We start from the raw sequence: 55,292 nt of genomic DNA on the forward strand, positions 1-55,292 counted from the left end.
TCGTCGGCGGTGCGCCGGTCGTCGGTCGCGATCCGCCAGCGCGCAAGCAGTTCGCTCCCGCGAAACAGCGCAAACTTGGCGTTGGTGTTGCCGACGTCGATCGCGAGCAGCATGGCGTTATCCTTCAACCACCGGGCGGCGGAGCTCGACGTCCCCCGCATGAATCAGCATGATCTCCCCGCCGTCGCGGCGCAAGCGCAGCGCGCCGTCTTCGGCAAGCCCGTCGAAAAAGCCGTCGATGCCTTGTTCGGACACGCGCAGCGGTGTGCCGACGGGGTGCGCGAGCGGAAGCCAGGCGCGCACGATGCTCGCGACTCCCTCCTGCCGCCAGGTCCACAGCGCGTCGATCATCGCGATGCCAAGCGCGTTCGCGAAATGATCGCGGTCGATCGTGGCGCCCTTACCGGACAGCGTTGCGGTCGGGCGGTCGGGCAGGTCGGGCGCGCTGACGAGGTTGACGCCGACGCCGATCACCACCGAATTGCCCGTGCGCTCCATCAAGATGCCCGCGCACTTCGCGCCATCGATCAACAGGTCGTTCGGCCATTTGAGCTGGGCGCCGACCTGGGGCGCCAGCGCGGCGACGGTCCTGGCGAGCGCCACCCCGGCGACGAGCGCGAGCGTCGCCGCCGACGGATCGCCGACCGTCAGGTGCACGACCGTCGAGCCCATGAAATTGCCCCGCCCGTCGTTCCAGCCGCGGCCCAGGCGGCCGCGCCCGGCGGTCTGGCGGTCGGCGATCAGCCAATGCCCCTCGCCGACATGCTCGCCGCCTGCCAGCCGCGCCAGCAGGTCGGCGTTGGTCGAACCTGTCTGCGCGATCCGCTCGATCGGCGGGATCAGAACAGCACCGCTGCGGCGTGCGCCGAAGCCACGGCGAGCATCGGAATGAAGAGATAACCGACCGCCGACAGCCACAGCGCGCTCGCCGCGACGATCGTGCCCTCGACCGCATTGCCGCCGCCGGTCACCTCCACCTCCGATTTATCGTCGAAATACATCGTCTTGATGATCGCGATATAATAGAAGGCGCCGATCACCGATGCGACGATGCCCGCGACCGCCAGCGGCACGAGGTTTGCGTTCACGGCAGCCTCGAACACCAGATATTTGGGCCAGAAACCGAACAGCGGCGGAATGCCGGCGAGGCTGAACAGGAAGACCGACAGCGCCGCCGCCAGTCCCGGACGCCGTTGCGACAGGCCGGCGAGCGCGGGGATGCTTTCGACCTGATTGCCGCCCTCATCGCGCAGTTGCAGCACGACGAGGAAAGCGCCGAGCGTGGTGACGAGATAGACGAGCAGATAGGTCAGCACACCCTCGACCCCCTGCTGCGTTCCGGCGGCAAGGCCGATCAGCATGAAACCGACATTGTTGATCGACGAATAGGCGAGCAGGCGTTTGATATTCTTCTGCCCGATCGCGCCGACCGCGCCGAGGATGATCGAGGCGAGCGCGAGGAAGATGACGATCTGCTGCCACGCGCCGACCGCGGGCCCCATCGCGTCGATGACGATCCGCGTCATCAGCGCCATCGCCGCCACCTTGGGCGCACTGGCAAAGAAGGTCGTCACCGGAGTCGGCGCGCCTTCATAGACGTCGGGCGTCCACATGTGGAACGGCACCGCGCTGATCTTGAAACCCAGCCCCGAAAGCACGAAGACGATGCCGAAGATCAGGCCGATACCCGGCTCATCGCCCATCGCCGCGGCGATGCCCGCGAAATCGGTCGTGCCGGTGAAGCCATAGAGCAGCGAGATGCCATAAAGCAGCATCCCCGACGCCAGCGCGCCGAGCACGAAATACTTCAGCCCCGCTTCGCTCGACCGCTCGTCGGTGCGCATGAAGCTCGCGAGCACATAGGCGGCAAGGCTGTTGAGTTCGAGCCCGACATAGAGCGTCATCAGGTCGCGCGACGATGCCATGATCCCCATGCCGAGCGCCGCGAACAGGATCAGCGTCGGATATTCGGCGCGCATCCCGCCGCTGAAGAAGCGCGGCGCGACGAGAATGCACACGAAGCTCGCGGCATAGATGAGCAGTTTGGCGAAGCCGCCGAAGGCGTCGACCGACAGCGTGCCCGAAAAGACCGTCGCCTCGACGCCGAACAGCGCGACGACGGCCGCCGCGGCCGCGGCGAGCGTCAGCAGCGCGCTGAGCTGGTAGATGCCGACCTGCCGGTCACCCATGAAGGTGCCGAGCATCAGCGTGATGAGCCCACCGATCGTCAGGATCAGTTCGGGCCAGATGAGCGCGAGATCGGCGGTCATTGGACGCCTCCCGCGTGGGCGGAGCCATGCGCGGCTTCACCATGTGGAGCGGCGGGCTTCGGCTTGCCCGCGGCAAGCTGCGCGTCGCCCGCGGGTTTCGCGGGGGCGAGGCGCGCGACCACGGTGGTCACGTCGCCGCGCATCGGCGCGAGGAAGCTTTCGGGATAGACGCCCATCCACAGCGCCACGGCGGCGAGCGGCGCCATGATCGCCCATTCGCGCGGATTGAGGTCGGGCATCGCCTTCACATCGTCCTTGGTCAATTCGCCGAACACGACGCGGCGATAGAGATAGAGCATGTACGCGGCGCCGAGTATGATGCCGGTGGTGCAGACAAAGGCGACGACGCTCGACGCCTCGTAAATGCCGAGCAGGCTCAGGAACTCGCCGACGAAACCGCTCGTCCCCGGCAGGCCGATCGACGCCATGGTGAACAGCATGAAGAAGAGCGCATAGGCCGGCATGTTCACGGCGAGGCCGCCGTAGCGGTCGATTTCGCGCGTGTGCAGCCGGTCATAGATCACCCCGACGCAGAAGAAGAGCGCGGCCGAAACGACACCATGGCTGAGCATGATGATCAGCGCGCCCTCGATTCCCTGCTGGTTGAAGGCAAAGAGGCCCGCCGTGACGATGGCCATGTGGGCGACCGACGAATAGGCGATCAGCTTCTTCATGTCGTTCTGCACCAGCGCGACAAGGCTGGTATAGACCACCGCGACCATCGACAGACCGAACACCAGCCACATCAGCTGCGCCGAAGCGTCGGGGAACATCGGCATCATGAAGCGCAGGAAGCCATAGGCGCCGAGCTTCAGGAGCACGCCCGCCAGGATCATCGAGCCCGCGGTCGGCGCCTGCACATGCGCGTCGGGAAGCCAGGTGTGGACGGGCCACATCGGCATCTTGACCGCGAGGCTCGCGAAGAAAGCGAGCCACAGCCAGGTCTGCATTTCCGGCGGGAAGTCGTAATTGAGCAGCGTCGGGATATCGGTCGTCCCCGCCTCGGCGATCATCGCGATCATCGCGATCAGCATCAGCACCGAACCGAGCAGCGTGTAGAGGAAGAATTTGAACGCGGCGTAGATCCGGTTGGCGCCGCCCCAGATGCCGATGATGAAATACATCGGGATCAGGCCGGCCTCGAAGAAGATGTAGAAGAGCAGCAGATCCTGCGCCATGAAGACGCCGATCATCACGACTTCCATGATCAGGAACATCGCCATGTAGAGGCCGACGCGGCTCTTGATCGCATCCCAGCTCGCGAGGATGCACAGCGGCATCAGGAATACGCTGAGCATGATGAGCATCAGCGCCATGCCGTCGATGCCGAGCGCCCACTGGAAGCGCCCGAACAGGTCGGCACGCTCGGTGAACTGCCACTGCGCGCCGCCGATGTCGAAATTGGCCCAGAGCAGGACGCCCAGCGCAAAGTCGATCAAGGTCGCGGCGAGCGCAATGACGCGCGCGTTGCGGTCGCCCGCATAGAGGCAGAGGATGGCGGCGATCGCGGGGATCGCCAGCATCAGCGACAGGATGGGAAGCCCGCTCACAGGAAATTCACCATGGCCCAGCTGGCGAGGCCGACAAGACCGAGCAGCATCACAAACGCATATCCATAAACATAACCCGATTGCAGCCGGACCGCGAGCCGCGTCCCCCCGGCGACGAGCGCCGCCGCGCCATCGGGGCCGAAGCGGTCGATGGTGCCTTCGTCACCTTTCTTCCAGAAGAAGCGGCCGATCCAGAAGGCGGGCTTCACAAAGAGGATGTGGTAGAGCTCGTCGAAATACCATTTGTTGTAGAGAAACTGGTGGAGCAGCCTGAACTGCGCCACGAAACGCGCGGGCAGCGTGGTGTTGCGAATATAGCTGTTCCACGCGAGGAACAGGCCGATCGCCATCACGGTGAACGGCGTCCACTTCACCCAAGTCGGCACTTCGTGCGCGGCGTGCATCAGATGCTCGTCGAACGCGATGCTGCCCGCCCAGAAGGCCATGCCTTCCTCGGGATAGATGAAGGGGTGCGCGAAGACGAAACCCGCAAACACCGCGCCGAGCGACAGGACGCCGAGCGGGATCAGCATCGACAGCGGGCTTTCATGCGGGTGGTAACCCGCGGTGCCGTCGCCGTGCGCGTCGTGATGGTGCGGCGCATGATCACCGCTCGAATGCTCGGCGGACGGCTCCTCATGTTCGCCGTGCACCGCATGCTGGATATGCTCGCTCTCTTCCCAGCGCGGCTTGCCGTGGAAGGTCAGGAAGACGAGGCGCCACGAATAGAAGCTCGTCAGTAGCGCGGCAAAGATACCGACCCAGAAGGCGACCTGCCCGCCGCCGCCCGCTGCAAAGGCCGCCTCGAGGATGCCGTCCTTCGAATGGAAACCCGCAAAGCCCGCGACACCCGCGATGCCGACGCCGGTGATCGCCAGTGTGCCCGCCATCATCGCCCAATAGGTGAGCGGGATATGTTTCCGCAGGCCGCCATAATAGCGCATGTCCTGTTCGTGGTGCATCGCATGGATCACCGAGCCCGCGCCCAGGAACAAGAGCGCCTTGAAAAAGGCGTGCGTGAAGAGGTGGAACATCGCCGCGCCATAGGCGCCGACGCCCGCGGCGAAGAACATGTAACCGAGCTGCGAGCAGGTCGAATAGGCGATGACGCGCTTGATGTCCCACTGCGTCGTGCCGACAGTCGCGGCGAAAAGACAAGTCGCGGCGCCGACGAAGGTGACGACGCCGAGCGCGATCGGCGCGGTCTCGAACATCGGCGACAGCCGGCAAACCATGAAGACGCCCGCGGTGACCATCGTCGCGGCGTGGATCAGCGCCGACACCGGCGTCGGACCCTCCATCGCGTCGGGAAGCCAGGTGTGCAGGCCGAGCTGCGCCGACTTGCCCATCGCGCCGATGAACAAGAGCAGGCAGAGGATCGTCATCGTGTCGAGCCGCATCCCCAGGAAGGTGATGCTGCTGCCCGCCATGCCCGGCGCGGCGGCCAGAATCTCGGGGATCGAAACGGTGCCGAACACCAGGAAGGTGCCGAAAATACCGAGCATGAAGCCAAGGTCGCCGACGCGGTTGACGACGAACGCCTTGATCGCGGCGGCATTGGCGCTCGGCTTCTTGTACCAGAAGCCGATGAGCAGATAGGAGGCAAGGCCGACGCCTTCCCAGCCGAAGAACATCTGGACCAGATTGTTCGCGGTCACCAGCATCAGCATCGCGAAGGTGAAGAGCGACAGGTAAGCGAAGAAGCGCGGCTGGTCCGGGTCTTCCTCCATATAGCCCCAGCTATAGAGGTGGACGAGCGCCGACACCGTCGTGATGACAACGAGCATCACCGCGGTCAGCGTATCGACGCGCAGCTCCCAGTTGAACTGGAGCGCGCCCGACGAAACCCAGTGCAGCACGGTAACGACTTCGGCCTCACCGGTCCCCATCACGAAGGACAGGAAGATCGGCCAGCTGAGCGCGCAGCTGGTGAACAGCGCGCCGGTGGTCAGGATTTTCGACGCGGTCGCGCCGATGGCCCGCTGGCCCAGCCCTGCAACAAGCGCCGCGAGCAGCGGCAGGAAAACGATCGCCTGGATCACCGGCTTACCCCTTCATCCGGTTGGCATCGTCGACGGCAATGGTGCCGCGGCCGCGGAAATAAACAACAAGGATTGCAAGACCGATCGCCGCTTCACCCGCGGCGACGGTCAGCACGAACATCGAAAACACCTGCCCGACCAGATCGCCCAGCGCGGCGCTGAACGCGACGAGGTTGATGTTTACCGCCAGCAGAATGAGCTCGATCGCCATCAGGATGACGATGATATTCTTGCGGTTGATGAAGATGCCAAGCACGCCCAATGTGAACAGCACCGCCGAAACGGCAAGATAATGGCCGACGGAAATCACAGCTCCACCCCCTGCCCGGTGCCCGGATCGACGAGGCGCGTCGCATCCTCCGGACGGCGGCGCACCTGCTGCGAAATATTCTGCGCGCGCACGCCCCCACGAGTACGATGCGTCAGCACGATCGCGCCGATCATCGCGACGAGCAGGACGATGCCCGCCGCTTCGAACAGGAAGATATATTTCGTGTAGAGCAGCTCGCCGATCTGCTGGATATTGCTCTTGTCGCTGACGACGGGCGCGGCGCGCGCGGCCAGGTCGACCCCGCCCGCGCTCCACGCGCCGACCGCGAAGACCAGCTCGGCCGCCAGGATGATCGCGACAAGCGCGCCGAGCGGCAGATAACGCACGAAACCAGCGCGCAGCTCGGCGAAATCGATGTCGAGCATCATCACGACGAACAGGAACAGCACCGCGACAGCGCCGACATAGACGATGACGAGCAGCATCGCGATGAACTCCGCGCCCGCGAGCAGCATCAGCCCCGCCGCGTTGAAGAAGGCGAGGATCAGCCACATCACGCTGTGGACCGGGTTGCGCGCGAAAATCACCATCGCGGCGGAGGCGATGACGATGGTTGCGAACAGGTAGAAGGCGATAAGCTGGATCATGCGCCGGTCCTCCCCCACAGGGGGAGGGGGACCATGCGAAGCATGGTGGAGGGGCACAGGCCCGCATCCACAGCGTATGACACCGCGTACCCCTCCACCACCCTACGGGTGGTCCCCCTCCCCGTTCCGGGGAGGATCTTCTCGGCTGAATCAATCATGCGCGCGCCCTTACCGATAGGGCGCGTCGGCGGCAAGATTCGCCGCAATCGCGCGTTCCCATTTGTCGCCATTGGCGAGCAGCTTGGCCTTGTCATAGAGCAGCTCCTCGCGCGTTTCGGTCGCGAACTCAAAGTTCGGCCCCTCGACGATCGCATCGACCGGGCAGGCTTCCTGACAGAAGCCGCAATAGATGCACTTGGTCATGTCGATGTCGTAGCGCGTCGTGCGGCGCGAGCCGTCTTCGCGCGGTTCGGCCTCGATCGTGATCGCCTGCGCCGGGCACACCGCTTCGCACAGCTTGCACGCGATGCAACGCTCCTCGCCGTTCGGATAACGGCGCAGCGCATGCTCGCCGCGGAAACGCGGGCTCAGCGGGTTCTTCTCGAACGGATAGTTGATCGTCGCCTTCGGCTTGAAGAAATATTTGAGCGTGAGCGCGTGCGCCTTCACAAACTCCCACAGCGTGAAGCTTTTGACGAGATGACCTACGTAACTCATGAATACCTCGTCAGCATCAGATAGCCGGAGATCAGGAAGATCCAGATCAGCGAAATCGGCAGGAAGATTTTCCAGCCCAGCCGCATCAGCTGGTCGTAGCGGTAGCGCGGGACGGTCGCCTTGACCCAGCTGAAGACGAAGAAGAAGAACAGGATCTTCGCGAACAGCCAGATGATGCCGGGAACGGCATAAAGCGGCGCCCAGTCGATCGGGGGCAGCCAGCCCCCCCAGAAGAGCACCGCGTTGAGCGTGCACATCAGCAGGACGTTGGCATATTCGCCGAGCCAGAAGAGCGCGAAGCTCATCGACGAATATTCGGTTTGATACCCCGCGACGAGTTCCGATTCCGCTTCGGTCAGGTCGAACGGCGCGCGTGCGGTTTCGGCGAGCGACGAGATGAGGAACATCACCGCGAGCGGGAAAAGCAACAGGTTGAAGCCAAAGGCGTTGACGATGCCCAGCCCGTGCCCCTGCTGCGCCTTGACGATCTCGTTCATGTTGAAGCTGTCGGCGAACAGCACGACGCCGATCAGGATGAAGCCGATCGACACTTCATAGCTGATCATCTGCGCCGAGGCGCGGAGCGCGGAAAAGAAGGGATATTTGGAGTTCGACGACCAGCCCGACAGGATCACGCCATAAACGCCGAGCGACGAGATCGCGAGGATGTAGAGCAGCCCCACGTTGATGTCGGCGAGCACCGCGCCCGAATTGAACGGAATCACCGCCCACGCCAGCAGCGCAACGGTGAAGGTGATGATCGGCGCGATCAGGAACAGGCCGCGGTTGGCCGAACTCGGGATAATCGTTTCCTGCAGGAACACTTTCAGGCCGTCGGCGAACGATTGCAGCAGCCCGAAAGGCCCGACGACGTTCGGACCACGGCGCAGCGCGATCGCCGCCCAGATCTTGCGGTCGGCATAGATGATCATCGCCACCGCAAGCATCAGCGGCAACGCGATGAGCAGGATGCCCGCGACGGTCGCGAGGCCCCACGCCCATTCATAGGACATGCCGAGCGATTGGAAAAATTCGGTCATTGGAACGCAACCCCTTCCCCTCTCCCCTTGCGGGAGAGGGTTGCGAAGACTTGGCGGCTCGGCCGCCTAGTCGAAGCTGGGTGAGGGATGAGCGGCCGTCCTGCGGCCGCGCGCGCCTGCGGCGCGCACCCCCTCATCCAACTGAGCCTAGCCGCTTGCAGCGGCAAGGCTCCGTATCCTTCTCCCGCAAGGGGAGAAGGGACGAAAGATGACGCCAATGTCATTCCGCCGCCTCCGCAAACTCAATACCATGCACCAGCTCTTCCGAGCAGCGCTGCATCGTCGGCGACGCGCGGCAGATGCCGTTGGTGAGGTAGAAATCCTTGATCGGCGACGGGATCGCGCGCGCTTCGGGCTTGGCGGGCAGCTTGGGCACCGTCCAGCCATAGTCGGCAAGCCCTTCGACGCCCAGCGCGGGCACCGCGGCAATCATCGCCGCGCGGCATTCGTCAAAGCTGTCGAAGCCGACGCTGACGCCGAGCGCATCGGCGAGCGCACGGAAAATGCTCCAGTCCTCGCGCGCGTCGCCCGGTGCGAACACAGCCTTTTCGCTGCGCTGGACGCGGCCTTCGGTGTTGACCGTGGTGAAATCCTTCTCGGTCCACGCCGCCGCGGGCAGGATCACGTCGGCGGCGTGCGCGCCCTTGTCGCCGTGGTGCCCGACATAGACTTTGAACGTTTCGGCGAAGGCCGAAAAATCAACCTCGTCGGCGCCGAGGAAGAAGGCGAGCTTCGGCTTCGCCGCGATCACGTCCCTGATCCCGCCGGGCAGGCCGTAGCCTAGCATCAGCGAACCCATGCGCGCGGCCGAGAAATGCACGACGTTAAAGCCGTTCCAGCCCTCCTTGACCGCGTTCACCGCCTTGGCGAGCGCGAGACCCGCGCCGTGGACGCCGGGCACCGACAGCGCGCCGCCGCCGAAGATCAGCATCGGCCGCTCGGCGCCCTTCAGCGCGTCGAGCAGGTGAGTGGGCAGATTCGCCACGAGCGACGCATCGTCGCCGAGCCATTCGGTCTTGTAGGTGAGATCGGTTTCAGGCCCGATCGCAAAGACCTTCGCGCCCTTCTTCCACACCGCCTTGCGGACGCGTGTGTTGATGAGCGGCGCTTCCCAGCGCAGGTTCGTGCCGACGAGCAGGATCACGTCGGCATTCTCGGCCTCGGCGATCGTCGTGTTGAAATTGACCGCCGACAGGCTGGTGACATCGTAATCAAGCCCGGTCTGCCGCCCTTCGAGCAACGACGAGCCGAGGGCGTTGACGAGCGATTTCGCGGCAAACATCGTCTCGCAATCGACGAGGTCGCCTGCAATCGCCGCGACCGACGAACCGGCGTTCACCGCCCTGATCGCCTCGAACGCTTCGGCCCATGTCGCTTCGACGAGCTGGCCGTCCTTGCGAACGAACGGACGGTCGAGACGGCGGCGGACGAGGCCATCGACATGGTGGCGTGTCTTGTCGCTCGCCCATTCCTCGTTCACATCATCGTTGACGCGCGGCAGCACGCGCAGCACCTGGCGCCCGCGTGAATCGATGCGGACATTGGTGCCGACCGCGTCCATCATGTCGATGCCGAGCGTCTTGGTCAGCTCCCACGGCCGCGCCTCGAACGCATAGGGCTTCGACGTCAACGCGCCGACGGGGCACAAATCGACGATATTGCCCGAAAGCTCGCTCGCGACGGCATGTTCCAGGTAGGAGGTGATCTGCATATTCTCGCCGCGATAGATCGCGCCGATGTCCTCGACACCCGCGACTTCCTCAGCGAAGCGGACGCAGCGCGTGCACTGGATGCAGCGGGTCATCACCGTCTTGACGATCGGACCCATATATTTCTCGGTGACGGCGCGCTTGTTCTCCTCATAGCGCGTCGCGCCGCGGCCATAGGCGACCGACTGGTCCTGCAAATCGCATTCGCCGCCCTGGTCGCAGATCGGGCAGTCGAGCGGGTGGTTGATGAGCAGGAACTCCATCACCCCCTCGCGCGCCTTCTTGACCATCGGGCTGTCGGTGCGGATCACCTGCCCATCGGCGGTCGGCAGCGCGCACGACGCCTGCGGCTTCGGCGGGCCGGGCGACACTTCGACCAGGCACATGCGGCAATTGCCGGCGATGCTGAGGCGTTCGTGGTAGCAGAAGCGCGGGATTTCCTTCCCCGCCATCTCGCACGCCTGCAGCACGGTCGCGCCCTGCGGAACGTCGAGTTCTACGCCATCTACGGTAACTTTAGGCATTGGTGCTCGCCCCAAAATCGTCATGCTGAACTTGTTTCAGCATCCATGACCCATCGCTATCCATAACCGCTGCGCTTGCCGCACCGACCGGCCATGGACCCTGAAACGAGTTCAGGGTGACGAGGAGGGAAAGGTTGCGCATCACTCCGCCGCCTCCATCACGCCGCCACTCTCGCGGATGCGGCGTTCGAGTTCGGGGCGGAAGTGGCGGATCAGGCCCTGGATCGGCCATGCCGCGGCGTCGCCGAGCGCGCAGATGGTGTGGCCCTCGACCTGCTTGGTGACGTCGTAGAGCGTGTCGATCTCGCCGATGTCGGCGTTGCCGGTGCGCAGCCGCTCCATCACGCGCCACATCCAGCCGGTGCCTTCGCGGCACGGGGTGCACTGGCCGCAGCTTTCATGCTTGTAGAAATAGCTGATGCGACTGATCGCCTGGACGATGTCGGTCGACTTGTCCATCACGATCGCGGCGGCGGTGCCAAGGCCCGAACCGACGGCCTTCAACCCGTCGAAATCCATCGGACAGTCCATGATCTCTGCCGCCGGAACCAGCGGCACCGACGAACCGCCGGGGATCACCGCGAGCAGATTGTCCCAGCCGCCGCGGATGCCGCCGCAATGCCGGTCGATCAGTTCGCGGAAGGAGATGCTCATCTCTTCCTCGACGACGCAGGGCTTGTTCACATGGCCGCTGATCTGGAAGAGCTTGGTGCCCTTGTTATTCTCGCGCCCGAAGGAGGAGAACCACGCCGCGCCGCGGCGCAGGATCGTCGGGACAACCGCGATGCTTTCGACATTGTTCACCGTCGTGGGGCAGCCGTAGAGGCCCGCACCCGCCGGGAACGGCGGTTTCAGGCGCGGCTGGCCCTTCTTACCCTCAAGGCTTTCGATCATTGCGGTTTCTTCGCCGCAGATATAGGCGCCGGCGCCGCGGTGGACGAAGACGTCGAAGTCGTAGCCCGACTTCGCGGCATTCTTGCCGAGCAGCCCGGCGTCATAGGCCTCCTGCACCGCCGCGAACAACGTCTCGGCCTCGCGGATGAACTCGCCGCGGATATAGATGTACGCGGCGCGCGCGCGCATCGCATAGCCCGCGATCAGCGCGCCTTCGATCAGCTTGTGCGGATCGTGGCGGATGATTTCGCGGTCCTTGCACGAGCCGGGTTCGGATTCGTCGGCGTTGATGACGAGGAAGCTCGGGCGGTCGGCGCGCGGCTCCTTTGGCATGAAGCTCCACTTGAGCCCCGTCGGGAAGCCCGCGCCGCCGCGGCCGCGCAGCCCCGACGCCTTGATCTCCTCAATGATCGCGTCCTGGCCGCGCTTCATCAGATCCCTGGTGTTGTCCCAATCGCCGCGCACCTGCGCAGCTTTGAGGTTCCACGGCTGGAAGCCGTAGAGATTGGTGAAAATGCGATCCTTGTCGGCGAGGCTCATGCGTCCTCTCCCATATCGTCACCCCGGACTTGATCCGGGGTCCAGGCAACGGTCGTGGTCATGGATGCCGGATCAAGTCCGGCATGACGAAGGAATGAAGAGTTGGTCATGCCCCCCACTCCTTCCGATAGTCATGATTGGCTTCGACCATTTCCTTCAGCGTCGTCGGCCCGCCCTCGGGCTCGCTCGTGTGGCGCTGCGGGTTCTGCGTCCCCGTTTTCGGCTGTTTGCCCGCCGCGAGATCATCAAGGATGCGCGTCATGCTGTCGTAATCGAGGTCTTCGTAATTATCGTCGTTGATCTGGACCATCGGCGCGTTGGTGCAGGTGCCCATGCACTCGACCTCGGTGAGCGTGAACAGGCCGTCGGGCGTCGTCTTGCCCTTCACCATGCCGCGGTTCTTGCACGCCGCCATCACATCGTCCGACCCGCGGAGCAGGCACGGCGTCGTGCCGCACACCTGCACATGATAGCGGCCGACGGGGACGAGGTTGTACATGGTGTAAAAGGTCGCGACCTCATAGGCGCGGATGAAGGGCATATCGAGCTGCGCGGCGACATATTCGATCACCGGCACGGGCAGCCAGCCCTGCGTCTGCGTCTCGGCGCCGACCTGCCGCTGCGCGAGGTCGAGCAAAGGCATCACCGCCGAACGCTGGCGCCCAGCGGGATAGCGCGCAATGACCTGCTTGGCCTTCTCGGCATTTTCGGCCGTCCACGCAAAGGCGCCCCAGCGCGCGCGGATTTCGGCTTCGTCGGGGATTTGGGGTGCGTCAGCCATTTCAGTTCTGCCCTGCGGGTTTTGTGGGGCCAGCCGCCGTGGAGGCATTGTCGACTTCCACCTTAGCCATGACCATTCGATCAATTTTCCCCTTCTCTAGCCCATAGAACATCTGGACCTTCGCTTGGGCGCCTTGATCCCTTTGGACCAACAGGTAACACATTACCAAATCTTCCAATGGTCCCTTATCGGTGGCTGTCTTTTGGCATGTCGCGGAGAGCGGATATTTTTTATGCGTCGTAATGATATCGTAAATGCCTTCGACAACATTGGGACCCTCGGCATATTTCACTGGCCCTTGGCCATTCTCTTGAATGCCGACCAAAACATTTGGACCCAGATGTTTCACATGTTTCGAGAAATCTTTTTTTATGAAGTTGGCGATCATTACGGACTTCAGATGATCCTGAACGATATCTTTGTTGTCGACCACGCCATCGTCGGCGCGCGATTGGGTGCTCGCAGCAACCGCAAAAAGCGCCAACACTGTCCAAAAACGCTTCACCGGTCGCACTCCCCGAACACGACGTCGATCGCGCCGATGATCGCGGTGGTGTCGGCAAGCATGTGGCCCTTGCACATCATGTCCATCGCCTGCAGGTGCGAAAACGCCGTCGGGCGGATCTTGCAGCGGTACGGCTTGTTGGTGCCGTCGCTGACCAGATAGACGCCGAACTCGCCCTTGGGGCTTTCGGTCGCGACATAGACTTCGCCCGCGGGGACGTGGAAGCCTTCGGTATAGAGCTTGAAGTGATGGATCAGCGATTCCATCGACTGCTTCATCTCGCCGCGCTTCGGCGGCACGACCTTGCGGTCGAGGCTGGCGATCGGGCCGGTGGGCATGTCACGCAGGCACTGTTTGATGATCTTCGCCGACTGATAGACTTCCTCGACGCGCACCATGAAGCGGTCGTAGCAATCGCCGCGCGTGCCGACGGGAATGTCGAAGTCCATCGCGGCATAGGCGTCATAGGGCTGCGACTTGCGCAAATCCCATGCGATGCCGCTGCCGCGGATCATCGGACCGGAAAAGCCCCACGCCAGCGCATCTTCCTTGCTCACCGTCGCGATGTCGACGTTGCGCTGTTTGAAGATGCGGTTGTCGATGACGAGGCTCATCGCGTCGCCGAACAGCCTGGGCAGCCGCGTTTCGCACCATTCGCCGATGTCGACGAGCAGCTTTTCCGGCACGTCCTGATGGACGCCGCCGGGGCGGAACCAGGCGCTGTGCATCCGCGCGCCGCTCGCGCGCTCGAAGAAGTTGAGGCAATCCTCGCGCAGCTCGAACACCCACAGGTTCGGCGTCATCGCACCGACGTCCATGACGTGCGACCCGATGTTGAGCATATGGTTGCAGATGCGCGTCAGCTCGGCGAACATCGTGCGCAGATATTGCGCGCGCGCCGGCACTTCGAGGTCGAGCAGTTTTTCGATGGCCAGCACATAGCTGTGCTCCATGCCGAGCGGCGAGCAATAGTCGAGCCGGTCGAAATAGGGCAAAGCCTGCAGATAGGTCTTGTACTCGATCAGCTTTTCGGTGCCGCGATGGAGCAGCCCGACGTGCGGATCGACGCGCTCGATAATCTCGCCGTCGAGTTCCATCACCATGCGCAAAACGCCGTGCGCCGCCGGGTGCTGCGGGCCGAAGTTGATCGTGTAATTGGTGACGACCTGATCGCCCGCGGTGTTCGCGGTGTCGACCGGATAGCCCTCGAACATGTCGCTGCCGTGGTGCTTGACCTGAGGAGCGTCGGTCATGCGTCACCTCCTGATTTCGGCTTGCGCGGCGCGCGCGGCTTGGCCGGGGCCTTTGCCTTGGGCGCAGCCTTCTCGGCCTTCCTGGTCGCGGGCGTCTTGGCTTCGCCGTCCGCCTTCGCCTTTGCGCCGTCCTTGCTCGGCCTGGCGGCGGCCTTGTTCGCCTTGTTGCCCGCGCCGGTGTCGGCGGGCTTTTCGGTGGTTTTGGGAGTCGGCGGCGGCGGCGCCTTGGCCTTGTCGTCGGCAGCCTTGACGTCTTTCGACGTCATCGGCGTCGGCGCGCCCTTGCCCGGCGCCTCGCCCGTGCCGCCGGCCTTTTCGTCGCCCGGCAGCACATAATCGGCGCCTTCCCATGGGGACAGGAAGTCGAAGTTGCGGAAATCCTGTGCCAGCTTCACCGGCTCATAGACGACGCGCTTGTCCTCTTCGGAATAGCGCAACTCGGTATAGCCGGTCAGCGGGAAATCCTTGCGCTGCGGATGGCCCTGAAAACCATAGTCGGTCAGGATACGGCGCAGGTCGGGGTTGCCCGCGAACAGCACGCCATACATGTCGAACACTTCGCGCTCGAGCCAGCCCGCGACCGGCCAGACGGGCACGATCGTTGGCACCGGCGTCGCTTCGTCGGTCGACACGCGCACGCGCAGGCGATGGTTCTTCGTCACACTGAGCAGGTGGTAGACCACCTCGAACCGCTCGGGCCGGTCGGGATAGTCGACCCCGGCGATTTCCATCAGCTGCTGATAATCGAGATTGTCGCGCAGCGCGATCATCACCCCGGCGATCGCCTCACGGCGCACGGTGATGCTGTCTTCGCCAACGGCGACGACATGCTCGATCAGATCGTTGCCGAGCAGCTTTTCAAGCGCGGCGGCAAGGCCCGCGCGCGGGGCGACGAGGGGAGCAGGACTGGCCATCAGCGTTCAATCGTCCCGGTGCGGCGGATCTTCCGCTGCAACTGCATCACGCCATAGAGCAAAGCCTCGGCGGTCGGCGGACAGCCGGGGACATAGATGTCGACGGGCACGATGCGGTCGCAGCCGCGCACCACCGAATAGCTGTAGTGATAATAGCCGCCGCCATTGGCGCAGCTGCCCATCGAGATGACATATTTGGGGTTCGACATCTGGTCGTAAACCCGGCGCAGCGCCGGCGCCATCTTGTTGCAGAGCGTGCCCGCGACGATCATCACATCCGACTGGCGCGGGGACGCGCGCGGCGCGACGCCGAAACGCTCCATGTCGTATCGCGGCATGTTGACATGGATCATCTCGACCGCGCAGCAGGCGAGGCCAAAGGTCATCCACCAGAGCGAGCCGGTGCGCGCCCAGTTGAACAGATCCTCGGTCGAGGTGACGAGGAAGCCCTTGTCACCCACCTCGCTGCTCAAATCGTCGAAAAACGACTGGTCGGGGCTGGTCCCCGGCGCCACCGGCATCTGGCCGGGCATCAGGATGCTCGAATTGCTCATTCCCAATCCAGCGCCCCTTTCTTCCATGCGTAAATCAGGCCGATCGCAAGCTCGGCGAGGAAAATCATCATCGTGGCCCAACCGGCCCAGCCGATTTCTTCAAGGCTGACTGCCCACGGAAACAGGAATGCGGCTTCGAGATCGAAGATGATGAAGAGGATGGCGACGAGATAGAATCGCACATCGAACTGGCTGCGCGCATCCTCGAACGCGGGAAAGCCGCATTCATATTCGGTCAGCTTCGCCGGATCGGGCTTGTGCGCCCCGGTCAGCCGCGCGACGCCCATCGGCAGGAAGACAAAGGCCGCCGACAACCCGACCGCAATGACCAGGAATATCAGGATCGGCAGATACTGAGTCAGATCGACCATGGGAGCTCGCAGTTCCGTTGTGCAATTTTTGGGGTGGCGCGCACCCGGTTATCGGGGGCGCTTTAGGCCAGCGCGCCGCGTGTCGCAAGCACCGCGGGCAGGATTTTCGTATCTTGCGTGACCAACACCCCACTGCACGCTGGCGAGTGGGCCTATCGCTGTGATAGGTCGGAGAAAACGGGTCGCAATGCCGCGTCTTTCGGGCGCTATATCGACGATGGGAGCTATTATGGGACCAATCACCACGCGCGCCGCGCTCGCCCTCGCCGCGACCGCACTTTTCTGGACAACTCCGGCCCATTCCGAACTGGTGAACGCGGCGGATCCGGCGACGATCAAGGCGATCGTCGAGTCGCAGGGCTGGCCCGCGACGATCATCGCCAAAGAGGGCGACGATCCCTATATCGAGAGCAGCCGCAATGGCCTGAAGTTCCTTGTTCTTTTTATGAATTGCGAGGGGGGTCAAAAATGCAAGACGCTCCAATATTATATGGGCTTCAGCGATGCGAAGGATATGTCGCTCGAACGGCTGAACCAGTGGAACAAGGAAAAGCGCTTCGCGCGCGCCTATAGGGACGATGCCGGCGACCCGGTGCTCGAAATGGACGTCGACCTCGATTTCGCGGGAATCCCGCGCGAGAATGTCGGCGAGACGTTCAACACCTGGGCATCGCTGATGGATAGTTTCCGGGAATATGTTTTCGACGAGTGACGGGGGCGTTCAAAAGCGCCACTTCTCACTCGTCACCCCGGACTTGATCCGGGGTCCATGACAACGCCGCGGGCACGGATGCCGGATCAAGCCTGTCCTGAGATCGTCGAAGTGTCCGGCATGACGACCAAAGGAATGCCGCCCTCGTCAAGCGTTGCGCAGCGCGCCCGCGACCAGTTTCTGCAGCTTTGAATGCACCGCGGCGCTGCCTGCGATATATTCGCTGCGTTCGATCGCGCGGTCGCCGCCGCGGAAATCGCTGACGAAGCCGCCCGCCTCGCGCACGAGCAGCATTCCCGCCGCGACGTCCCACACCTGCAAATCGCTTTCCCAGAAACCATCGTAGCGCCCCGCCGCGACCCAGGCGAGGTCGAGGCTGGCGGCGCCGAAGCGGCGGATGCCCGCGACTTCGGGCGCGACCGCGCCGAAAATGCGGCTCCACTGCGCCATATTGCCATGGCCCATATAGGGAATGCCCGTCGCGATCAGGCATTCGCCCAGATGGCGGCGTGACGCCACGCGCAGGCGCCGGTCGTGCAGCCACGCGCCGCGGCCGCGCTCGGCCCAATAGCTTTCGTCGGTGACGGGTTGATAGATCAGCGCCGCCGTGACGTCGCCCCAGCCGCCCCCCAGCTTCGGCTCCTGCACCGCGATCGAGATCGCGAAATGCGGAATCGCATGAAGGAAGTTCGACGTGCCGTCGAGCGGGTCGATGATGAAGCGCGGCTTGCCCGGCTCGCCCTCGATCGCGCCGGCCTCTTCCATCAAGAAGCCCCAGCCGGGGCGCGCGTGGGTCAGTTCGTCGTAAAGCGTGCGCTCGGCGGCCTGATCGGCCTTCGAGACGAAATCCGCTGGTCCCTTTTGCGACACCTGCAAATGCTCGACCTCGCCGAAATCGCGGCGCAGCTTGGATCCGGCCTTGCGCGCGGCGCGTTCCATGACGGTGATGATGCCCGATACGGCCATAGTCATAACTCCCCCCTCCCGCTTGCGGGAGGGGTCGGGGGAGGGAATGTTTCGTTCGGAAGAAGGCCCGTCCCTCGACAAGCCCTCCCCTAACCCCTCCCGCAAGCGGGAGGGGAACTAATCAGTCCGCGCGGCGCACATATTCGCGGTCATAGACATTGACCACGATGCGCGTCCCGCTGGTGATGTGCGGCGGCACCATGACGCGCACGCCATTGTCGAGAATCGCGGGCTTGTAGGACGACGATGCCGTCTGGCCCTTCACCACCGCATCGGCCTCGACGATCGTCGCCTCGATCTGTTCGGGCAGTTCGACCGAGATCGGGCGCTCTTCCCAAAGCTCAAGCACGACGTCCATGCCGTCCTGCAGGAACTCGTGCGCTTCGCCGACGACATCCTTGGAGATATTGATCTGCTCGAAGCTGTCCTTGTCCATGAAGACGAGATCGTCGCCTTCGGCATAGAGATACTGGAAATCCTTGGTGTCGAGGCGGACCTTTTCCACCGTGTCGGCGCTGCGGAAACGGTTGTTGAGCTTGCGTCCGTCGATCAGATTCTTGGCCTCGACCTGCATATAGGCGCCGCCCTTGCCCGGCTGGGTGTGCTGGATCTTGGTGACCTTCCAGATACCGCCTTCAAACTCGATTATATTGCCGGGACGGATTTCAACGCCGGTGATCTTCATCGCGCACACTCACTTGGACAAGGATGGAAAGAGCCGCCGGCCTATTGTATAAGCCGGTCACAGGAGCGCGCCTTTAGCCGCGCCCGCGCCGAAGGGCAAGTCGCCGTGTCGGCGTGGGCGCCGCCTCGGCAGGCTGCGCGCCGTCGGCCGGGAAATGCGATGAACCGAAGCCGATTTGTCGGATCGATCCAATATGCAGCGGACGCGCGCTGGCATAGGAGCGGCCATGATGAATGCCGAACTTTCTTCACCCTCCCCGCCGCCGCCGCGCGGCGATGCCGTCCCTGCGCCGCGTGAAGCGCCATGCGCCGGCCTGTTCGGCTGGCGCAAGGACAGGGCGGCACAGCGCCCGGAAAAGGACGATGCCAAAAGGCCCGGACGCGATTATCCCGCGGGCTGATTTTCCAGGATTTCCGCAAAGGCGCGCACCGCAGCGCCCGGACCGTCGCGATAGGCCCAGACGCCTCCCGACACCGCAAGGAAATCGGCCCCTGCCTCGACGAGCTTTTTCGCATTGTCGACGGTGATTCCGCCGATCGCCACGCAGGGCAGCTCGAACAACCCCTGCCACCATGTCAGTATTTCAGGGTCCGCGCGATGTTCGACCGCCTTGGTCGTCGTCGGGAAAAAGGCGCCGAAGGCAACATAATCGGCGCCAGCCTCTCCCGCCTCCATCGCGAGGTGACGGCTGTTATGGCATGTTACGCCAATCTGTGCGCCGGGACCGAGCTGACGGCGCGCCTCCTTCGGATCGCCATCGCCCTGCCCCAGATGCACGCCGTCGGCCTTCAGCCGCTTTGCCAGCGCGACATCGTCGTTGACGATAAAGGCGACCTCATGCGTCGCGCAGATCGCCTGCAACGGCTCGGCGAGCCGCGCCGCCTCGTGCTGGTCCAGCCCCTTGACGCGAAACTGAAAGGCCGCGACCGGCCCCGCGGCCAGCGCGTCCTCCAGCCGCACAGGAAAATCGCCGCCGACGTCGAGCGGGGAAATGAGGTAGAGCTGGCAGGTCGATGCGGTCGTGGCTGTGGTCATCGCGCGTTCATAGCGACGCCGCCAGATGCGGGCAAATGCAGAAGATCATGCACCTTGCGGCAATCGCCCTCTGTCCGCTGCTGCTTTCGACGTGCGCGACGACGACGGAGGCGCCGCTTGCCGACGGCGACAATGTCAGGCTCGGCCAGAAGGCCTATGTGGATGGCCCGATCGTCGAGCCGATTGCGATCATCGAGGACAGCCGCTGCCCCGCGGACGCGCAATGCGTCTGGGCGGGCCGCGTGCGCGTGAAGATGATCTGGCATCGCGGCAATGGCACGAAACAGCCCTTCGAGGTCGAACTCGGCAAAGCCGTGCATCTCGCCGATGGCCAGTTTGCACTCACTGCGGTTCGCCCCGGCAAAAGAAGCGACGCGGCGATCGCCCATCGGGATTACCGCTTTTCCTTCACCTTCGCGGGCGGCCTCTGACCGCCCGCCTTTCGGGAGGATGGCGGCAAGCGGCCATCCGCCGTTCGCCGCCCCTCACCCTTCACCTCAGGCCACCGAGGCCGCGTGAATCTCGTCGATCGCGCCGCCGAGCGAGGCGTTGAACTCCTCGTCGTTCATCGACGCGCGCAGATCCTCCAACAGCGCACGGCTGAAGCTTGCAATGATGCCGGGATTCTTCGCCAGTTCGGCGCAGGCCTCGGGGCGCGAAAAGCCACCCGACAGCGCAACCACGCGCAGCACCTTGGGATGATCGACGAGCGGCTGGAACAGCCCGGCTTCGGTCGGCAGCGATAGTTTGAGCATCACCGGCCCGCCGGTCCAGGCGTCAAGCGCCGCGAGCAGCTCTTTCAGCAACAGCCGGTCCGCCGCATCGCGCTCGGCGCTCTTGATGTTCACCTCGGGCTCGATGATCGGCACCAGGCCGTGCGCCGCGATGCGCGCGGCTTCGGCGAACTGTTGATCGACAATCGCCTTGACCCCCACCGGATTGGCAAGGTTGACGACGCTGCGCATCTTGGTGCCGAACACCCCCTTGGCGACCGCGCGCTTGCACAAATCGTCGAGACCGGGATTGGCCTTCATCAGCTGAACGCCATCGGCTTCGTCTTCCAACCCCTTGTCGACCTTCAGGAACGGCACGACGCCGCGTTCCCAAAGCAGCGCGGGCACCGGCTTGCCGCCCGCTTCGCCGTCCATCGTCCGCTCGAACAGGATCGCGCCGATCACCTTCTCGCCGTTGAAGCACGGCGCGGTGACGATCCGCGAACGCATCGCATGGATCAGCGCGAACATTTCCTCGTCGTTCGAGAAGGCATCCTCGCCGATGCCATAACCCTTCAATGCCTTGGGCGTCGATCCCCCGCTCTGGTCGAGCGCGGCGATGAAGCCCTGTCCCGACTTGATCTGGTCCAGCATCTCGGCATTGGCGGTTGTCATAAGGTCTCCGATGATTTGCATACGTATGTGGCGGCGCGCATAGCCTCCCGCCACGCGGGATGCAATTGCCCTCGAAAACTAGGCTTTGAGCGCGTCGACGCCCGGCAGCGGCTTGCCTTCCATCCATTCGAGGAAGGCGCCACCCGCGGTCGAAACAAAGGTAAAGTCGCCCGCAACGCCGGCATGATTGAGCGCCGCGACGGTATCGCCGCCGCCCGCGACCGACGTGAGCGAGCCTTCGCGCGTCAGCGCCGCGGCGGTTTTGGCGAGCGCGACGGTGGCGCTGTCGAAGGGCGGTGTCTCGAACGCCCCGAGCGGCCCGTTCCACACCAGGGTGCGGCAATTCTTGAGCACGTCGGCGAGCGCCTCAACTGCGGCGGGGCCGACGTCGAGGATCATTTCGTCGGCGGCGACCTCGTGAACGTTGACGGTGCGCGTCGGCGGGTTCGGCGCGAACTCCCTTGCCACCACGACGTCATAGGGCAGATGGATCGTGCAGCCCGCGGCGTCGGCGGCGTCGAAGATCGCGTTCGCCGTATCGAGCAGGTCGTGCTCGCACAGCGACTTGCCGACATCGACCCCGCGCGCGGCGAGAAAGGTGTTGGCCATGCCGCCGCCGATGATGAGATGATCGACCTTGCCGACGAGGTTCCTCAGCACATCGATCTTGCTCGACACCTTGGCGCCGCCGACGACCGCCGCGACCGGCTGCACCGGATTGCCGAGCGCGGCGTCAAGCGCCTTCAGCTCGGCCTCCATCGCACGCCCCGCATAGGCCGGAAGCCGCCGGGCGATGCCTTCGGTCGAGCCATGCGCGCGGTGCGCGGCCGAAAAGGCGTCATTGACATACAGGTCGCCGATTTCAGCGAGCGCATCGGCAAAGGCCGGGTCGTTCTGCTCCTCGCCGGGATAGAAGCGCGTGTTCTCGAGCACCGCGACATCGCCCGGCGCGAGCACGGCAACGCCCGCCTTCGCGCCCTCGCCGACCGCTTCGGGAATGAACATCACCGAATGGCCCAGCACATCCTCGACGCCGCCCATGACGAGGCTCAATGACTGTGTCGGGTTCTTCGCCCCCTTCGGCCGCCCGAAATGCGCGAGCAGCAGAACAATCGCGCCCTTGTCCGACAATTCGCGGATCGTCGGCATCGCCGCCTGGATGCGCGTCGCGTCGCTGACCGCGCCATCGATCATCGGGACGTTGAGATCGACGCGCACGAGAACGCGCTTGTCGGTGACGTCACCGATATCGTCGAGGGTCTTGAACGCGGTCATCCGTTTGTACTCCATTGCCCGACGCTGTGCCCCCGCGAAGGCGGGGGCCCATCTCCTGCGCTTTCGTCACCCGCCACCGTCCCGCCATCTGGATGGCGTCGGTGATCGGCCCCCGCCCTCGCGGGGGCACACGGATATTCTTACAGCAGCTTCGCGATCACGCCCGCGGTGTCGACCATGCGGTTCGAGAAGCCCCATTCATTGTCGTACCAGCTGACCACGCGCACCAGCTTGCCCTCGAGCACCGCGGTTTCGAGGCTGTCGACCGTCGAGCTTGCCGGGCAATGATTATAATCGATCGACACCAGCGGCTCGTCAGAGAAGGCCAGCACGCCCTTGAGCGCGCCCTCCGACGCATCCTTCAGGATCTGGTTCACTTCCGCGACGCTCGTGTCGCGCTTCGGCGTGAAGGTCAGGTCGACGAGGCTGACGTTCGGCGTCGGCACGCGGATCGCCGATCCGTCGAGCTTGCCCTTGAGTTCGGGCAGCACTTCGCCGACCGCGCGCGCGGCGCCCGTCGTTGTCGGGATGATCGACATACCCGCGGCGCGCGCGCGGCGCATGTCGCTGTGGATCTGGTCGAGAATCTTCTGGTCATTGGTATAGGCGTGAACCGTGGTCATCAGCCCGCGCTCGATGCCCAGCGTGTCGTTGAGCACCTTGGCGACCGGCGCGAGGCAGTTGGTCGTGCAGCTGGCGTTCGAGACGACGACATGTTCGGCGGTCAGCTTGTCGTGATTGACCCCGTAAACGACGGTCAGGTCGGCGCCCTTCGCGGGGGCCGAGATGAGGACGCGCTTGGCGCCGGCAGCCAGATGTTTCGACGCGCTCTCGCGGTCGGTAAAAAAGCCCGTGCATTCGAGCGCGATGTCGATACCCAGTTCGCCGTGCGGCAGATTCGCGGGATCGCGTTCCTTCGTGACGCGGATCGCCTTGCCGCCCACGATCATCTGGTCGCCGTCGGCCGAAACCTCGCCAGGGAACGGGCCATGGACGCTGTCGCGCTTGAACAGCAGAGCATTCGCCTTGGCATCGGCAAGGTCGTTGATCGCAACCAGTTCGAGCCCGCAGTCGGGACGTTCGAGAATGGCGCGCGCCACGAGGCGGCCGATGCGTCCGAAACCGTTGATTGCGACTTTCACTGCCATGTCGAATTGTCCTTTCTGCGAATGGTCGGCCGGTCCTTAATGGCTCAGCCGGGCCAGGATCTGGGGGGTGATGGCATCGGCGGTAAGGCCGAAATGCCTGAACAGGTCTTCGATCGGCGCCGAAGCGCCGAAGCTGTCGATACCGAAGCGCAGGCCGTCGCGGCCGGTATAGCGTTCCCAGCCGAAGGTCGTGCCCGCCTCGATCGACACGATCAGCGCGTCGGCGGGCAGAATGTCGGCCTGATAAGCGGCGTCCTGCTCGTCGAACAATTCGGTCGAGACCATCGAGACGACGTCGGCGCCGTGGCCCTCGGCCTCGAGCCTGTCGGCGATTTCAAGCGCGAGCGAGACTTCCGAACCCGTCGCGACAAGCACGACCTTGCGCGCCGCCGACGCCCCGCGAAGGCGATAACCGCCTTTGGCGCAAAGATTTTCCGTGACGTCATGACGCAGCGGCGGCAGATTCTGGCGGGTCAGCGCGAGCAGCGACGGGCGGTCCGTCTGTGCGAGCGCGAGCGCCCAGCATTCGGCGGTTTCGACCGCATCGGCGGGACGCATGACGAGCAGGTTCGGCATCGCGCGCAGCGATTGCAGATGTTCGACCGGCTGGTGCGTCGGGCCGTCTTCGCCCAGCCCGATGCTGTCGTGCGTCATCACATAGATCACGCGCTGCTTCTGAAGCGCCGACAGGCGGATCGCCGCGCGGCAATAATCGGCGAACACCAGAAAAGTGCCGCCGTAGGGGGTCACGCCGCCGTGCAGCGCCATGCCGTTCATCGCCGCCGCCATGCCGAACTCGCGGATGCCATAATAGATATAGCGCCCGGAATAATCATTTTTTGTCAGTGGTTTGGTAAATGATGTTTTGGTGTTGTTGGAACCTGTGAGATCGGCACTGCCGCCGATCAGCGACGCAATGTCGGCGGTGAGCGCGCTCAGCGTATTTTCCGATGCCTTGCGCGTCGCGACCGTCGGCGGCTCGGCGACGAGCCCGTCGAGATAGGCCTTGAAGGCATCGCCCGGAACGATCTTGCCACGCAGCCGCGTTTCAAAATCGCTTTTCTTTTCGCTGCTTGCAAGGCGTTCATTCCATTGGGCATGAAGTTTTTTGCCTTTCTCGCCAAAGGCCGCCCAGGCCGCCGCGATATCGTCGGGAATGACGAACGGTTCGGCAGTCCAGCCCAGTTCCTTGCGCGCGGCGGCGATCTCGTCGGCGCCGAGCGGGGCGCCGTGCGTGGCCGACGTGCCCTGCTTGTTCGGCGCGCCGAAACCGATGATCGTGCGGCACGCGACCAGCGACGGGCGCGGATCGGCAAGCGCGGCGTCGATTGCGCGGCGAATGTCGGCCGGATCATGCCCGTCGCAGCTTTCGACATGCCAGCCGGTCGCGGCATAGCGCGCCGCGATATCCTCGCTCGTCGACAGGTCGGTCGATCCGTCGATGGTGATCCTGTTGTCGTCCCACAAGACGGTCAGGCGCCCCAGGCCAAGGTGACCTGCCAGTCCGATCGCCTCGTGATTGATGCCCTCCATCAAACAGCCGTCGCCCGCGATCACCCAGGTGCGGTGATCGACCAGATCGTCACCGTAAAGCGCGTTCAGGTGCCGCTCGGCGATGGCCATGCCGACCGCGGTGGCAAGCCCCTGCCCCAGCGGGCCGGTGGTCGTCTCGACCCCTTCAAGCTCGAAATTTTCGGGATGCCCCGCGCACGGGCTGTTAAGCTGACGGAAATTGCGGATGTCGCCCAACGTCGGCCGCGCATAGCCCGCGAGGTGCAGCGTCGCATAGGCAAGCATCGACCCGTGACCGGCCGAAAGGACGAATCGGTCGCGATCGGCCCATTTCGGATCGGTCGGATCGAACTTCAGATAGTCCGAATAGAGCACGGTGGCGACATCGGCCATGCCCATCGGCATTCCCGGATGGCCGCTGTTCGCGGCCTGGACGGCGTCCATCGCGAGCGCGCGGATCGCGTTGGCGAGCTGGCGTTCGGCCAATTGGCCTTCGGGATGTGTCATGAGTCCCCCGGGAAAGGATGTTTGGGTGGCCGGATTCGGTGCGACTGCCCTTTGCGGCCGTACGGGCAGGAGTCAACCGCTCGCGGCACAATTTCCCCCGCATTTCGGCGCGGACAGGCGATTGCACCCCTCCGTCGGCGCTGCTAACCCTTGGCCATGGAACTCGATCTCGACGAATCCAGCCTCGCCATCGGCCGCATCGAGCGCGCGCTGAGCCGGATCGAGAAGGCGCTGGCCGATCGCGTCAACCGCCCCGCACCCGCTGGCGCCGCCTCGGCTGCCGACCAATCGGCGCTGAAAGCCGAGGTCGCGGCCGTCATCGGCGAGCTCGACCGGCTGATCGCGGAGGCGGGCCGTGGCTGACGTCAAGCTGACCATCGCGGGGCGCCCCTATGATGTCCATTGCGCCGATGGCGAAGAAGCCCAGCTGATCCAGCTGGCGGCGGTCGTCGATGAAAAAGCGCGCACGATGCCCGGTCTGACCGAGGTTCGCCAGCTGCTGTTCGCGGCGCTGATGCTCGCCGACGAAGTGCAGGAGGCGCGCGGCAAGATCGACAAGGTCGAACCGCAATCGGACTCGCTGCGGGCCGCCGTTGCGCTTGCTGAAAGCCGCGAGGCGCAGGCGCGCGACGAGCTCAAGGCCGCGATCGCGCGCGAGCAGACAGCGCTCAGGGAGCTTGAGGCGGCGCGCGAAGCCGTCCCCGCGGCTCCGGCGGCCGCGAACCCTGCTCACAATCGCGCGCTGCTGCAGATTGCCGAGCGGATCGAAACGCTCGCCACGCGGGTCGAGCAACTCCCTTGAGCAAAGCCGCCCGCCCCCCTACATAGGGGGCGGCGGGCACTGCCCGGCACGAGCCGCTGCGAATATCCCTGAGGCGATACATCATCCAAGGGGGCTGTCCCTGCCCGGATCCTGGTCCGACGCACATGGTCCCCACCTGACGTTACTGGCGTCAGAGGATTTTCCGGCAAACGACCACGGCGGTCCCGCCAACCGCTCCCTCACGGCCCGGAGAGGGCGATGACCGATCTGCGCGCCAGCCTTCCCGAACAAAAGCAGAAATTGCGCGAACGGTTGCGTTTCCGGCGGCGGCATTTCGTCGCCAGTCTCGATCGAATGGCCAAACTCGCCGCCTTTCGCGCGCTTCCCGCGCCCCTGGCCGAGCGTCTGGCCGATCATGCCGTCGTCGGCGCCTATGTCGCGCATGGCGACGAGCCCGATGTTCTGCCGATGCTCGCCGATCTGGCCGCAACCGGCGCGCTGGCTTTGCCGCATCACGCGGGTCGCGCCGCCGAAATGCGCTTTCGCCGCTGGTGCCCGGGCGAATCGCTGGTGACGGGGCCGTGGGGAACGCGGCAGCCGGACGACGGTGCGCCTTTGGCCGAGCCGCACGCAATTTTCTGTCCGCTCGTCGGTTTCGATCGCCGGGGCGGCCGCATCGGCCAGGGCGGCGGCCATTACGATCGCTATTTCGCCGCCCATCCCGCTGCCTTGCGGATCGGCATCGGCTGGTCGGTGCAGGAAATCGACGATTGCCCGCGCGAATCGACCGACATCGCGCTCGATGCGATCCTGACCGAACAAGAATTGATCCTTTGCGGAGACCGCCTGTGAACGACCAGCCAATCGATCCCCAGCCGAGCTGGCGCAAGCCCGCGGGCATGTTCCTCATCCTGGCGCTGATCGGCGGCTGGACGGCGATCGTCGTCAGCCTGTCGCCGTGGGTGGGCAGCTGGCCCGTGTTGGTGCAAGCGCTCTTCTACCTCGTCGCGGGAATTATGTGGATTGCGCCCTTGAAGCCGCTGCTGCGCTGGATGGAGCTCGGAACCTGGCGCCGCTGAACAGCGGCGCCAGTCCAGCCTGTTCCAATGGTGGCGCTATCCCAGGCTGCGGTGGCCATTCCGTCTCGAACGACAGGAAATGGCGCGAGTGACGGGGCTCGAACCCGCGACCTCCGGCGTGACAGGCCGGCGCTCTAACCAACTGAGCTACACCCGCTCGCGCTTGGGAGCCGCGCCAATATGACCCGCGCGGCGACCTGTCAACCGTCGCGTTCTTCCTGTGCACGATTTAATCGGTCGCGCACCTCGTCGGTCGTGGTGAGCGTGCCATGTTCAAAGAGGAATCCAGCCAGATCGGGCGTTCCCGTCGAGGCGAGCACGGTCTGGAGGATGAGCAACAGGGGCACGGCGAGGAGCGCGCCCGGCGTGCCCCACACCCAGCCCCAGAAGCTCAATGAGACAAGGATGAGCAGCGGATTGATGGTGAGCCGTTTGCCCAGCACCAGCGGCGTGATCAGATTCGCCTCGACCAGGTGCACCCCGATAAAGATGAGCGCAGGCAGGAGCGCGAGCCCGACCGCGTCGAACGTCATCAGCCCGCCCAGGCCCAGCAGCACCGCAGCGACGATCGGTCCCAGATAGGGCACGAAATTGCAGATGCTGACGATCCCGCCCCACATGAAGGGCGACGACATGCCGAGCGCCCAGAGCAGCAGCGCGACGATCAGCCCGAGCATCGCGTTGATCATCGTGATCGTCGCCAGATAGTCGGCGGTCGCATCGACGACATTCTGGATAACGCGCGCCGTCTGCATCGCCCCATCGAAACTGCCGCGTCGGCGAATCGTGCCGCGGCGAAGCCGCGTCCAGCCAGCGAGGAAGAAAAAGATCACCAGCACCGCAAAGAACAGCTGAATCGCCGCCGCGGGCGCCGAGGAGATGAAATAGTCGACCACCGACGTCGGCGCCGTGGCCGCTACGGCCTGCGCCGTCGCCTCGGTCCCGCTGGCCACCGACGTCAGCGTGCGATCGACGAAGCGCTGGAGCGTCGAATAGAAATCGATCAGCGGCGCCAGGTTGCTCTGGATACGCGGAATCGATTCGGGAAGCCGCGCAAACCAGCCGGTCGCGGGCACAACGATGATCGCCAGCGCCGCATTGATGATCGCGAGGAAGGCCGCGAGCGACAGGAAGGCGGCAAGCGCCGACGGCACGCCGCGGCGCTCGAGCCATTCGAGCAGCGGTACCAACGCGATCGCGATGACGATCGCCGCGGTGAGCGGCAGGAAGAACTCCGCGCCAGCCTGCAAGGCAAAGGGCAGGCCGAGGCAGAAGCTGGCGCCGAGGATCAGCGCGAGCGCGGCGAGTAGCCGGTCGCGGCGAAAATCGTCAATCTCGATCTGGCGCAGCGGATTGACACGCGGCGGCCGCATATCCTCTCTGCCCCGGTCGTCCGCCACCCTGCGTCTCCCTGTTAACCGTCTCATCTTACGCTCGCTGCGCGCATCGCGCCAGTCGCCCCGCTTTGCGGCAAAAGCACGGCGGCGTCTGTCCCTTTTTGGACCAAATCACAGCTTTCCAACGACTTTTTAACCAGAAATTACCCTTTTTCGGCGACTGACGGCTCCAAGGACCAACCTTTCGGAGTCAATTTGATGATGATAGCGCCTGTGGGGGGCGCGAAGCATCGGCTTCTTCCCTCTTGTTCACTCATCGCCCTGCTCGCCGCGCTTGCCTTGCCCGTGCAGGCGACCGCTGCCGGCACGCGCGCCGGTTCGACGATCAGCAATACCGCCACCGCCAGCTTCGACGCGGGCGGCGGGCCGACCACGATCGACTCCAACCGCGTCGATCTGCTCGTCGACGAGCTGCTCGACGTCACCGTCGATTCGAGCAATCCCGCCGACGTGGCGACCACACCGGGCGCGACCGGACAGGTGCTGACCTTCTCGGTCACCAACACGGGCAACGGCGTCGAGGATTTCGCGCTGAGCACGGTCGCAAACGCTGGCGGTGACGATTATGATCCCACCGTCACGCAAGTCTATCTCGACAATGGCGACGGCCTGTTCGACGCGGGCACCGACACGCTTTACACCGCGGGCGCGAACGATCCGACGCTCGATCCCGACGAAAGCATCACCGTGTTCGTCGTGACGACGACACCCGGAACGGTCGCCGACGGCAATCGCGGTATCGTCAGCCTGCTTGCGGCGGCCAGGACCGGAACCGGCGCCCCCGGCACCAGCTTCGCCGGTCAGGGCGAAGGCGGCGGTGACGCCGTCGTCGGGGCGACCGGCGCCGATGGCGAAGATGCCGGGGCGTTCGTCGTGTCGGCCGCCACGGTCACGCTCGTCAAATCGGCCAGCATCACCAACCCGCTCGGCACCGCCGACCCCATACCCGGCGCGACGATCACCTACACGATCGTCGCCACCGTTGCGGGCAGCGGCTCGGTGAGCGGCCTGGCAATCACCGACAATGTCCCCGCCGACACCAGCTATGTCCCCGGCTCGATCACGCTCGGCGGCAGCGCGCTCACCGACGCGGTCGATGCCGACGCGGGCGATTACAACGGCACGCGGATCAATGTCGCGCTCGGCACCGTCGCCGGTGGCCAGAGCCGTACCATTACCTTCCAGACCATGATCGACTGATGGAGATGCCCATGCGCCCCGCCCTCTTGCTTATGCTCGCCGCCGCGCTTCCCGGCCCGGCCTTTGCCGCCAACCAGGTTGCGCTCGACAACAAGGTCTTCGTCGAGCGCGTTTCGACCGACGCCGATGGCAAGCAGCGTGTCCTGCTCGAAGAACCGAAGGTCGTCGTTCCCGGCGACCGGCTGGTCTTCGTCCTTAATTATCGCAACGTCGGCGCACAGGCCGCCGACAAGTTCGTGGTCACCAATCCGCTGCCCGCCGCGGTCCGTTTCGCCGATGCCGGTGACACGCAGCCGCTGGTGTCGGTCGATGGCGGCAAGCAGTGGGGGCGGCTTGGCGAGCTTTCGATAGCGACGGCCGACGGCGTACAGCGTGCCGCGCAGCCCGCCGACGTCACGCATGTCCGCTGGGCCTTTCAAAAGCCGATTCCGGCAGGCGCCACGGGCAAGCTCATGTTTCGGGGAATCGTCAAATAGCGACCTGAAAATAACCGCTTAATGATTGCCAGCGGTGGGGAATAGGCAATCGACCCAAGCCAAGGAGCTTCAGCTATGACCAGCAAGCTGAACAGCGTGGGCTTCATCGGTCTGGCGGCGATCACAAGTCTCGCCGCCACGCCGGCACTTGCTGCCGGCACGACCGCGGGAACCACGATCACCAATACCGCCACCGTCGACTATCAGGTCGGGGGCGTCGCGCAGGGCCAGCAATCGGCGTCGAACAATTTTACCGTCGACCGCAAGATCAACCTGCTTGTCGAGGAAGTCGGCACCGTCACAACCAATGTCGTTCCGGGCCAAACCAACGCCGTGACGACCTTCCAGCTGACCAACAGCTCGAACGAAGTGCTCGATTTCGCGCTCGTCGCCTCGCAGATCGTCGGCGGCACCGCCGCGCATGGCGGCACCGACAGCTTCGACGCGACCAACGTGCGCATCTACCGCGACAACACGTCGTCGGGTTCGATCGGCAGCTGGGACGTCGGCGACACGCTGGTTTCAGGCTATATCGACGAGCTTGTCGTCGATACGGCGATCCGCCTGTTCGTCGTCGCCGACATTCCGGCCGGGCTCGCCAACAACGCCGTCGCCGGGGTGACCCTTCGCGCGACGGCGCGCGAAGGCGGCACGTCGGGCAGTCAGGGCGCGGCGATCACCGAAACGACCGGCGCGAACACCGCGGGCAAGGATACGGTCTTTGCGGATACGGCAGGCGTGACGGGCGATGCCGCGCGCGACGGGTCGCACAGCGACAATGACGATTATACGGTCCAGACGGCGACGCTCACCGTCACCAAGACCAGCCGCGTCATCTCCGACCCGTTCAACAACACGACCAACCCGAAACTGATTCCGGGCGCGGTCGTCGAATACTGCATCGCCGTCGCCAATTCGGGTAGCGCCGACGCCACGTCGGTCGTGATCAACGATCCCGTGCCCGGCCAGCTGACCTTCAACGCGGGTACGATCCTGCTGAACGGCACGGTCACCGCGGGAACCTGTAACGCCGACGGCGTCGCGGGCGGCAGCTATTCGGCGCCGAACGTGTCGGGGACGATCGCAACGATCGCCGCGGGCGCGACGCGCACCCTCGTTTTCCGCGCCACGGTCAACTGACCAGGTAACGGGCGGGAGCAGCGCGCGCGCCGGGTCCACCGGCCGCTGCTGCTCCCTTCGGGGCCGGCATGGCGATCCGCGACACATCCCTTGGCCTTTTGACCGCACTGGTTGCGGCAGCGCTGCTGCCCGCGGTCCCGGCGGCGCGCGCGCAGGTGATCACGAACACCGCGTCGGCAGAATGGACGCATGACGGTCATCGCGGTGCGACGCTGTCGAACCGCGTCGACGTGGCCGTCGTCCCGCGCCCGCCCGAACCGCCGCGCATCGCGACCTATCGCCTGACGACCGGCGGCGGCGACCGCTCGGTACCGCTGGCGCCGACGCCATGTGTCCGCGCCGGGACGGGCGGCGTCGGGGCGCTCAGCGCCGCGCCGATGGCCGCGATCCCGCTTTCCGGCGTCTATGTGGGGATTTCCACCGCCCCGGCATCGCTTCAGAGCAGCAACAGCTTCCGCGCGGGCGAAATGCTCGTCGTGGGCGTGACGCTCGCATCGGCGAATCGCGACCCGCAGGCGCGCGACACGCTACCCGTCCTTCTCGATCTCGAAAATGGCGACCGCGAATCGATCACCCTCACCGAAACCGCCGCAGACAGCGGCGAGTTCGTCGGTTTCATCAGCACGATCGGCGTGCCGCCCGCCGTGGTGCAGGGCGACTGCCGCCTGTCGGTCAACCCCGGCGCGCCGCTGACGCTGCGTGTGTCCGATCGGGCGAGCGCCAGTCTGGTTGCGCTCGCGACGATCGACTTTCTCGTCGACCCCTTCGGCATCGTGTTCGACAGCGGCGACGGCGCGCCCGTGGCGGGCAGCCGCGTCACGATCGTCGATGCCGCCACCGGCCAGCCCGCCGCAGTGTTCGGTGACGACGGTGTCTCGACCTATCCCTCCAGCGTTGTAACCGGACAGCGCGTCACCGATTCGGGCGGGACGGTTTATGACTTCCCGGCGGGCGACTATCGCTTTCCCTTCGTCGCGCCGGGCACCTACCGCCTCATCGTCGAGCCGCCCGCGCCCTTCACCGCGCCGTCGGCCACCAGCCCGGCCGATCTTGCCGCTTTTCGCCGTCCCGACGACGGCCAGCCCTTTACGATCGTCGACGCCAGCTATGGCCGTGCCTTCACCCTGAACAGTCCTGCTCCGGTGCGCGTCGACATTCCCGTCGACCAGCCCGGCCTGCCGCTGGTCCTGCGCAAGGCGACCTCCACACAGGTGGCGGTGCCGGGCGATGTCGTGCAATATCGAATCGAGGTCGCCAATCGCGATCCGCGCCGCGCCACCGGTGCGGTGACGGTGCGCGATGTCCTGCCCGCCGGGATGCGCCTGCGCGCCGACACGGTGCGCATCGACGGCGTGCGCGTCGATGCGGCCGTCGAGCCGAACGGCCGCGCCTTCACCGTCACCCTGCCCGGCATCGCCGCCGCGCGGTCGGTGCTGCTCACCTACCTCGCCGAAGTCGTCGTCTCGGCGCAGCCCGGCAGCGCGCTCAACCGCGCCAGCGCGACCGACAATCGCGGAACGACAAGCAACATCGCCGAAGCGACGATCGCGATCAAACGCGACCAGCTCGGCGACCGCATGACGATCATCGGTCGCGTCACCGACGGCGGCTGCGCGGTCGATCCCGCCAGGGCCGACGGCATCATCGGCGTGCGCGTAATGCTGCAGGACGGCAGCTACACCGTCACCGACGAGGATGGCCGCTATCATTTCGAGGGCGTGCGCCCCGGCCTGCATGTTGTGCAGATCGATCCATCGACGCTGCCGCTCGACCGCGCGCCCGTCGATTGCGCGCCGAGCACGCAAAGCGCGGGCAGCGCCATCTCGCGCTTTGTCGAAGGGCGCGGCGGGGCGCTGAAACGCGCCGACTTCCGCGCCGCCGCCAGCGCCCCGCGCGCCGCGCCGGCCACGGCGGCGCGTCCGGCAGCGATACCTCTGTCCGATCCCGAAGCCGCGGGCGCCCACCGCGACTGGCTCGCCGGGCAAGAAGCCGGCATCGGCTGGCTCTTCCCCGCCGCCGACCATAATCCGCGCGCCAAGGCGATCCGCGCCGCGATCAAGCATGTGCCGGGGCAGATCGTCACGCTGCGCGTCAACGGCCAGCCCGCCGATCCGCTGACCTTTGAAGGCGTCAGCAAATCGGCCGACGGCACCGTCGCTGTCAGCCTGTGGCGCGGGCTCGAAATCCGCGAGGGCGAAAACCGGCTCGTGGCCGAGATCAGGGACGCGGATGGCGCGGCGGTCGAAACGCTCGAACGCTCCGTCCATTATTCGATCACCCCGATGCGCGCAGCGCTGATCCGCGAAAAATCGGTGCTCGTCGCCGATGGCGTGACGCGCCCGGTGATCGCCGTGCGCCTGACCGACCGCGACGGCAAGCCGATCCGCGCCGGGCTGACCGGCGATTTCAGCGTCCCTTCACCCTATTATCCCGCCGTTGAGGCCGACGCGCAGCAGGCGCGCCAGCTGTCGGGCCTCGAACGCGCGCCGCCGGTTTGGAAGGTCGATGGCGACGACGGCATCGCTTACATCGAGCTTGAACCGACCACCGCCTCGGGCACGCTCGCGATCGACTTCCTGTTCCGCGACGATCGGGTGACGCGCAAGCAGGTGATCGAGACCTGGCTCGATCCCGGCAACCGCCCGTGGACCATCGTCGGCTTTGCCGCGGGCACGCTCGGGTACAACACGCTCGATGACCGGATGGAGCCGGTGGCCGAAACGCTGGACGACCTTAATGCCGATGCGCGGCTCGCGCTCTATGCCAAGGGGCGTGTGCGCGGCAAATGGCTGATGACGCTGGCCTATGACAGCGACAAGGAAGCGGACGATGCGCGCTTCGGCGGCGTGATCGACCCGCGCGCCTATTACACCATCTATGCCGACCGCAACGAGACGCGCCATGACGCCGCATCGGTGCGCAAGCTTTATCTGCGCCTCGAACGCCCGCAATTTTATGCGATGTTCGGCGACATCGAGACGGGGATTTCGGAGCCCGAACTCGCCCGCTACCAGCGCGCGCTCAATGGCGGCAAGGCCGAGTATCGCGGGCGCAATATCGCCGCGACCGCCTTCGTCGCCGACACCCCCTATCGCTTCCGCCGCGACGAGATCCAGGGCAATGGCCTGGCGGGGCCGTATCAGCTCGGCGCGAAGGATATTTTGCCGAACAGCGAGCGGATCGTCATCGAGACGCGCTACCGGCTGCACAGCGAACGCATCGTCGACCGCGTCGCCCTGTCGCGCCACGTCGATTACGACATCGATTATCTGTCGGGCACGATCCGCTTCCGCGCGCCGGTGCTCAGCCGGTCATCGAACCTCGACCCGCAGTTCATCGTCGCCGAATATGAAGTCGATGGCGTTGGCCAGCGCGTGCTCAACGCCGGCGGCCGCGTCAGCTATCGCACGGACGACGAAAAGCTGCGCGTCGGCGCCACCTTCATCCACGACGAGGATGGCAACACCAAGACCGACATCGGCGGCATCGACGCGCGTTATCGCCCGAACATCGACACCGAAATCCGTGCCGAACTGGCGGTCAGCGACGCCAAGGCACAGAACGACGGTAGCGCCGCCGCCGGAACGGCGAAAGCATGGCTGATCGAGGCCGAACATCATGGCAGCGCCGCCGATTTCCTCGCCTATATCCGCGAGCGCGAGGCCGGGTTCGGCGCGGGCCAGCTCAATCGCGGCGAGGACGGGACGCGCAAATTCGGCTTCGACGCCCGCCTTCGCGCGACGCGCACGCTGTCGCTGACGGGGAGCGCCTGGCAGGAAGACTATCTGGACAGCAACGCGCGCCGCCGCGCCGCACGCGCGCTGATCGAATATGACAATGGCAGCAGCCTCGCGCGCGCCGGGCTGACGCACGCCGACGATCGTCTGTCGGACGGTGCGCGCAACCGCTCGACCATCGTTCAGCTCGGCGCGACGCAGCGCCTGTTCGACAAGCGCCTCGAACTCGATGCACAGACCGAGTTTGCGCTGGGCGGCAAGGATGCGAGCATCGACTTCCCGACGCGGCACCGGCTGGGCGCACGCTTCGGCATCAGCCGCGACGTCAATCTCGTCGGCAGCTATGAAATCGCCGACGGCGATACGGTCCGCGCGCGCACCGCGCGGCTCGGCTTCGACCTGACCCCCTGGTCCGGTGCGCGCCTGCTCGCCACCGCGAACCGGCAGGACATCGGCGAATATGGCCCGCGCAGCTTCGCCGCCTATGGCCTGTCGCAGTCGCTGAAGCTCGGCAGCCATCTGTCGGTCGATGTCTCGGTCGACGGCAATCGCACGATCGGCGGGATTCGCGCGGGCGACGTGCTGAACGCGCAGCAGCCGGTGGCGTCGGGGGGTTTTCTGGGCGGCAACAATGTGCTGACCGAGGATTTCCTGGCGATCAGCACCGGCGCCACCTGGCGCGCCGACCGCTGGACGCTCACCGGCCGCGCCGAATATCGCGATGGCGAGCTTGCCAACCGCCATGGACTGACGCTCGGCGGCCTGCGCCAGCTTGGCGAGGGCCGGGCCTTGGGCGTGCTCTTCACCTATGCCAAGGCCAGCGGCAGCGGCACGGCGCCGACGACCGAGGTGATCCAATTCGAGATGAGCTGGGCGCACCGCCCCGCCGATTCGCGGATTTCATGGCTGGGCAAGAGCGAGTTCCGCTCGGACAAGGTGCGCGACGCGGTCGCGGGCCAGGCCGGGCCTGTCGGCGACGCCGCGCTGACGATCGATGGCGATGCGACGAGCCGCCGCCTGCTGAACAGCCTGTCGGTCAACTGGACCCCGCTCGGCGCGCGCGGCGAAGGCGGCATGTGGCACGAGCGCGCCGAAATCGGCCTTTTCTGGGGCACGCGCTATAATTTCGACCGCTTCGGCGCGGATGACGTCAAGGGCTGGTCGAACCTGATCGGCGCCGACTTTCGTGTCGGCCTTGGCGAGCATGTAGATGTCGGCGCGTCGGGTACCGTGCGCGTCGGCACCGATGCCGATACCGTCAGCTGGGCCGGAGGCCCAACGGTGACGCTGGCCCCGATGACGAACGCCAACATCACCTTCGGTTACAATTTCGCGGGCTTCCATGACCGCGATTTCGAGGATGCGCGGTTCTCCCGATCGGGCGCCTATGTGACTTTCAGGCTGAAGTTCGACCAGACGAGTTTTGCAGGGTTGGGGCTATAGCCCGCCCCGTCATTGCGAGCGAAGCGACGAAGCAATCTCCAGCTAACGACCCGTAAGCCCGCCCGCTGGAGATTGCTTCGTCGCTTCGCTCCTCGCAATGACGAGGTAAGCTCAATCCGCGAACAACAGCACCGGCGTTTCGATCAGCTTCTTCAGCGCCTGAACATAGCTGGCCGCATCCCAGCCATCGACCACCCGATGGTCGCAGCTGATCGACAGGTTCATCAGCTTCGCGCGGCGGATGTCGTCGCCGTCGAACACCGGACGCTCGACGATCTTGTTCGGCCCGATGATCGCAACCTCCGGCCGGTTGATCACCGGCGTCGTCGCGATCCCGCCGAGCGGACCGAGCGACGTGATGGTGAGCGTGCCGCCGGTCAGCTCCTCGACTTTCGCCTTGCCGCTACGCGCGGCCTCGGCGAGGCGCGCGATCTCGCTCGCGAGCTGCCAGACATTCTTGTCCTGCGCGTCGCGGATCACCGGAACCATCAACCCGGCGTCGGTCTGCGTCGCCATGCCCAGATGCACTGCGCCGTGGCGCGTCACCACGCCCGCTTCGTCGTCATAACGCGCATTGATCATCGGAAACTGCGGGATGGTGCGGCAGATCGCGACGATCAGGAAGGGCAGCATCGTCAGCTTCGGACGGCCCCCGCGGTTGGCGTTCAAATCGGCGCGCATCTCTTCGAGCGCGGTGACGTCCATTTCCTCGACATAGGTGAAATGCGGAATCGCGCGCTTCGCCGCCGCCATATTCTCGGCAATCTTGCGGCGCATCCCGATGACCTTGATCGGCTCGTCGGTGCGCGCGCGGCTGGCGCCGGGGGCGTAATAGCCCTGCCCCGCGCTGTAACGCAGGAAGGCGTCGAGATCGGCGTGGCGGATACGGTCGCCATCGGATTGCACCTGCGACAGATCGATGCCCAGATGCTTGGCGCGCGCGCGGACGGCGGGCGATGCCAACACAGCCTTACCATGCTCCGTTCGGGCTGAGCTTGTCGAAGCCCCGTCCTTCTTTTCAACGGCGGCAGACAAGGACGGCCCTTCGACAGGCTCAGGGCGAACGGGTTGAGGGGGTGGCGCGGCTTCCGCATCCGAAACCTCCTCAGCCCCCGGCGTCTCCGCCGCAATCTCCTCGTCGACCGGCGTATCGGCCGGCGGCGCGTCGACCGTGTCATCACCCTCGGCATCGGTCTCGATCACCGCCAGCGTCGATCCGATCGCGATCAAATCGCCGACCTCGCCCGCCAGTTCGACGACCACCCCCGACACCGGCGATTCCATTTCGACGGTCGCCTTGTCGGTCATCATGTCGGCAAGCTGCGCATCTTCCTCGACGCGCTCGCCCACCTTGACGTGCCAGGCGACGATCTCGGCCTCGGCGATGCCTTCGCCAATGTCGGGCAGACGGAATGAATAGCGGGCCATGGCGTCAGTCCTTTTTCTTTATGGACCCCGGATCGCGGTCCGGGGCACGCGCGGTTGCCATGCTTCGCATGTCAATCGCCCATGATTTTGGTGAGCGCGGTCGCGATGCGCACCGGGCCGGGGAAATAGGCCCATTCGAGGCTGTGCGGATAGGGCGTGTCGAACCCGGTGACGCGCTCGATCGGCGCTTCGAGGTAATAGAAGCAACGTTCCTGCACCAGCGCGGCAAGTTCGGCGCCAAAGCCTGAGGTGCGCGTCGCTTCGTGGACGATCAGGCAGCGGCCGGTCTTTTTCACCGACGCCTCGACGGCCTCGATGTCGAGCGGCAAAAGCGTGCGCAGGTCGAGGATTTCGGCGTCCACGCCCATTTCCTCCACGATCGTCCTGGTGACATGCACCATCGTGCCATAGGCCAGGATCGTCACCGCCTCGCCTTCGCGCACCGTTGCCGCCTTGCCCAGGTCGATGCGGTAATATCCTTCGGGCACCGCGCTGGCGTCATGCTTCGACCAGGGCTCGACCGGGCGGTCGTAATAGCCGCTGAACGGGCCGTTATAGATGCGCTTGGGTTCGAGGAAGACGACGGGGTCATTATCCTCGATCGCCGCGATCAGCAGGCCCTTGGCGTCATAGGGGTTCGACGGGATCACCGTCTTGACGCCGCAGATATGCGTCATGATGCTCTCGGGCGACTGGCTGTGCGTCTGTCCACCGAAAATGCCGCCCCCAAAGGGCGTACGCACCGTCATCGGGCAGATAAAATCATTCGCCGAACGATAGCGAATGCGCGCGGCCTCGCTGACGAGCTGGTCGAGCCCCGGATAGATATAATCGGCGAACTGGATTTCGGGGACGGGGCGCAGACCATAGGCGCCCATGCCGACCGCGACGCCGATGATGCCGCATTCGTTGATCGGCGTGTCGAACACGCGCGTCTTGCCGTGTTTTTTCTGCAACCCCGCGGTGGCGCGGAACACGCCGCCGAAATAGCCGACGTCCTCGCCCATCACGACGGTCGCCGGATCGCGTTCGAGCATGACGTCCATGGCGCTGTTGATCGCCTCGATCATGTTCATGGTCTTGGTTTGGGTATCGGCGCTCATCATTCGGGCTTCCAGTCGGGGCCGAACTTGGCCTCTTGCTCGGCGAGCATCTGCGCGCATTGTTCCTTGAGATGCCAGGGCATCTCCTCGAACACATCCTCGAACATCGTTTCGAACGGCTGGTGCATTCCGTGGCCTAGAATGCCGAGCTTTTCCGACTGTTTCTGCGTCGTCTTGACCAGCTCGTCGAGCTCCTTGCCCAGCGCGTCGTGACGCGCCTCGTCCCATTCGCCGAGCGCGATAAGATGCTGTTTGAGCCGCGCGATCGGATCGCCGAAGGGCCAGGCGCTCGCTTCCTGTGCGGCGCGATAGGCGCTGGGATCGTCCGACGTGCTGTGCCCTTCGGCGCGATAGGTGAAATGTTCGATCAGCGTCGGGCCGTTGTTCGTCCGCGCGCGGTCGGCCGCCCACTGCGTCGCCGCATAGACCGCGAGCGCGTCGTTGCCGTCGACGCGCAACCCCGCGATGCCATAGCCCACGGCGCGCGCCGCAAAGGTCGTGCGTTCCCCCCCGGCAAAGCCCGAAAAGCTCGAAATCGCCCACTGGTTATTCACGACATTGAAAATCACGGGCGCGTTATAGACCGTGGCGAAGGTCAGCGCCGAGTGGAAGTCGCCCTCGGCCGATGATCCTTCACCGCACCACACGGTCGCGATGCGGCTGTCACCCTTCGACGCCGACGCCATCGCCCAGCCTACCGCCTGCGGATATTGCGTCGCAAGATTGCCCGACACGCTGAAGAATCCATGCTCGGGCGCCGAATACATGATCGGGAGCTGCCGCCCCAGCAGATGATCGCCGCGGTTCGAATAAATCTGGTTCATCATCTGGATCAGCGGATAATCGCGCGCGATCAAAATGCCCTGCTGGCGATAGCTGGGGAAACACATGTCGGCGCGGTCGATCGCCATCGTCGAGGCGATCGAGGTCGCCTCCTCGCCCGTGCATTTCATGTAAAAGCTGGTCTTGCCCTGCCGCTGCGCGCGGAACATGCGGTCATCGAACGCCCGCGTCAGCATCATGTAACGCAGCATCGTGCGCAGCCGTTCGGGCGCCAGATTGGGATTCCACGGCCCCTTCGCCTGCCCGTCGAAATCGAGGACGCGGACAAGGCCATAGCATAGCTCGCGCATCGCGTCGGGCCTGGTCGCTTCGCCGGGGCGCGGGGTCGCCTCAACCGCGGGGATCTCGATGTCGCCGAAATCCGGCGTGTCACCGGGACGATAGCGCGGTTCGGGGATGTGAAGCGACAGCGGCGGCAGGTTGCTCGCCGGTCGGCGATCCGACTCAGGCATATCTTCTTCCCTTCGGGCGCGAATCAGCGCCTAGTTATATTTCAATGTGACGACATATTATTACGGTCTCCATAGGAATGCAACGCCGCGTCTCAAACCGCTACGGGCGCAGAAATATGGGATTGCGGCGCATAATCCTCGACCACGAAATCGTCGAACCGATAATCGAACATGCTCGGCGGGCGACGCAGGATACGCAGCGTGGGCTTACCGTCCGGCACGCGCGCCAACTGGCGTTCGACCAGTTCGGCGTGATTGAGATAGAGATGGACGTCGCCGCCGGTCCACACGACCTCGTGCGCGTGAAGATCGCATTGCTGGGCGACCATGCGCGTGAGCAGCGCCGCCTCGAAAATGTTGAACGCAAAGCCCAGACCCAGATCGCACGACCGCTGAAAGAGCAGGCACGACAGCCCGCCGTCGCTGCGAACGTGGAACTGGTAGGTCATGTGACACGGCGGCAGCGCCATTCGGTCCAGATCGTCGACGTTCCAGCCGGTGAAAATATGTCGGCGCGATCCCGGATCGTTTCGGAGCGAATCGATCAGTGCCGCAATCTGGTTGTGCCCGCGTTCGGCGCGACGAAACAGCCCCTCGCCCGCCGGCTCGTAACGCGGCCAGTTCACCCACTGGTGGCCATAGACCGGACCAAGATCGCCCCACTCGGCGGCAAAGCCCGCGTCCGCGACGATGCGCGCCTCGAAATCGGCGGCGCTGATTTCGTCGCCGGTCGCGCGGCGATATTTTTCGAGCGGCCAGTCAGTCCATATCTTGACGCCTTGCGCGACGAGCGGGCGGATATTGGTGTCGCCGCTGAGGAACCACAACAGCTCGCGCAGCGCGGTCTTCCAATAAACGCGCTTCGTCGTCAGCAGGGGAATGGCATCGTCCTTCAGCGAGAATCGCATCGTCTCGCCGAACAGCGACCGCGTGCCGACGCCGGTGCGATCGACGCGCTCGTCCCCCTCGACCCAGATGCGGCGCATCAGGTCGAGATATTGCAGTTCATAATGGATGGAATCAGCCAAGGCGCGCTCCCTTTCCTTTTCCCACCATTGCTAGGCCCCGCGCCGCGCGACGACAAGTGCGTCACCCGTCCACCCCGTCGATCCGTCCGATGCGGGGCAGTTGGCGGTTGGGTCGCCCTCGCGCCTGCGCCATGCGGCGACGATGACGATCCTTGAACCGATAGGCAAAGCCGGGTCCAATGCCCGGCGTCGCGGCTTCGTGCCGTGCGATGCCGAAGATGCAGTCGCGTCCCATCTGCTTCGCCCTCAGTTCGACGGCGACCGTGAAAGCCTGCTTCTTGCGGCCTTCGATGCGTATCAGCGGCTCGTCCGCTTCGATCGGGTCGATAGCGAAACGCCGCGACGCTGCGTTGTCCCGCCGCGATGCTGGCGCACGTTGCTCGTCGGCAGCGCCACGAGCATCGTGATGGCGCACAATCATCCGTCGGGCGTTGCCTGGCCAAGCGACGCCGATATCGCCGCCACGCGCGACGCAGCGCAATTCCTGCGGATGGCCGGGATCGATCTGGTCGATCATCTGATTTTCGTCGCCGATGGCCATTTCAGCTTTCGCACTGCCGAAATGCTGTAGTGCGGGCATTCAACTTTCCTGTGCCGATTGACGCTTGAAGTTCGCCGATTGCGCGTCTAGAGGACCGCCCTGCCTTCGCGGTGGCCATGGCCGACGCGCGGATCGGTCGGGGAGTAGCTCAGCCTGGTAGAGCACTGTCTTCGGGAGGCAGGGGCCGGAGGTTCGAATCCTCTCTCCCCGACCAATTTCCTTGTATATTGCAGATTCTGCACCGTCGCTTCTTGTAAGTCGGCGAACATGTCCCTAGATTTCATTCACGCCGCCATGGTTTTCCCCCTTTCCATCGCGGCGAGTGCCCCGTCGGGTTCGACGCGGGCGCGTCCTCCCTGGACCCTGGCCACCTCGTACTTCGGTACGAGGTGGTTTTTTATTCGGCGGCCTGCGCAAGCGCGTCGGCATCGGGGCGCCACTGCCCAGCCTCGCCGACCAGGGCGGCGAACCAGCGCGCCAGCCGCGCGACGCGCTCCGCATCGGGCAGGCGCTCGGCGGTCAGATAGAGGCTGCGGTCGATTTCGATCTGGATCGCATGAACCCCGTCGCCGGGCCGCCCATGCGTCCGCACGACATGCCCGCCGGCATAGGGCTGGTTGCGCTGCACCGGCTCGCCCAATGCCGATGCCGAAGCCATTGCCAGATCGACGAGCGATTCGGCCGCCGTCGCGCCAAAGCGGTCGCCGATGACGATTCGCGTGCCATGCCCCGGTTGCCCCTGCGGGATCGGCGGCATCGAATGAAGATCGACGAGAATCGCGAATCCGAACCGCGCGCGCGCCGCGGCGATTTCCCCCGCCAGGGCATCGTGATAGGGACGATGCAAGCGGTCGAGCCGCCATTCCAGCGCCGCGCGGTCGATCGGCTGCTTCCACAAGGGCCCGCAATCGGCGAGCCTGGTCGGCACAACGCCGAGCCCCGCGCGCTCCTTGCGCCCCGGCGCCGCAAATTGCGCGCGCAGCGTCGGTGCGACCTCGCCGGGCGCCATCTGGCCTTCGCCGCGATTGCAGTCGGCGACCGCACGCGCCCAAAGCGCCGCGACGACGCTGGCTCCCGCATCACGCGCGCCCGCCGCGATCCGGTCGCACCAGCGATCCTCGAGCCGCTCGAGCGCGCTGCGATGGACGCGCGCTGCGGCCAGGATTTCGGGCGGATAGATGCGCCCCGCATGCGGCACCGACACCACGACCGGACCCGGTGCAGCCGGGCGATTGACCGCGATGGAAATTGCGGGGACGATGCGCGATGTCATGGGGGATGGGTGGCAAAAAAAGCCGGGGGAATCCAGCTTGCCGCCCTAATTTGTTAAATCTCTGCCGCTATGGCTATGGTGAAGCAAGCGTCGACACGGGCAACCGGCGGCGTTCAAGGGCCAGGGAACAGATTTCACGATGATTCGCATCTTGCTTGCCGAAGACGACGATGTGATGCGCGAATATCTCGCGCGCGCCCTCACCGGCGCAGGCTATCATGTCACCGCGGTCGATCGCGGCACGGCGGCGGTCCCCTATATTGATTCGGGCACCTTCGACCTGCTGTTGTCGGACATCGTGATGCCCGAAATGGACGGCATCGAACTCGCTCAGCACACGGCGAAGGCGGCGCCGCAGACGCAGGTGATGTTCATCACCGGATTCGCGGCGGTCTCGCTGCGCGCCGAGGAAAATGTGCCGCAGGCCAAGCTGCTCTCCAAACCCTTCCACCTCAAGGATCTGGTGCGCGAGGTCGACATGCTGTTCGGGCGCGCCGACCAGTCTAACCAACAATAAACGCGTCGACGCACCGAAGGACTTGCCAAGCCGCGCCAAGGCCTTTAGGGGGCGCGTCACCCCAAAGGGATGGGCGTGTAGCTCAGTGGTAGAGCACTGTGTTGACATCGCAGGGGTCGCAAGTTCAATCCTTGCCACGCCCACCATTCAAAACGCCGCCACCCCGCCGGGTTGGCGGCGTTTTTGGTTCAGGCCATCCCTTTCGCAAGGTCGCCGCGCGACGCATCGCCGATCTGGCTGCCGCCGTCGCAGTCGAGGATCGTGCCGGTGATATAGCTGGCGGCGGGGCTGCACAGAAACACCGCCGATTCGGCGACCTCCTCGATCCGACCCCAGCGCTTCATCGCGATGCGGTCGTAATGCGCCTGCCGCGTCGCCGCGTCGGGCGCGAGGCGTTTCATGCCTTCGGTATCGGCGATCGGTCCCGGCGAGATGCCGTTCACGCGCACCTCCGGCCCCCATTCGAGCGCGAGCACGCGAATCAGCTGGTTGATGCCCGCCTTCGCCGCGCAGGCATGCGCCTGCAAGGCCGATGCATTGACCGCCTGCCCCGCGGTGATCGCGATCAACGATGCGCCGGGCCGCACCAGCAGGTCGTGACAGCCGCGAAAGACATTGAAGGTGCCGTTGAGGTCGATATCGACGACCGTGCGAAAGGCGTTCGCCGACATGCCGAGCACGGGGGCCAGAAAATTGCCCGCCGCGCCCGAAACGACGATGTCCATCGGACCGAGTTCCCCCGCAACCCGCTCCATCACCCCGCGAATCGCGGCATAGTCGCGCACATCGCCCGACAGGCCCAGCGCCCCCTTGCCGATGTCCGCCGCCGCGCGCGCCGCCTTGTCGGGATCGCGCCCCGCCACCGCGACCTTCGCGCCCAGTTCGGCGAAGCGTTTGGCGATGCCGAGGTTGATGCCGCTCGTCCCGCCCGCAACGAACGCCGTCTTTCCGGCCAGCAGATTGTCCCGAAATGTCGACATGATCCCTATCCTCTCTCTCGCTTCGGTCGCCGATCCAGGGTTGACGGATCGAAACCAGTCGCCTTTTGAAACTGGACCAGACAGCAAGGATGATCCGATGGCAAGTGCAGGCCCCACCTCGAACAGCTTTATCTCGCAGCGGTTGAAGCTGCATTATGTCGATTGGGGCAACCGCGAGGCGCCGCCTCTGCTGCTCGTCCATGGCGGGCGCGACCATTGCCGCAACTGGGACTGGGTCGCCGAGCGGCTTCAGGGCCGCTTCCACGTCATCGCCCCCGACCTGCGCGGCCATGGCGACAGCGCCTGGTCGCCCGACGGCAATTATGCGATCGACAGCTTCGTCTATGACCTGGCGCAGCTGATTCACCAGCTCGACCGTGGCCCGGTGTCGATCGTCGCGCATTCGTTGGGGGGCAATATCGCGCTTCGCTATACCGGCCTTTATCCCGCCAATGTGCAAAAGCTCGTCGCCATCGAAGGGCTCGGCCCCTCGCCCAGGCTACTCGCCGAACGCGCCAGGACGCCCTATGCCGACCGTTTCCGCAAATGGATCGACGACAAGCGCCAGGCCGCGGGGCGCACGCCGCGCCGCTATGCGACGATCGAGGATGCGCTGGCGCGGATGATGGCCGAAAACGCCTATCTCACCGAAGCGCAGGCGCGCCACCTCACGATCCATGGCGTCAGCCGCAATGAGGATGGAACGTGGAGCTGGAAGTTCGACAATTACCTCAACGTCTGGCCGGCCTTCGACGTGGCGCAGGACGACATCGCCTCGCTGTGGGGCGCGATCACCTGCCCTACCCTCCTTCTCTACGGCGCCGACAGCTGGGCCTCGAACCCCGAAAAGGACGGGCGCCTTCGGCATTTCAAGACGGCAAAAGTGATCGAGTTTGAAAACGCGGGCCACTGGCTGCACCACGACCAGTTCGACCGGTTCATGTCCACGTTAGACGATTTCCTCTAAACCGGGCGCTGGCAGCGCGCGCCGGGCGCGCGACACGAGACGGCGCGATGGCATATTCGGGGCAGGTTTCAAGACCGCAAAAGCTGCTGTCGGGCGGCGCTGCGCTGGTCGCGGCGCTCGCCATCGGCTTTGGCTTCGCACGCGGGCTCGACCTCGATGTCGTGCGCCGCGCGCGCGAGGCGATCACCGCCATCGCCCTGCCCGCCCCGCCCGTCACGCGCGAGAAGGTCGCTCCGGCGCCCGTGCCGAGCGAGCGCGCCACGGGGAAGGCGTCGGCCGCGAACAGGCAGGCGAAGGCCGCCACGGTCGTCGTGCCGCCCCCGAAACTGCCGCCGCTCTCTCCGCCCGTCGTCGCCGCGCCGCAACCCGGTGTCGGCAACGCTCCGTCCGCCGGGGCGACGCCCGACCCCGGCCCCGGATCGGGCGCGGGGGGCCGCGGCGACGGAACGGGCGCCGGCGGTTCGGGCAGCGGCACGGGCGGCGGCACCAGGGCCGTCTGGCGCAGCGGCACGATCCGCGACCGCGACTATCCGCGCGAAGCGAGCCACGCGCGGGCGGGCGGCGAAGTCGAGGTGCGCTTCACCATCGAGGTCAATGGCCGCGTGACGGGATGCCGCGTCACCAGGTCGAGCGGCAACGCCGCGCTCGACCGGACGACCTGCGACCTCATCGAAGCGCGCTTCCGCTTCAAACCCGCGACCAACGCCGCGGGCGAGCCCGTCGCCAGCCCCTATGGCTGGCGCCAGCGCTGGTGGCTGGAACCGCGTCGCTAATATGCTGGAATCGAAGTTCGTTTCATCATCGTCATCCCGGGCTTGATCCGGGGTGACGACATCAATGTGGCGAACTTTGGATTCAGGTGACTAAGGACGCCATTTATACCGGAGAGAAGGTGGCGGAGACGGAGGGATTCGAACCCTCGGTACCGGATTTACCAGTACGACGGTTTAGCAAACCGTTGGTTTCAGCCACTCACCCACGTCTCCGCATGGTCCGCCGCGCTAACGACAGGTTTGGCCTAGGCGGGTCGCTATAGCCATGCGCTTCGCCCCCCGCAACGCCAAAGATGGAGCATTTTCACGCTTCCACCGGGATTTCACCGGCCAATCGATTCGGTCTGGCGCAAAATCGAGTCGGGTCATCGCCCGTTCATTGCCCACCCGGCAAAGCGAGTCATGATTAACGCGGGGTTCGCCGCGACGGCACTGTTTTACCTGGGGGTTCGCTATGCGTAAGAGTTTCTTCGGCCTGATCCTGGCGACGATGGCGTCGATCAGTCTCGCGCTGGCGCCCGTTCCGACAGCCGCACAAATGCGCGAGATCGATCCCAGCAACATGCAGATCGATTCCGATCTGGACAATCCCGCGCCGCCCCCCGCGACGAGCGAACCACCGCCGAGCGAATCCTATGACAGCGATCTGGCCACTGGCGATCAGCAGACCAGCGAAACACCGGTCGCCGCCGCAACCCCCGACGACGAGGACGCCGATGTCGCGTCCGCCGCGGCCGCTCCGGGATCGACCTACAAGAAGGACGATCTGATCGGCGCCGCCGAGGGTGTGTTCGGAAAGGGCGCGCAGGGCCTCGCTGCAATGATCGAGGACATATTGAAGGAACAGGGCGAGCCCAACGCCTATATCGTCGGGCGCGAAGCCGGGGGCGCGCTGGTGCTCGGCGTGCGTTACGGTTCGGGGACGCTATACCACAAGGTCGAAGGCGAACTTCCCGTCTATTGGACCGGCCCGTCGATCGGCTTCGATGCGGGGGCCAATGCCGGCAACACCTTCGTCCTCGTCTATAATCTTTTCGACAGCGAAGACCTCTATAAGCGCTATCCGGCAGGCGAAGGCGCCGCCTATCTGGTGGGCGGCTTCAACGCCAGCTATCTGCGCCGCGGCGACGTGGTGCTGATCCCGATCCGCGTCGGCGTCGGCGCGCGGTTGGGCGCCAATGTCGGCTATATGAAGTTCCGCAAGAAGCAGAACTGGCTGCCCTTTTAAGCGCAATCCATTTACCACGCGCGCGATAGCCCGCGCTTCGGCGCGGACTTTCTCGTGGGGTGAGAACAGCAGCCGTGGTGTCAGGCAAGACGTCTGCGGCGTTGTGAACTGGCATTGTCATGGCGCTTTGCTATGCTGACGGCATGACGGTAATCCTCGATCATACCATCGTGCATGCAAGCGATCCCGAAGCGAGCACGGCTTTTCTCGCGGAGATCCTCGGCCTTCCTCCGGCGCGCAAGCTCGCACATTTCACCGTCCTTGCGATTGGCGAAACGTCGCTCGATTTCTTGCCCGATACCCCACCGATCAGTTCCCGTCATTTCGCGTTCCGCGTGAGCGAGGCCGAGTTCGATGCCATTTTCGACCGCATCCGCGCGCGCGACCTTCCCTATTGGGCCGACCCCTTTCGCACACAGCCCGGCGCCATCAATCGCTGGGACGATGGTCGCGGACTCTATTTCGACGATCCCGACGGGCATCTGCTGGAAATCATCACGCGCAGCTATGGCAGTGGTGGTTGCGATGCCGAACATCCGAATCCGCTTCTGGGCTGCCCGGGGCAGAAATGATGCGATCGGACGTGCGTAATGCGGTCGCGGCGGACATCACTCCCCTGGCACGGCTTTGGCATGACGGCTGGCAGGACGCACATCACGGGATTTTGCCCGAGGTGCTGGCGAAGGTACGGACCTATGAACATTTTCTGGAGAGGCTCGAGATTGCAGGCGGGCAGTTGCGCGTCGTCGGAAAGGAGGGCGATCCGCTCGGCTTTTCGCTTTGCGAGGGCGATGAACTCAATCAATTCTATGTCGATGCACGAGCGCGAGGGAGCGGGCTTGCGCAGATGCTGATCGAGGATGCGGAAGCAAGGCTGGCCGAACAAGCGGTCGTGACGGCCTGGCTCGCTTGCGCGATAGGCAATGAACGCGCGGCGCGCTTCTATGAAAAATGCGGTTGGCATCGCGCCGGTATTTACACCAGCAAGCTGCCCCTGCCGGATGGCGTTTTCGCACTCGACGTTTGGCGCTATGAAAAGCGCCTCGCTTTATCTCCGTCGACCGACAGCGCGAGCGTCAATCCCCATCAAAGGCAATGAGCGTCTCGCACGCCAGTCCCGCCGCGCCCAGCCGGGCCGATCCGCCCAGATCGGGCAGGTCGATCACGAACAGCGCGGCGGCAACCTCGGCCCCGACGCTTTGCATCAACGTCGCCGTCGCGAGGATTGTGCCGCCGGTCGCGAGCAGATCGTCGATCAGGACGACGCGATGGCCGGGCAGCACCGCGCCTTCGTGGAGTTCGAGCCGGTCGGTGCCATATTCGAGTTCGTAATCGACACCGATGGTGACGCCGGGCAGCTTGCCCGCCTTGCGGACCGGGACGACGCCCAGCCCCATCGCCGTCGCCATCGCGGCACCGAACAGGAAGCCGCGCGCCTCGACCGCGACGATCAGGTCGGGTCGGTGCACGGCCGCGCGCGCACTCAGGCGGCGGACGCTCTCGCTGAACCCGGCGGCGTCGCCGATCAGCGTGGTGATGTCGCGGAACTGGATACCCGGCTTTGGAAAGTCCGGGATCGTACGAACGAGCGACGCGAGGTCGAGGTCGGGCTGCGGCGGGAGGGCGATCATCGAACGGTCGCCCTCCCCGACGCTCAATGCTTCTTGTCTGCCCAGATATTGCGATACGACAAATAGGTCAGCACGGTGAAGATCAGCAGGAAGCCGACCACCGCCCAGCCCACCTGTACGCGCTTCACCAGCTTCGGCTCGGCGGTCCAGACGAGGAAGGCGGTCACGTCCTTCGCCATCTGGTCGACCGTCGCCTTGGTGCCGTCAGCATAGGTCACCTGCCCGTCGGACAGTGGCTTCGCCATCGCAAGGTTCAGGTTCGGGAAATAGGGGTTGTAATGCAGCCCCGTACCCGGACGCAGTTCCTTCGGCAGATTGGCGGGCGGGTTCTGATAGCCGGTCAGCAGCGAATAGACATAGTCCTTGCCGCCCTCGCGCGCCTTGGTGATCAGCGACAGATCGGGCGGCAGCGCGTTGTTGTTCGCGGCGCGCGCGGCGACATCATTGGCATAGGGTGCCGGGAAATAGTCCGAAGGCAGTCCATCCCGCGTCGCGGGCTCACCCGTGTCGGGGTTGATCGACGGCACCTGGAAACCCTTGGCAAAGGTCTTCACCTGGCCTTCGGTGTAGCCCAGATCCTGAATGTTGCGGAAGGCGACGAGGTTCAGGCTGTGGCAGGCCGAGCAGACCTCCTTGTACACCTGCATCCCGCGCTGGAGCTGCGCCAGATCCCAGTGCGGCATCAGACCGTCGCTGGCCAGCTCCAGATGCCTGGGATGCTTGACGAAACTATAGGCGGCGTTGGGCTCATTCTTCAGCGGCGTCGTGAAGATCGCAAAGATCAGCGCCGTAATGAAACCCAGACCGACGAGAAAACCGAGCGGACGAACCATGGCTGTATCAGCTCCTATAAATGTCCGGCGCTCAGGCCGTGGCCGCCGACTTGTCGTCGGCATGCTTTGCAAGGACCGCTTCCGTGATCGAGTTGGGCATCGGCAGAGGTCGCTCGATGCGTGACACGATCGGCAGAATGATCAGGAAGTGCGCGAAATAATAGATGGAGCCAATCTGGCTGAGGATGACCCAAGGCTGTTCCGCGGGCATCTTGCCACAGATTGCGAGCAGCACGACGTCGGCCACCAGCACCCAGAAGAAGATGCGATAAAGCGGGCGATAGGTCGACGACTTCACCGGCGAGCTGTCGAGCCAGGGCAGGAAGAAGAGCAGCGCGATCGCCGCGAACATCGCGATAACGCCCCACAGTTTCGCGTCGATCCACAGGAAGTTGAAAGTGAAGGCGCGCAGGATCGCGTAGAAGGGCCAGAAATACCATTCGGGTACGATGTGCGCGGGAGTCGAAAGCGGGTTCGCCGGGATATAATTGTCGGCGTGGCCAAGCAGGTTCGGCGTGAAGAAGGTCAGCGCCGCAAAGACGAGCAGGAAAACGCCGACGCCGAAACCGTCCTTCGCCGTGTAATAGGGATGGAAGGGAACGGTGTCCTGTTCGTCCTTCACCTCGATCCCCGTGGGGTTGTTCGACCCCGGAATGTGCAGCGCCCAGATGTGCAGGATGATGACCCCCGCAATCACGAAGGGCAGCAGATAGTGCAACGAGAAGAAGCGGTTGAGCGCCGCATTGTCGGGCGCAAAGCCGCCGAGCAGCCACTGGCGGATCGGCTCGCCGACGATCGGGATCGCCGAGAAGAAGCCGGTAATGACCTGCGCGCCCCAGAAGCTCATCTGGCCCCAGGGAAGCACATAGCCCATGAAGGCGGTCGCCATCATCAACAGGAAGATCACGACGCCGAGCAACCACACCATTTCGCGCGGCGCCTTGTACGACCCGTAATAAAGGCCGCGGAAAATGTGCAGATAGACGACGATGAAGAACATGCTCGCGCCGTTCATATGCGCATAGCGGATGAACCAGCCGGCGTTGACGTCGCGCATGATATGCTCGACCGAATTGAAGGCGACCCCGGCATTGGCGGCATAGTGCATCGCGAGCACGATGCCGGTGACGATCTGGATCACCAGCGCGGCGCCGGCGAGAACGCCGAAGTTCCAGAAATAGTTGAGGTTGCGCGGCACCGGATAACCGGCGCCGATCGCATTATAGACGAGGCGCGGCAGCGGCAGCTTCTCGTCCAGCCACTTCATCAGCGGCTGCCGGGGTTCATATTGCTTGGCCCAGGGAAAGCTCATCTTATCTCGCTCCTCAGCCGATCGTCACGACGGTGTCGCTGGTGAATTCATAGGGCGGCACGACCAGGTTGGTGGGCGCCGGACCTTTGCGGATGCGCGCCGCGGTGTCGTAGTGCGAACCGTGGCAGGGACAGAAATAACCGCCGAAGTCGCCGCGGTTCTCACCCTCGGCGGCGCCGAGCGGAACGCAGCCCAGATGGGTGCAGACGCCCAGCGTGATCAGCCAGTTTTCCTTGCCGGGTTTGGTGCGCTCGGCGAGCGTCTGCGGCTCGCGCAGGTCGCTCATCGGCACGCTGTTCGCCTCGGCGATCTCGGCGGCGGTCAGATTGCGCACGAACACCGGCTGCTTGCGCCAGCTCGTCTTGATCGCCTGCCCTGTGCCGATCGCCGAAATGTCGATTTCGGTCGACGACAGTGCAAGCACGTCGGCCGACGGGTTCATCTGGTTGACGAGGGGCAGCACGACCGCAACCGCCCCGACACCCGCGAAACTCACCGCCGCTATATTGATGAAATCCCGGCGACGGACGCCATCCTCGATACCGGCGTTGCGTTCAGTTTCACTGGCCATTCGACTGCCCTTGCATGGGTGAACCAAAAAATCGTTCGCGAAGGAATGGCCCGCCCCGTTGCACGCGCACGAAAGCGCGCAACCCGGCGGCCCCTCCGGGAATTGCGGGCCTGATAGCCGCACAGTCCGGGCTTGCCAACAGGCAATTTCCGCTTCGCCCGCGGCGCTGCAAATGGCGGCGCAAGCCCCTCGATTCGCAGCGCCTTCAACATTATGGCGACAGCATGGAGATTGCGCTGTTCCAGCCCGACATCGCCGGCAATGTCGGCACGATCCTGCGGACCGCCGCCTGTTTTGGCGTGCCCGTCCATGTCATCGAACCTTGCGGCTTTCCGTTCGGCGATGCTGCGCTCAAGCGCGCGGGCATGGATTATGCGCCGCGCGCCGATGTCCGGCGCCACGCCGATTGGGACGGTTTTCATAGCTGGTCGCACGGCAACGGCAGGCGGCTGGTACTTCTGACCACCGTCGGCGGCGTTCCGCTTCCCCACTTTACCTTTGCACCGCGTGATCTGCTGCTGTTCGGCTCCGAAAGTTCGGGCGTCCCGCCGCATGTTCACGCCGCCGCCGCCGCGCGGGTCGCGATTCCCATGCAGCCGGGCTTTCGATCCTTGAATGTTGCAGTCGCGGCTGGCATCGCGCTCGCCGAGGCGCTCAGGCAAACGAAAGGCTTTCCGGCATGATCCCGCTCGACCCGCAGCAACAGACGGCGCGCGACTGGTTCGAATCGCTTCGAGACCGCATCTGCGCCGAGTTCGAGGCGATCGAGGCCGAAGCGGGCAGCGACGCGCGTTTCGTTTATACGCCATGGGATCGCGAGGCCGAGGGACTGGAGCCCGGCGAAGGAGGCGGCGGCGTGCGCGGGGCGATGACGGGCAAGGTGTTCGAGAAGGTCGGCGTCAATGTCTCGACCGTCGGCGGCGAGTTCGCCCCCGACTTCGCGGCGTCGATCCATGGCGCAGGCGACGACCCCCGCTTCTTTGCGACCGGGATCAGCCTCGTCGCGCATATGGCGAACCCGCACGTCCCTGCGGTGCATATGAACACGCGCTTCCTCGCGACGACGAAGCGCTGGTTCGGTGGCGGCGCCGACCTCAATCCACCGATTCCGTACCAGGAGGACACCGACGCGTTCCACGCGCGGCTGCGCGCCGCCTGCGCACCCTTTGGTCCCGATGTCTATGAACGCTATGCCAGATGGGCCGAGGACTATTTCTATATCCCGCACCGCGGCGTCCACCGTGGGGTCGGCGGCATCTTCTACGACCATCTCGAATGCAACGACGATGTCGAGTTCGACCGCAATTTCCAGCTGACGAAGGCGGTCGGCGAGGCGTTTCTCGACATTTTCCCGCGCATTGTGCGGCGTCGGATGAACCAGCCCTTCACTGACGCCGAGCGCGACGCACAGCTCGTGTGGCGCGGCCGCTATGCCGAGTTCAACCTCGTCTACGACCGCGGAACGCTGTTCGGGCTCAAGACCGGCGGCAATATCGATGCCATCCTGATGAGCCTGCCGCCGCTCGCCAAGTGGAGCTGAAAAGGGCGCCCCGGCGACGGAGCACCCTTTCCTGTTTGTCGATGGCGATCAGGCGAAGATGTCGCCCGATGCGCGCGGCGCGATGGCACGGTAGACGCCGACCGGCACCGAGAATGACAGCATCATGATCGGCAGATAGACGAGCGCTGCCATGACGATCATCGTCAGCATCGCGCCGACGACCGAACCCCCGGCGATCGCTCCCAGAATACCACCGAAAATCATGCCGGCGACGAACGCATAGGCGACGACGCCGATGGTGAAGATCAGGTAGAAACCGACGATCACCCACTGCGAGGGTCCGGTCAGCCGCCATGATTCGCCAAGTCCCGTCACCGGATTGCGCGTCAGCCGGTCGGCCATCACCGGCCCCGCAACCATGAAGCGGCCCTGGAGCCACAGCATGAAGACGATGATGGCGATATAGACGAGGATCATCACAAAGATCGCGCCGCCGCCGATCGCTCCCGCACCACCCGATTCCAGCGCCGCGGGCGAAAGCGCCCCCATGCCCCCGAGCGCCGCGCCGAAAATCAGCGTCAGGACAAGCATGACGATGAAAATGACGATATAGGCGGCAATCATGATCACGATCATGCCAAAGGCCAGCGCCGGACCGGCCTGGAACGCCCATGCGAAATTGGGCGCGTCGCCGGGATGCATCCCGCCGCGCCAGATGAGCATCGAAACGCCGTAGAATATGACCGCGGCGATGAGAGCGAAAAGACCGATCCGGCCGAAGGCGCCCATGATGAGCGACGGATCGTTTGGCGCCATCGCCATCGCCGAAAAGGTCGATCCCAACAGCAGATAGCCGAGCAGGCCGACGAGGATCAGCGCCCCGCCGACCCACAGCAGCATCTGCGTCCAATTGGCCTTCAGAAACGCGAACGTCTCTGAAAAGGCGGCGCCGATCGTCATTTTATTCATGTCACTTCCCCCTGTTGTCGAACCATCTTTCCTTCAATTCGATGCGGGTGAGAGCCCTTTGGACGTCGCGCGATCCACGCCTTTTCTATCCGTTTCGATCGGCGCGCCTCACTGAAACACGTCGGACGCGCTGCGCAGCGCCAGCTGGCGATAGGCGGCGGCCGCGACGGCGATCGAGAAAAGGCTGCCGATCGCGCCGAACGCCGCTTCGACGAACCCGCCGACCATCCGGCCGAATCCGGGCTCGCTGCCGACGATGACCGACAGCACGCCGCCGACGATGAGCGCGGCAATGAAGATGACCAGCCCGACGAGGAGCAGGAAGAAAAAGACCGCCCAGCCATTGTTCCGGGTCAG

General features: G+C 64.8%; 57 protein-coding genes and 4 tRNA genes (2 of these 61 running past the window's edge). 22 read left to right on the top strand and 39 right to left on the bottom strand.

What is annotated here, in order from left to right; genetic code table 11:
* From SPYCA_RS06080 to SPYCA_RS06160, 17 genes are all read right to left on the bottom strand, one after another.
* A protein-coding gene (locus tag SPYCA_RS06080) for a type III pantothenate kinase (protein ID WP_120219356.1) crosses the window boundary here: on the bottom strand, positions 1–113 show its beginning. It extends 673 nt beyond the left edge of the window; 113 of the gene's 786 nt are visible here — the first part of the coding sequence; it begins with the start codon at positions 111–113; the stop codon falls past the left edge of the window.
* 4 nt (positions 114–117) lie between these two features.
* Positions 118–918 carry a biotin--[acetyl-CoA-carboxylase] ligase gene (locus tag SPYCA_RS06085; RefSeq protein ID WP_120219357.1) on the bottom strand — a complete coding sequence of 267 codons (801 nt, stop codon included), beginning with the start codon at positions 916–918 and terminating at the stop codon, positions 118–120.
* Positions 840–2,270, bottom strand: coding sequence for an NADH-quinone oxidoreductase subunit NuoN (nuoN, locus tag SPYCA_RS06090; RefSeq protein ID WP_120219358.1), 1,431 nt, complete (start codon positions 2,268–2,270; stop codon positions 840–842). The genes SPYCA_RS06085 and nuoN overlap by 79 nt, the downstream gene beginning before the upstream one ends.
* The gene (locus SPYCA_RS06095; RefSeq protein WP_120219360.1) at positions 2,267–3,820 is read right to left on the bottom strand and encodes an NADH-quinone oxidoreductase subunit M; all 1,554 of its coding nucleotides are present in this window, start codon (positions 3,818–3,820) and stop codon (positions 2,267–2,269) included. Before SPYCA_RS06095 ends, nuoN begins: the two co-directional genes overlap by 4 nt.
* Positions 3,817–5,862, bottom strand: coding sequence for an NADH-quinone oxidoreductase subunit L (nuoL, locus tag SPYCA_RS06100; RefSeq protein ID WP_120219361.1), 2,046 nt, complete (start codon positions 5,860–5,862; stop codon positions 3,817–3,819). Before nuoL ends, SPYCA_RS06095 begins: the two co-directional genes overlap by 4 nt.
* 4 nt (positions 5,863–5,866) lie before the next feature.
* Positions 5,867–6,172 (bottom strand): NADH-quinone oxidoreductase subunit NuoK, encoded by a 306-nt coding sequence (gene nuoK / locus SPYCA_RS06105; protein ID WP_120219363.1) that lies wholly within the window; start codon positions 6,170–6,172, stop codon positions 5,867–5,869.
* On the bottom strand, positions 6,169–6,780 hold the full coding sequence (locus tag SPYCA_RS06110; protein WP_120219364.1) for an NADH-quinone oxidoreductase subunit J: 612 nt from the start codon (positions 6,778–6,780) through the stop codon (positions 6,169–6,171). The genes nuoK and SPYCA_RS06110 overlap by 4 nt, the downstream gene beginning before the upstream one ends.
* 168 nt (positions 6,781–6,948) lie before the next feature.
* Positions 6,949–7,437, bottom strand: coding sequence for an NADH-quinone oxidoreductase subunit NuoI (gene nuoI / locus SPYCA_RS06115; protein WP_120219366.1), 489 nt, complete (start codon positions 7,435–7,437; stop codon positions 6,949–6,951).
* Positions 7,434–8,477: an NADH-quinone oxidoreductase subunit NuoH gene (nuoH, locus tag SPYCA_RS06120; RefSeq protein ID WP_120219368.1), complete on the bottom strand. Its 1,044-nt coding sequence runs from the start codon at positions 8,475–8,477 to the stop codon at positions 7,434–7,436. The genes nuoI and nuoH overlap by 4 nt, the downstream gene beginning before the upstream one ends.
* Before the next feature lie 220 nt (positions 8,478–8,697).
* Entirely contained in the window at positions 8,698–10,710 is a 2,013-nt protein-coding gene (gene nuoG / locus SPYCA_RS06125) for an NADH-quinone oxidoreductase subunit NuoG (protein ID WP_120219370.1), read from the bottom strand.
* Between the two features lie 141 nt (positions 10,711–10,851).
* On the bottom strand, positions 10,852–12,144 hold the full coding sequence (nuoF, locus tag SPYCA_RS06130) for an NADH-quinone oxidoreductase subunit NuoF (protein WP_120219372.1): 1,293 nt from the start codon (positions 12,142–12,144) through the stop codon (positions 10,852–10,854).
* A gap of 106 nt (positions 12,145–12,250) precedes the next feature.
* Complete coding sequence (locus SPYCA_RS06135) at positions 12,251–12,925, bottom strand: complex I 24 kDa subunit family protein (RefSeq protein WP_120219374.1); 675 nt, start codon at positions 12,923–12,925, stop codon at positions 12,251–12,253.
* Position 12,926: 1 nt separating this feature from the next.
* Entirely contained in the window at positions 12,927–13,430 is a 504-nt protein-coding gene (locus SPYCA_RS06140; protein WP_146625092.1) for a hypothetical protein, read from the bottom strand.
* Positions 13,427–14,644, bottom strand: a complete 1,218-nt coding sequence (locus SPYCA_RS06145; protein ID WP_172595141.1) for an NADH-quinone oxidoreductase subunit D — start codon at positions 14,642–14,644, stop codon at positions 13,427–13,429. Before SPYCA_RS06145 ends, SPYCA_RS06140 begins: the two co-directional genes overlap by 4 nt.
* A gap of 35 nt (positions 14,645–14,679) precedes the next feature.
* Positions 14,680–15,597 (bottom strand): NADH-quinone oxidoreductase subunit C, encoded by a 918-nt coding sequence (locus tag SPYCA_RS06150; protein WP_120219378.1) that lies wholly within the window; start codon positions 15,595–15,597, stop codon positions 14,680–14,682.
* The gene (locus SPYCA_RS06155) at positions 15,597–16,151 is read right to left on the bottom strand and encodes a NuoB/complex I 20 kDa subunit family protein (RefSeq protein ID WP_120219380.1); all 555 of its coding nucleotides are present in this window, start codon (positions 16,149–16,151) and stop codon (positions 15,597–15,599) included. The genes SPYCA_RS06150 and SPYCA_RS06155 overlap by 1 nt, the downstream gene beginning before the upstream one ends.
* The gene (locus tag SPYCA_RS06160) at positions 16,148–16,522 is read right to left on the bottom strand and encodes an NADH-quinone oxidoreductase subunit A (RefSeq protein WP_120219382.1); all 375 of its coding nucleotides are present in this window, start codon (positions 16,520–16,522) and stop codon (positions 16,148–16,150) included. The genes SPYCA_RS06155 and SPYCA_RS06160 overlap by 4 nt, the downstream gene beginning before the upstream one ends.
* A 229-nt stretch (positions 16,523–16,751) precedes the next feature.
* Between SPYCA_RS06160 and SPYCA_RS06165 the strand changes: the two genes are divergently transcribed.
* Positions 16,752–17,234, top strand: coding sequence for a YbjN domain-containing protein (locus tag SPYCA_RS06165; protein ID WP_120219383.1), 483 nt, complete (start codon positions 16,752–16,754; stop codon positions 17,232–17,234).
* Between the two features lie 147 nt (positions 17,235–17,381).
* Here the strand turns inward: SPYCA_RS06165 and SPYCA_RS06170 are convergent, their stop codons facing one another.
* Both SPYCA_RS06170 and efp read right to left on the bottom strand, forming a co-directional pair.
* Positions 17,382–18,200 carry an inositol monophosphatase family protein gene (locus tag SPYCA_RS06170; protein WP_120219385.1) on the bottom strand — a complete coding sequence of 273 codons (819 nt, stop codon included), beginning with the start codon at positions 18,198–18,200 and terminating at the stop codon, positions 17,382–17,384.
* Positions 18,201–18,321: 121 nt separating this feature from the next.
* Positions 18,322–18,885: an elongation factor P gene (gene efp, locus SPYCA_RS06180; protein WP_120219387.1), complete on the bottom strand. Its 564-nt coding sequence runs from the start codon at positions 18,883–18,885 to the stop codon at positions 18,322–18,324.
* A 226-nt stretch (positions 18,886–19,111) separates the two neighbouring features.
* Here efp and SPYCA_RS19225 point away from each other — a divergent pair, with 226 nt between their 5' ends.
* Positions 19,112–19,285, top strand: coding sequence for a hypothetical protein (locus SPYCA_RS19225; protein WP_172594986.1), 174 nt, complete (start codon positions 19,112–19,114; stop codon positions 19,283–19,285).
* On the opposite strand, the gene thiE is transcribed toward SPYCA_RS19225, so the two are convergent.
* Positions 19,270–19,920: a thiamine phosphate synthase gene (gene thiE, locus SPYCA_RS06185; protein ID WP_120219389.1), complete on the bottom strand. Its 651-nt coding sequence runs from the start codon at positions 19,918–19,920 to the stop codon at positions 19,270–19,272. The genes SPYCA_RS19225 and thiE overlap by 16 nt on opposite strands.
* 35 nt (positions 19,921–19,955) lie before the next feature.
* Here thiE and SPYCA_RS06190 point away from each other — a divergent pair, with 35 nt between their 5' ends.
* Positions 19,956–20,351 carry a hypothetical protein gene (locus tag SPYCA_RS06190; protein ID WP_232003554.1) on the top strand — a complete coding sequence of 132 codons (396 nt, stop codon included), beginning with the start codon at positions 19,956–19,958 and terminating at the stop codon, positions 20,349–20,351.
* A 66-nt stretch (positions 20,352–20,417) separates the two neighbouring features.
* On the opposite strand, the gene SPYCA_RS06195 is transcribed toward SPYCA_RS06190, so the two are convergent.
* The 4 genes from SPYCA_RS06195 to tkt all read right to left on the bottom strand — a co-directional run bounded on the left by SPYCA_RS06195 (position 20,418) and on the right by tkt (position 25,750).
* Positions 20,418–21,287, bottom strand: a complete 870-nt coding sequence (locus SPYCA_RS06195; RefSeq protein ID WP_172595143.1) for a fructose bisphosphate aldolase — start codon at positions 21,285–21,287, stop codon at positions 20,418–20,420.
* Positions 21,288–21,386: 99 nt separating this feature from the next.
* The gene (locus SPYCA_RS06200; protein ID WP_172594987.1) at positions 21,387–22,583 is read right to left on the bottom strand and encodes a phosphoglycerate kinase; all 1,197 of its coding nucleotides are present in this window, start codon (positions 22,581–22,583) and stop codon (positions 21,387–21,389) included.
* A gap of 140 nt (positions 22,584–22,723) precedes the next feature.
* Complete coding sequence (gene gap / locus SPYCA_RS06205; protein ID WP_011541615.1) at positions 22,724–23,731, bottom strand: type I glyceraldehyde-3-phosphate dehydrogenase; 1,008 nt, start codon at positions 23,729–23,731, stop codon at positions 22,724–22,726.
* A gap of 36 nt (positions 23,732–23,767) precedes the next feature.
* Positions 23,768–25,750: a transketolase gene (gene tkt, locus SPYCA_RS06210; RefSeq protein WP_120219395.1), complete on the bottom strand. Its 1,983-nt coding sequence runs from the start codon at positions 25,748–25,750 to the stop codon at positions 23,768–23,770.
* Between the two features lie 156 nt (positions 25,751–25,906).
* Here tkt and SPYCA_RS06215 point away from each other — a divergent pair, with 156 nt between their 5' ends.
* The 4 genes from SPYCA_RS06215 (at position 25,907) to SPYCA_RS06230 (ending at position 27,592) form a co-directional block, all read left to right on the top strand.
* Positions 25,907–26,113 carry a hypothetical protein gene (locus tag SPYCA_RS06215; RefSeq protein ID WP_041383146.1) on the top strand — a complete coding sequence of 69 codons (207 nt, stop codon included), beginning with the start codon at positions 25,907–25,909 and terminating at the stop codon, positions 26,111–26,113.
* A complete protein-coding gene (locus SPYCA_RS06220) occupies positions 26,106–26,552 on the top strand; it encodes a cell division protein ZapA (RefSeq protein ID WP_120219396.1) in 447 nt (148 codons plus the stop codon). The genes SPYCA_RS06215 and SPYCA_RS06220 overlap by 8 nt, the downstream gene beginning before the upstream one ends.
* A 219-nt stretch (positions 26,553–26,771) precedes the next feature.
* Positions 26,772–27,365, top strand: a complete 594-nt coding sequence (locus tag SPYCA_RS06225) for a 5-formyltetrahydrofolate cyclo-ligase (RefSeq protein ID WP_120219397.1) — start codon at positions 26,772–26,774, stop codon at positions 27,363–27,365.
* Positions 27,362–27,592, top strand: a complete 231-nt coding sequence (locus SPYCA_RS06230) for a DUF2842 domain-containing protein (protein WP_120219399.1) — start codon at positions 27,362–27,364, stop codon at positions 27,590–27,592. Before SPYCA_RS06225 ends, SPYCA_RS06230 begins: the two co-directional genes overlap by 4 nt.
* 80 nt (positions 27,593–27,672) lie before the next feature.
* Here SPYCA_RS06230 and SPYCA_RS06235 read toward each other — a convergent pair.
* Both SPYCA_RS06235 and SPYCA_RS06240 read right to left on the bottom strand, forming a co-directional pair.
* Positions 27,673–27,749: transfer RNA gene (locus SPYCA_RS06235), tRNA-Asp, on the bottom strand.
* A 43-nt stretch (positions 27,750–27,792) separates the two neighbouring features.
* Positions 27,793–28,965, bottom strand: a complete 1,173-nt coding sequence (locus SPYCA_RS06240; RefSeq protein ID WP_120219401.1) for an AI-2E family transporter — start codon at positions 28,963–28,965, stop codon at positions 27,793–27,795.
* Between the two features lie 222 nt (positions 28,966–29,187).
* On the opposite strand from SPYCA_RS06240, the gene SPYCA_RS06245 reads away from it, so the two are divergent.
* The 4 genes from SPYCA_RS06245 (at position 29,188) to SPYCA_RS06260 (ending at position 36,985) form a co-directional block, all read left to right on the top strand.
* Entirely contained in the window at positions 29,188–30,189 is a 1,002-nt protein-coding gene (locus SPYCA_RS06245; protein WP_120219402.1) for a DUF11 domain-containing protein, read from the top strand.
* Between the two features lie 11 nt (positions 30,190–30,200).
* Complete coding sequence (locus tag SPYCA_RS06250) at positions 30,201–30,665, top strand: DUF11 domain-containing protein (protein ID WP_120222179.1); 465 nt, start codon at positions 30,201–30,203, stop codon at positions 30,663–30,665.
* 75 nt (positions 30,666–30,740) lie between these two features.
* A complete protein-coding gene (locus SPYCA_RS06255; protein ID WP_120219405.1) occupies positions 30,741–31,805 on the top strand; it encodes a DUF11 domain-containing protein in 1,065 nt (354 codons plus the stop codon).
* Positions 31,806–31,873: 68 nt separating this feature from the next.
* Positions 31,874–36,985, top strand: coding sequence for a DUF11 domain-containing protein (locus SPYCA_RS06260; protein WP_120219407.1), 5,112 nt, complete (start codon positions 31,874–31,876; stop codon positions 36,983–36,985).
* Between the two features lie 111 nt (positions 36,986–37,096).
* Here SPYCA_RS06260 and SPYCA_RS06265 read toward each other — a convergent pair whose 3' ends face one another.
* From SPYCA_RS06265 to thyA, 4 genes are all read right to left on the bottom strand, one after another.
* Entirely contained in the window at positions 37,097–38,413 is a 1,317-nt protein-coding gene (locus SPYCA_RS06265) for a dihydrolipoamide acetyltransferase family protein (RefSeq protein WP_120219409.1), read from the bottom strand.
* Positions 38,414–38,484: 71 nt separating this feature from the next.
* Positions 38,485–39,489, bottom strand: coding sequence for an alpha-ketoacid dehydrogenase subunit beta (locus tag SPYCA_RS06270; protein WP_120222180.1), 1,005 nt, complete (start codon positions 39,487–39,489; stop codon positions 38,485–38,487).
* Between the two features lie 26 nt (positions 39,490–39,515).
* The gene (locus SPYCA_RS06275; RefSeq protein WP_120219411.1) at positions 39,516–40,811 is read right to left on the bottom strand and encodes a 3-methyl-2-oxobutanoate dehydrogenase (2-methylpropanoyl-transferring) subunit alpha; all 1,296 of its coding nucleotides are present in this window, start codon (positions 40,809–40,811) and stop codon (positions 39,516–39,518) included.
* A gap of 92 nt (positions 40,812–40,903) precedes the next feature.
* On the bottom strand, positions 40,904–41,839 hold the full coding sequence (gene thyA, locus SPYCA_RS06280; RefSeq protein ID WP_120219413.1) for a thymidylate synthase: 936 nt from the start codon (positions 41,837–41,839) through the stop codon (positions 40,904–40,906).
* Positions 41,840–41,981: 142 nt separating this feature from the next.
* Here thyA and SPYCA_RS06285 point away from each other — a divergent pair, with 142 nt between their 5' ends.
* Positions 41,982–42,410 (top strand): JAB domain-containing protein, encoded by a 429-nt coding sequence (locus SPYCA_RS06285; RefSeq protein ID WP_120222181.1) that lies wholly within the window; start codon positions 41,982–41,984, stop codon positions 42,408–42,410.
* 107 nt (positions 42,411–42,517) lie between these two features.
* Positions 42,518–42,594, top strand: a tRNA-Pro gene (locus SPYCA_RS06290).
* Between the two features lie 183 nt (positions 42,595–42,777).
* On the opposite strand, the gene SPYCA_RS06295 is transcribed toward SPYCA_RS06290, so the two are convergent.
* Positions 42,778–43,653, bottom strand: coding sequence for an N-formylglutamate amidohydrolase (locus SPYCA_RS06295; RefSeq protein WP_120219414.1), 876 nt, complete (start codon positions 43,651–43,653; stop codon positions 42,778–42,780).
* A 139-nt stretch (positions 43,654–43,792) separates the two neighbouring features.
* On the opposite strand from SPYCA_RS06295, the gene cpdR reads away from it, so the two are divergent.
* Positions 43,793–44,170 (top strand): cell cycle two-component system response regulator CpdR, encoded by a 378-nt coding sequence (gene cpdR, locus SPYCA_RS06300; RefSeq protein ID WP_120219416.1) that lies wholly within the window; start codon positions 43,793–43,795, stop codon positions 44,168–44,170.
* A 71-nt stretch (positions 44,171–44,241) separates the two neighbouring features.
* Positions 44,242–44,316: transfer RNA gene (locus SPYCA_RS06305), tRNA-Val, on the top strand.
* 42 nt (positions 44,317–44,358) lie between these two features.
* Here the strand turns inward: SPYCA_RS06305 and SPYCA_RS06310 are convergent.
* Positions 44,359–45,150 (bottom strand): SDR family oxidoreductase, encoded by a 792-nt coding sequence (locus SPYCA_RS06310; RefSeq protein WP_120219418.1) that lies wholly within the window; start codon positions 45,148–45,150, stop codon positions 44,359–44,361.
* Between the two features lie 97 nt (positions 45,151–45,247).
* Here SPYCA_RS06310 and SPYCA_RS06315 point away from each other — a divergent pair, with 97 nt between their 5' ends.
* Together SPYCA_RS06315 and SPYCA_RS06320 are read left to right on the top strand one after the other, a co-directional pair.
* Entirely contained in the window at positions 45,248–46,117 is an 870-nt protein-coding gene (locus SPYCA_RS06315) for an alpha/beta fold hydrolase (RefSeq protein WP_120219420.1), read from the top strand.
* A 47-nt stretch (positions 46,118–46,164) separates the two neighbouring features.
* Entirely contained in the window at positions 46,165–46,890 is a 726-nt protein-coding gene (locus tag SPYCA_RS06320; protein WP_120219422.1) for an energy transducer TonB, read from the top strand.
* Between the two features lie 120 nt (positions 46,891–47,010).
* Here SPYCA_RS06320 and SPYCA_RS06325 read toward each other — a convergent pair.
* A tRNA-Ser gene (locus tag SPYCA_RS06325) sits at positions 47,011–47,103 on the bottom strand.
* Positions 47,104–47,344: 241 nt separating this feature from the next.
* Between SPYCA_RS06325 and SPYCA_RS06330 the strand changes: the two genes are divergently transcribed.
* The 3 genes from SPYCA_RS06330 (at position 47,345) to SPYCA_RS06340 (ending at position 49,217) form a co-directional block, all read left to right on the top strand.
* Positions 47,345–48,118 carry a DUF1134 domain-containing protein gene (locus tag SPYCA_RS06330; RefSeq protein ID WP_120219424.1) on the top strand — a complete coding sequence of 258 codons (774 nt, stop codon included), beginning with the start codon at positions 47,345–47,347 and terminating at the stop codon, positions 48,116–48,118.
* Between the two features lie 143 nt (positions 48,119–48,261).
* Positions 48,262–48,690, top strand: coding sequence for a VOC family protein (locus tag SPYCA_RS06335; protein WP_120222182.1), 429 nt, complete (start codon positions 48,262–48,264; stop codon positions 48,688–48,690).
* Positions 48,687–49,217 (top strand): GNAT family N-acetyltransferase, encoded by a 531-nt coding sequence (locus SPYCA_RS06340; RefSeq protein ID WP_120219425.1) that lies wholly within the window; start codon positions 48,687–48,689, stop codon positions 49,215–49,217. Before SPYCA_RS06335 ends, SPYCA_RS06340 begins: the two co-directional genes overlap by 4 nt.
* Here SPYCA_RS06340 and SPYCA_RS06345 read toward each other — a convergent pair.
* The 4 genes from SPYCA_RS06345 to petA are packed head-to-tail and all read right to left on the bottom strand — an operon-like array spanning position 49,195 to position 52,465.
* Positions 49,195–49,749, bottom strand: coding sequence for an adenine phosphoribosyltransferase (locus SPYCA_RS06345; RefSeq protein ID WP_120222183.1), 555 nt, complete (start codon positions 49,747–49,749; stop codon positions 49,195–49,197). The two genes, SPYCA_RS06340 and SPYCA_RS06345, sit on opposite strands and share 23 nt — an antisense overlap.
* 23 nt (positions 49,750–49,772) lie before the next feature.
* Positions 49,773–50,582 (bottom strand): cytochrome c1, encoded by an 810-nt coding sequence (locus SPYCA_RS06350; protein WP_120219426.1) that lies wholly within the window; start codon positions 50,580–50,582, stop codon positions 49,773–49,775.
* Between the two features lie 31 nt (positions 50,583–50,613).
* Positions 50,614–51,894, bottom strand: a complete 1,281-nt coding sequence (locus SPYCA_RS06355) for a cytochrome b (RefSeq protein ID WP_120219428.1) — start codon at positions 51,892–51,894, stop codon at positions 50,614–50,616.
* A 13-nt stretch (positions 51,895–51,907) separates the two neighbouring features.
* Positions 51,908–52,465: a ubiquinol-cytochrome c reductase iron-sulfur subunit gene (gene petA / locus SPYCA_RS06360; RefSeq protein WP_120219430.1), complete on the bottom strand. Its 558-nt coding sequence runs from the start codon at positions 52,463–52,465 to the stop codon at positions 51,908–51,910.
* 224 nt (positions 52,466–52,689) lie between these two features.
* On the opposite strand from petA, the gene SPYCA_RS06365 reads away from it, so the two are divergent.
* Positions 52,690–53,148: a tRNA (cytidine(34)-2'-O)-methyltransferase gene (locus SPYCA_RS06365; RefSeq protein WP_120219432.1), complete on the top strand. Its 459-nt coding sequence runs from the start codon at positions 52,690–52,692 to the stop codon at positions 53,146–53,148.
* Positions 53,145–54,005, top strand: coding sequence for an oxygen-dependent coproporphyrinogen oxidase (gene hemF, locus SPYCA_RS06370; protein ID WP_120219434.1), 861 nt, complete (start codon positions 53,145–53,147; stop codon positions 54,003–54,005). Before SPYCA_RS06365 ends, hemF begins: the two co-directional genes overlap by 4 nt.
* A gap of 48 nt (positions 54,006–54,053) precedes the next feature.
* Here hemF and SPYCA_RS06375 read toward each other — a convergent pair whose 3' ends face one another.
* Entirely contained in the window at positions 54,054–54,935 is an 882-nt protein-coding gene (locus tag SPYCA_RS06375; RefSeq protein WP_120219436.1) for a hypothetical protein, read from the bottom strand.
* 108 nt (positions 54,936–55,043) lie between these two features.
* Positions 55,044–55,292, bottom strand: partial view of a glycerophosphoryl diester phosphodiesterase membrane domain-containing protein gene (locus SPYCA_RS06380; protein ID WP_120219438.1) — the 3' portion only. 498 nt of this gene lie beyond the right edge of the window; the window shows 249 of its 747 coding nt (coding positions 499–747); its start codon lies beyond the right edge, outside the window; the stop codon is at positions 55,044–55,046.

The sequence above is a fragment of the Sphingopyxis sp. FD7 genome (assembly GCF_003609835.1).
In the GTDB taxonomy this organism is placed as follows: Bacteria; Pseudomonadota; Alphaproteobacteria; order Sphingomonadales; family Sphingomonadaceae; genus Sphingopyxis.

Bases quoted from the DNA above. Each gene is read 5' to 3' on its own strand.
- nuoN (WP_120219358.1), bottom strand. From the start codon at position 2,270: ATGACCGCCGATCTCGCGCTCATCTGGCCCGAACTGATCCTGACGATC.
- SPYCA_RS06110 (WP_120219364.1), bottom strand. From the start codon at position 6,780: ATGATCCAGCTTATCGCCTTCTACCTGTTCGCAACCATCGTCATCGCC.
- nuoI (WP_120219366.1), bottom strand. From the start codon at position 7,437: ATGAGTTACGTAGGTCATCTCGTCAAAAGCTTCACGCTGTGGGAGTTT.
- nuoH (WP_120219368.1), bottom strand. From the start codon at position 8,477: ATGACCGAATTTTTCCAATCGCTCGGCATGTCCTATGAATGGGCGTGG.
- nuoG (WP_120219370.1), bottom strand. From the start codon at position 10,710: ATGCCTAAAGTTACCGTAGATGGCGTAGAACTCGACGTTCCGCAGGGC.
- nuoF (WP_120219372.1), bottom strand. From the start codon at position 12,144: ATGAGCCTCGCCGACAAGGATCGCATTTTCACCAATCTCTACGGCTTC.
- SPYCA_RS06135 (WP_120219374.1), bottom strand. From the start codon at position 12,925: ATGGCTGACGCACCCCAAATCCCCGACGAAGCCGAAATCCGCGCGCGC.
- SPYCA_RS06145 (WP_172595141.1), bottom strand. From the start codon at position 14,644: ATGTTCGAGGGCTATCCGGTCGACACCGCGAACACCGCGGGCGATCAG.
- SPYCA_RS06150 (WP_120219378.1), bottom strand. From the start codon at position 15,597: ATGGCCAGTCCTGCTCCCCTCGTCGCCCCGCGCGCGGGCCTTGCCGCC.
- SPYCA_RS06155 (WP_120219380.1), bottom strand. From the start codon at position 16,151: ATGAGCAATTCGAGCATCCTGATGCCCGGCCAGATGCCGGTGGCGCCG.
- SPYCA_RS06160 (WP_120219382.1), bottom strand. From the start codon at position 16,522: ATGGTCGATCTGACTCAGTATCTGCCGATCCTGATATTCCTGGTCATT.
- SPYCA_RS06165 (WP_120219383.1), top strand. From the start codon at position 16,752: ATGGGACCAATCACCACGCGCGCCGCGCTCGCCCTCGCCGCGACCGCA.
- SPYCA_RS06170 (WP_120219385.1), bottom strand. From the start codon at position 18,200: ATGGCCGTATCGGGCATCATCACCGTCATGGAACGCGCCGCGCGCAAG.
- efp (WP_120219387.1), bottom strand. From the start codon at position 18,885: ATGAAGATCACCGGCGTTGAAATCCGTCCCGGCAATATAATCGAGTTT.
- SPYCA_RS19225 (WP_172594986.1), top strand. From the start codon at position 19,112: ATGATGAATGCCGAACTTTCTTCACCCTCCCCGCCGCCGCCGCGCGGC.
- thiE (WP_120219389.1), bottom strand. From the start codon at position 19,920: ATGACCACAGCCACGACCGCATCGACCTGCCAGCTCTACCTCATTTCC.
- SPYCA_RS06190 (WP_232003554.1), top strand. From the start codon at position 19,956: ATGCAGAAGATCATGCACCTTGCGGCAATCGCCCTCTGTCCGCTGCTG.
- SPYCA_RS06195 (WP_172595143.1), bottom strand. From the start codon at position 21,287: ATGCTGGACCAGATCAAGTCGGGACAGGGCTTCATCGCCGCGCTCGAC.
- SPYCA_RS06200 (WP_172594987.1), bottom strand. From the start codon at position 22,583: ATGACCGCGTTCAAGACCCTCGACGATATCGGTGACGTCACCGACAAG.
- gap (WP_011541615.1), bottom strand. From the start codon at position 23,731: ATGGCAGTGAAAGTCGCAATCAACGGTTTCGGACGCATCGGCCGCCTC.
- tkt (WP_120219395.1), bottom strand. From the start codon at position 25,750: ATGACACATCCCGAAGGCCAATTGGCCGAACGCCAGCTCGCCAACGCG.
- SPYCA_RS06215 (WP_041383146.1), top strand. From the start codon at position 25,907: ATGGAACTCGATCTCGACGAATCCAGCCTCGCCATCGGCCGCATCGAG.
- SPYCA_RS06225 (WP_120219397.1), top strand. From the start codon at position 26,772: ATGACCGATCTGCGCGCCAGCCTTCCCGAACAAAAGCAGAAATTGCGC.
- SPYCA_RS06240 (WP_120219401.1), bottom strand. From the start codon at position 28,965: ATGCGGCCGCCGCGTGTCAATCCGCTGCGCCAGATCGAGATTGACGAT.
- SPYCA_RS06245 (WP_120219402.1), top strand. From the start codon at position 29,188: ATGATGATAGCGCCTGTGGGGGGCGCGAAGCATCGGCTTCTTCCCTCT.
- SPYCA_RS06250 (WP_120222179.1), top strand. From the start codon at position 30,201: ATGCGCCCCGCCCTCTTGCTTATGCTCGCCGCCGCGCTTCCCGGCCCG.
- SPYCA_RS06255 (WP_120219405.1), top strand. From the start codon at position 30,741: ATGACCAGCAAGCTGAACAGCGTGGGCTTCATCGGTCTGGCGGCGATC.
- SPYCA_RS06260 (WP_120219407.1), top strand. From the start codon at position 31,874: ATGGCGATCCGCGACACATCCCTTGGCCTTTTGACCGCACTGGTTGCG.
- SPYCA_RS06265 (WP_120219409.1), bottom strand. From the start codon at position 38,413: ATGGCCCGCTATTCATTCCGTCTGCCCGACATTGGCGAAGGCATCGCC.
- SPYCA_RS06270 (WP_120222180.1), bottom strand. From the start codon at position 39,489: ATGAACATGATCGAGGCGATCAACAGCGCCATGGACGTCATGCTCGAA.
- SPYCA_RS06275 (WP_120219411.1), bottom strand. From the start codon at position 40,811: ATGCCTGAGTCGGATCGCCGACCGGCGAGCAACCTGCCGCCGCTGTCG.
- SPYCA_RS06285 (WP_120222181.1), top strand. From the start codon at position 41,982: ATGACGATCCTTGAACCGATAGGCAAAGCCGGGTCCAATGCCCGGCGT.
- SPYCA_RS06295 (WP_120219414.1), bottom strand. From the start codon at position 43,653: ATGACATCGCGCATCGTCCCCGCAATTTCCATCGCGGTCAATCGCCCG.
- cpdR (WP_120219416.1), top strand. From the start codon at position 43,793: ATGATTCGCATCTTGCTTGCCGAAGACGACGATGTGATGCGCGAATAT.
- SPYCA_RS06310 (WP_120219418.1), bottom strand. From the start codon at position 45,150: ATGTCGACATTTCGGGACAATCTGCTGGCCGGAAAGACGGCGTTCGTT.
- SPYCA_RS06315 (WP_120219420.1), top strand. From the start codon at position 45,248: ATGGCAAGTGCAGGCCCCACCTCGAACAGCTTTATCTCGCAGCGGTTG.
- SPYCA_RS06320 (WP_120219422.1), top strand. From the start codon at position 46,165: ATGGCATATTCGGGGCAGGTTTCAAGACCGCAAAAGCTGCTGTCGGGC.
- SPYCA_RS06330 (WP_120219424.1), top strand. From the start codon at position 47,345: ATGCGTAAGAGTTTCTTCGGCCTGATCCTGGCGACGATGGCGTCGATC.
- SPYCA_RS06335 (WP_120222182.1), top strand. From the start codon at position 48,262: ATGACGGTAATCCTCGATCATACCATCGTGCATGCAAGCGATCCCGAA.
- SPYCA_RS06340 (WP_120219425.1), top strand. From the start codon at position 48,687: ATGATGCGATCGGACGTGCGTAATGCGGTCGCGGCGGACATCACTCCC.
- SPYCA_RS06345 (WP_120222183.1), bottom strand. From the start codon at position 49,749: ATGATCGCCCTCCCGCCGCAGCCCGACCTCGACCTCGCGTCGCTCGTT.
- SPYCA_RS06350 (WP_120219426.1), bottom strand. From the start codon at position 50,582: ATGGTTCGTCCGCTCGGTTTTCTCGTCGGTCTGGGTTTCATTACGGCG.
- SPYCA_RS06355 (WP_120219428.1), bottom strand. From the start codon at position 51,894: ATGAGCTTTCCCTGGGCCAAGCAATATGAACCCCGGCAGCCGCTGATG.
- petA (WP_120219430.1), bottom strand. From the start codon at position 52,465: ATGGCCAGTGAAACTGAACGCAACGCCGGTATCGAGGATGGCGTCCGT.
- SPYCA_RS06365 (WP_120219432.1), top strand. From the start codon at position 52,690: ATGGAGATTGCGCTGTTCCAGCCCGACATCGCCGGCAATGTCGGCACG.
- hemF (WP_120219434.1), top strand. From the start codon at position 53,145: ATGATCCCGCTCGACCCGCAGCAACAGACGGCGCGCGACTGGTTCGAA.
- SPYCA_RS06375 (WP_120219436.1), bottom strand. From the start codon at position 54,935: ATGAATAAAATGACGATCGGCGCCGCCTTTTCAGAGACGTTCGCGTTT.